The 57671-nt window shown below is 37.8% G+C and carries 56 protein-coding genes (2 of these 56 cut by a window edge); 21 read left to right on the top strand and 35 right to left on the bottom strand.

What is annotated here, in order from left to right; translation table 11 throughout:
- Positions 1-854, bottom strand: the 5' portion of a protein-coding gene (gene rnd / locus A6B41_RS05680) for a ribonuclease D (RefSeq protein ID WP_027074594.1). Its footprint begins 265 nt before the window's first position; 854 of the gene's 1119 nt are visible here — the first part of the coding sequence; its start codon is at positions 852-854; its stop codon lies off the left edge, out of view.
- A gap of 133 nt (positions 855-987) precedes the next feature.
- Here rnd and A6B41_RS05675 point away from each other — a divergent pair, with 133 nt between their 5' ends.
- Complete coding sequence (locus A6B41_RS05675) at positions 988-2172, top strand: ROK family protein (RefSeq protein WP_027074595.1); 1185 nt, start codon at positions 988-990, stop codon at positions 2170-2172.
- A gap of 50 nt (positions 2173-2222) precedes the next feature.
- The gene (gene bioD, locus A6B41_RS05670) at positions 2223-2942 is read left to right on the top strand and encodes a dethiobiotin synthase (protein ID WP_027074596.1); all 720 of its coding nucleotides are present in this window, start codon (positions 2223-2225) and stop codon (positions 2940-2942) included.
- An 85-nt stretch (positions 2943-3027) separates the two neighbouring features.
- On the opposite strand, the gene A6B41_RS05665 is transcribed toward bioD, so the two are convergent.
- Entirely contained in the window at positions 3028-5400 is a 2373-nt protein-coding gene (locus tag A6B41_RS05665; protein ID WP_027074597.1) for a TonB-dependent receptor, read from the bottom strand.
- A 161-nt stretch (positions 5401-5561) separates the two neighbouring features.
- Between A6B41_RS05665 and A6B41_RS05660 the strand changes: the two genes are divergently transcribed.
- The gene (locus tag A6B41_RS05660; RefSeq protein ID WP_027074598.1) at positions 5562-6815 is read left to right on the top strand and encodes a hypothetical protein; all 1254 of its coding nucleotides are present in this window, start codon (positions 5562-5564) and stop codon (positions 6813-6815) included.
- Here the strand turns inward: A6B41_RS05660 and A6B41_RS05655 are convergent.
- The gene (locus A6B41_RS05655) at positions 6805-7053 is read right to left on the bottom strand and encodes an alternative ribosome-rescue factor A (protein WP_027074599.1); all 249 of its coding nucleotides are present in this window, start codon (positions 7051-7053) and stop codon (positions 6805-6807) included. The genes A6B41_RS05660 and A6B41_RS05655 overlap by 11 nt on opposite strands.
- A gap of 224 nt (positions 7054-7277) precedes the next feature.
- Here A6B41_RS05655 and A6B41_RS05650 point away from each other — a divergent pair, with 224 nt between their 5' ends.
- The 3 genes from A6B41_RS05650 to A6B41_RS05640 are packed head-to-tail and all read left to right on the top strand — an operon-like array spanning position 7278 to position 10111.
- Positions 7278-8033 (top strand): class I SAM-dependent methyltransferase, encoded by a 756-nt coding sequence (locus A6B41_RS05650; RefSeq protein WP_027074600.1) that lies wholly within the window; start codon positions 7278-7280, stop codon positions 8031-8033.
- A 59-nt stretch (positions 8034-8092) separates the two neighbouring features.
- Complete coding sequence (locus A6B41_RS05645) at positions 8093-9163, top strand: AI-2E family transporter (protein ID WP_027074601.1); 1071 nt, start codon at positions 8093-8095, stop codon at positions 9161-9163.
- 12 nt (positions 9164-9175) lie between these two features.
- Entirely contained in the window at positions 9176-10111 is a 936-nt protein-coding gene (locus tag A6B41_RS05640; RefSeq protein WP_027074602.1) for a gluconeogenesis factor YvcK family protein, read from the top strand.
- 90 nt (positions 10112-10201) lie between these two features.
- On the opposite strand, the gene topA is transcribed toward A6B41_RS05640, so the two are convergent.
- Positions 10202-12808, bottom strand: coding sequence for a type I DNA topoisomerase (topA, locus tag A6B41_RS05635; protein WP_027074603.1), 2607 nt, complete (start codon positions 12806-12808; stop codon positions 10202-10204).
- A gap of 129 nt (positions 12809-12937) precedes the next feature.
- Here topA and A6B41_RS05630 point away from each other — a divergent pair, with 129 nt between their 5' ends.
- Positions 12938-13828, top strand: coding sequence for a LysR family transcriptional regulator (locus tag A6B41_RS05630; RefSeq protein WP_027074604.1), 891 nt, complete (start codon positions 12938-12940; stop codon positions 13826-13828).
- A 50-nt stretch (positions 13829-13878) separates the two neighbouring features.
- On the opposite strand, the gene A6B41_RS05625 is transcribed toward A6B41_RS05630, so the two are convergent.
- From A6B41_RS05625 to sspA, 4 genes are all read right to left on the bottom strand, one after another.
- Positions 13879-14139, bottom strand: a complete 261-nt coding sequence (locus A6B41_RS05625; RefSeq protein WP_027074605.1) for a GlsB/YeaQ/YmgE family stress response membrane protein — start codon at positions 14137-14139, stop codon at positions 13879-13881.
- A 78-nt stretch (positions 14140-14217) separates the two neighbouring features.
- Positions 14218-15177, bottom strand: coding sequence for an ABC transporter substrate-binding protein (locus A6B41_RS05620; protein WP_027074606.1), 960 nt, complete (start codon positions 15175-15177; stop codon positions 14218-14220).
- A 192-nt stretch (positions 15178-15369) separates the two neighbouring features.
- Positions 15370-15768, bottom strand: a complete 399-nt coding sequence (locus A6B41_RS05615; RefSeq protein WP_027074607.1) for a ClpXP protease specificity-enhancing factor — start codon at positions 15766-15768, stop codon at positions 15370-15372.
- Positions 15768-16412 carry a stringent starvation protein SspA gene (gene sspA / locus A6B41_RS05610; protein ID WP_027074608.1) on the bottom strand — a complete coding sequence of 215 codons (645 nt, stop codon included), beginning with the start codon at positions 16410-16412 and terminating at the stop codon, positions 15768-15770. The genes A6B41_RS05615 and sspA overlap by 1 nt, the downstream gene beginning before the upstream one ends.
- Positions 16413-16582: 170 nt before the next feature.
- Here sspA and purE point away from each other — a divergent pair, with 170 nt between their 5' ends.
- The 4 genes from purE to queA all read left to right on the top strand — a co-directional run bounded on the left by purE (position 16583) and on the right by queA (position 20369).
- Entirely contained in the window at positions 16583-17080 is a 498-nt protein-coding gene (gene purE / locus A6B41_RS05605; protein ID WP_027074609.1) for a 5-(carboxyamino)imidazole ribonucleotide mutase, read from the top strand.
- 6 nt (positions 17081-17086) lie between these two features.
- A complete protein-coding gene (locus A6B41_RS05600) occupies positions 17087-18052 on the top strand; it encodes an asparaginase (protein WP_027074610.1) in 966 nt (321 codons plus the stop codon).
- 19 nt (positions 18053-18071) lie between these two features.
- Positions 18072-19175: a 5-(carboxyamino)imidazole ribonucleotide synthase gene (gene purK / locus A6B41_RS05595; RefSeq protein ID WP_027074611.1), complete on the top strand. Its 1104-nt coding sequence runs from the start codon at positions 18072-18074 to the stop codon at positions 19173-19175.
- Between the two features lie 108 nt (positions 19176-19283).
- Positions 19284-20369 (top strand): tRNA preQ1(34) S-adenosylmethionine ribosyltransferase-isomerase QueA, encoded by a 1086-nt coding sequence (gene queA / locus A6B41_RS05590; RefSeq protein ID WP_027074612.1) that lies wholly within the window; start codon positions 19284-19286, stop codon positions 20367-20369.
- Between the two features lie 37 nt (positions 20370-20406).
- On the opposite strand, the gene A6B41_RS05585 is transcribed toward queA, so the two are convergent.
- Together A6B41_RS05585 and sstT are read right to left on the bottom strand one after the other, a co-directional pair.
- On the bottom strand, positions 20407-22701 hold the full coding sequence (locus A6B41_RS05585; RefSeq protein ID WP_027074613.1) for a DNA internalization-related competence protein ComEC/Rec2: 2295 nt from the start codon (positions 22699-22701) through the stop codon (positions 20407-20409).
- Positions 22702-22839: 138 nt separating this feature from the next.
- Entirely contained in the window at positions 22840-24048 is a 1209-nt protein-coding gene (gene sstT, locus A6B41_RS05580) for a serine/threonine transporter SstT (RefSeq protein ID WP_027074614.1), read from the bottom strand.
- A gap of 249 nt (positions 24049-24297) precedes the next feature.
- On the opposite strand from sstT, the gene A6B41_RS05575 reads away from it, so the two are divergent.
- Positions 24298-24660 carry a diacylglycerol kinase gene (locus A6B41_RS05575; RefSeq protein ID WP_027074615.1) on the top strand — a complete coding sequence of 121 codons (363 nt, stop codon included), beginning with the start codon at positions 24298-24300 and terminating at the stop codon, positions 24658-24660.
- A 37-nt stretch (positions 24661-24697) separates the two neighbouring features.
- On the top strand, positions 24698-26341 hold the full coding sequence (ushA, locus tag A6B41_RS05570; protein WP_027074616.1) for a bifunctional UDP-sugar hydrolase/5'-nucleotidase UshA: 1644 nt from the start codon (positions 24698-24700) through the stop codon (positions 26339-26341).
- Between the two features lie 41 nt (positions 26342-26382).
- Here ushA and yciH read toward each other — a convergent pair whose 3' ends face one another.
- The 12 genes from yciH to pheS all read right to left on the bottom strand — a co-directional run bounded on the left by yciH (position 26383) and on the right by pheS (position 37328).
- A complete protein-coding gene (gene yciH / locus A6B41_RS05565) occupies positions 26383-26694 on the bottom strand; it encodes a stress response translation initiation inhibitor YciH (RefSeq protein WP_027074617.1) in 312 nt (103 codons plus the stop codon).
- An 82-nt stretch (positions 26695-26776) separates the two neighbouring features.
- Positions 26777-27472 (bottom strand): orotidine-5'-phosphate decarboxylase, encoded by a 696-nt coding sequence (gene pyrF / locus A6B41_RS05560; RefSeq protein WP_027074618.1) that lies wholly within the window; start codon positions 27470-27472, stop codon positions 26777-26779.
- 23 nt (positions 27473-27495) lie between these two features.
- The gene (gene lapB, locus A6B41_RS05555; RefSeq protein WP_027074619.1) at positions 27496-28689 is read right to left on the bottom strand and encodes a lipopolysaccharide assembly protein LapB; all 1194 of its coding nucleotides are present in this window, start codon (positions 28687-28689) and stop codon (positions 27496-27498) included.
- Positions 28690-28692: 3 nt separating this feature from the next.
- A complete protein-coding gene (locus tag A6B41_RS05550; RefSeq protein WP_027074620.1) occupies positions 28693-28980 on the bottom strand; it encodes a LapA family protein in 288 nt (95 codons plus the stop codon).
- A 39-nt stretch (positions 28981-29019) separates the two neighbouring features.
- On the bottom strand, positions 29020-29301 hold the full coding sequence (locus A6B41_RS05545) for an integration host factor subunit beta (RefSeq protein WP_027074621.1): 282 nt from the start codon (positions 29299-29301) through the stop codon (positions 29020-29022).
- Positions 29302-29423: 122 nt separating this feature from the next.
- Positions 29424-31091, bottom strand: a complete 1668-nt coding sequence (gene rpsA / locus A6B41_RS05540; RefSeq protein WP_027074622.1) for a 30S ribosomal protein S1 — start codon at positions 31089-31091, stop codon at positions 29424-29426.
- A gap of 93 nt (positions 31092-31184) precedes the next feature.
- Entirely contained in the window at positions 31185-31859 is a 675-nt protein-coding gene (gene cmk / locus A6B41_RS05535; protein ID WP_027074623.1) for a (d)CMP kinase, read from the bottom strand.
- A 12-nt stretch (positions 31860-31871) separates the two neighbouring features.
- Positions 31872-32915 (bottom strand): outer membrane-stress sensor serine endopeptidase DegS, encoded by a 1044-nt coding sequence (degS, locus tag A6B41_RS05530; protein ID WP_176673420.1) that lies wholly within the window; start codon positions 32913-32915, stop codon positions 31872-31874.
- Between the two features lie 17 nt (positions 32916-32932).
- On the bottom strand, positions 32933-33454 hold the full coding sequence (locus tag A6B41_RS05525; RefSeq protein WP_027074625.1) for an NlpC/P60 family protein: 522 nt from the start codon (positions 33452-33454) through the stop codon (positions 32933-32935).
- A 60-nt stretch (positions 33455-33514) separates the two neighbouring features.
- On the bottom strand, positions 33515-33823 hold the full coding sequence (locus A6B41_RS05520; RefSeq protein ID WP_027074626.1) for an integration host factor subunit alpha: 309 nt from the start codon (positions 33821-33823) through the stop codon (positions 33515-33517).
- Positions 33824-33887: 64 nt separating this feature from the next.
- Positions 33888-36275: a phenylalanine--tRNA ligase subunit beta gene (gene pheT, locus A6B41_RS05515; protein WP_027074627.1), complete on the bottom strand. Its 2388-nt coding sequence runs from the start codon at positions 36273-36275 to the stop codon at positions 33888-33890.
- Between the two features lie 69 nt (positions 36276-36344).
- The gene (pheS, locus tag A6B41_RS05510; RefSeq protein WP_027074628.1) at positions 36345-37328 is read right to left on the bottom strand and encodes a phenylalanine--tRNA ligase subunit alpha; all 984 of its coding nucleotides are present in this window, start codon (positions 37326-37328) and stop codon (positions 36345-36347) included.
- Between the two features lie 235 nt (positions 37329-37563).
- Between pheS and A6B41_RS05505 the strand changes: the two genes are divergently transcribed.
- Complete coding sequence (locus A6B41_RS05505) at positions 37564-38226, top strand: NAD(P)H-dependent oxidoreductase (RefSeq protein ID WP_027074629.1); 663 nt, start codon at positions 37564-37566, stop codon at positions 38224-38226.
- Positions 38227-38287: 61 nt separating this feature from the next.
- On the opposite strand, the gene A6B41_RS05500 is transcribed toward A6B41_RS05505, so the two are convergent.
- The 8 genes from A6B41_RS05500 to A6B41_RS05465 all read right to left on the bottom strand — a co-directional run bounded on the left by A6B41_RS05500 (position 38288) and on the right by A6B41_RS05465 (position 44982).
- Complete coding sequence (locus tag A6B41_RS05500) at positions 38288-39610, bottom strand: L-cystine transporter (RefSeq protein WP_027074630.1); 1323 nt, start codon at positions 39608-39610, stop codon at positions 38288-38290.
- Between the two features lie 93 nt (positions 39611-39703).
- A complete protein-coding gene (locus tag A6B41_RS05495; RefSeq protein ID WP_027074631.1) occupies positions 39704-40459 on the bottom strand; it encodes a Zn-ribbon-containing protein in 756 nt (251 codons plus the stop codon).
- A complete protein-coding gene (locus A6B41_RS05490) occupies positions 40459-41364 on the bottom strand; it encodes a cation diffusion facilitator family transporter (RefSeq protein ID WP_027074632.1) in 906 nt (301 codons plus the stop codon). The genes A6B41_RS05495 and A6B41_RS05490 overlap by 1 nt, the downstream gene beginning before the upstream one ends.
- Before the next feature lie 15 nt (positions 41365-41379).
- A complete protein-coding gene (locus A6B41_RS05485) occupies positions 41380-41964 on the bottom strand; it encodes a hypothetical protein (protein ID WP_050436791.1) in 585 nt (194 codons plus the stop codon).
- Positions 41957-42736, bottom strand: a complete 780-nt coding sequence (yaaA, locus tag A6B41_RS05480; protein WP_027074634.1) for a peroxide stress protein YaaA — start codon at positions 42734-42736, stop codon at positions 41957-41959. Before yaaA ends, A6B41_RS05485 begins: the two co-directional genes overlap by 8 nt.
- A gap of 50 nt (positions 42737-42786) precedes the next feature.
- A complete protein-coding gene (gene nrdR / locus A6B41_RS05475) occupies positions 42787-43236 on the bottom strand; it encodes a transcriptional regulator NrdR (RefSeq protein WP_027074635.1) in 450 nt (149 codons plus the stop codon).
- A complete protein-coding gene (locus A6B41_RS05470) occupies positions 43236-43535 on the bottom strand; it encodes a YcgL domain-containing protein (protein ID WP_374936522.1) in 300 nt (99 codons plus the stop codon). The genes nrdR and A6B41_RS05470 overlap by 1 nt, the downstream gene beginning before the upstream one ends.
- The gene (locus tag A6B41_RS05465; protein ID WP_027074637.1) at positions 43519-44982 is read right to left on the bottom strand and encodes a replicative DNA helicase; all 1464 of its coding nucleotides are present in this window, start codon (positions 44980-44982) and stop codon (positions 43519-43521) included. Before A6B41_RS05465 ends, A6B41_RS05470 begins: the two co-directional genes overlap by 17 nt.
- A gap of 179 nt (positions 44983-45161) precedes the next feature.
- Between A6B41_RS05465 and A6B41_RS05460 the strand changes: the two genes are divergently transcribed.
- From A6B41_RS05460 to A6B41_RS05430, 7 genes are all read left to right on the top strand, one after another.
- Positions 45162-46061 (top strand): siderophore ABC transporter substrate-binding protein, encoded by a 900-nt coding sequence (locus A6B41_RS05460; RefSeq protein WP_027074638.1) that lies wholly within the window; start codon positions 45162-45164, stop codon positions 46059-46061.
- Positions 46062-46236: 175 nt separating this feature from the next.
- A complete protein-coding gene (locus tag A6B41_RS05455; protein ID WP_027074639.1) occupies positions 46237-47205 on the top strand; it encodes an ABC transporter permease in 969 nt (322 codons plus the stop codon).
- Positions 47206-47257: 52 nt separating this feature from the next.
- Positions 47258-48145: an iron chelate uptake ABC transporter family permease subunit gene (locus A6B41_RS05450; protein WP_237052442.1), complete on the top strand. Its 888-nt coding sequence runs from the start codon at positions 47258-47260 to the stop codon at positions 48143-48145.
- Between the two features lie 8 nt (positions 48146-48153).
- A complete protein-coding gene (locus A6B41_RS05445; protein ID WP_027074641.1) occupies positions 48154-48912 on the top strand; it encodes an iron ABC transporter ATP-binding protein in 759 nt (252 codons plus the stop codon).
- 174 nt (positions 48913-49086) lie between these two features.
- Positions 49087-49767, top strand: a complete 681-nt coding sequence (locus tag A6B41_RS05440; RefSeq protein ID WP_027074642.1) for a TIGR00153 family protein — start codon at positions 49087-49089, stop codon at positions 49765-49767.
- Between the two features lie 9 nt (positions 49768-49776).
- Complete coding sequence (locus tag A6B41_RS05435; protein WP_027074643.1) at positions 49777-51045, top strand: inorganic phosphate transporter; 1269 nt, start codon at positions 49777-49779, stop codon at positions 51043-51045.
- Positions 51046-51111: 66 nt separating this feature from the next.
- The gene (locus A6B41_RS05430) at positions 51112-51723 is read left to right on the top strand and encodes a TIGR04211 family SH3 domain-containing protein (RefSeq protein WP_027074644.1); all 612 of its coding nucleotides are present in this window, start codon (positions 51112-51114) and stop codon (positions 51721-51723) included.
- 49 nt (positions 51724-51772) lie between these two features.
- Here A6B41_RS05430 and aroA read toward each other — a convergent pair whose 3' ends face one another.
- The 5 genes from aroA to A6B41_RS05405 all read right to left on the bottom strand — a co-directional run.
- Complete coding sequence (gene aroA, locus A6B41_RS05425) at positions 51773-53071, bottom strand: 3-phosphoshikimate 1-carboxyvinyltransferase (RefSeq protein WP_027074645.1); 1299 nt, start codon at positions 53069-53071, stop codon at positions 51773-51775.
- A gap of 90 nt (positions 53072-53161) precedes the next feature.
- Positions 53162-54256, bottom strand: a complete 1095-nt coding sequence (gene hisC, locus A6B41_RS05420) for a histidinol-phosphate transaminase (protein ID WP_027074646.1) — start codon at positions 54254-54256, stop codon at positions 53162-53164.
- A 219-nt stretch (positions 54257-54475) separates the two neighbouring features.
- Entirely contained in the window at positions 54476-56416 is a 1941-nt protein-coding gene (gene ftsH, locus A6B41_RS05415) for an ATP-dependent zinc metalloprotease FtsH (protein WP_027074647.1), read from the bottom strand.
- A 117-nt stretch (positions 56417-56533) separates the two neighbouring features.
- Entirely contained in the window at positions 56534-57160 is a 627-nt protein-coding gene (gene rlmE / locus A6B41_RS05410; protein WP_027074648.1) for a 23S rRNA (uridine(2552)-2'-O)-methyltransferase RlmE, read from the bottom strand.
- A gap of 170 nt (positions 57161-57330) precedes the next feature.
- Positions 57331-57671, bottom strand: the 3' end of a protein-coding gene (locus A6B41_RS05405; RefSeq protein WP_032847472.1) for a calcium:cation antiporter. 745 nt of this gene lie beyond the right edge of the window; only the last 341 of its 1086 coding nucleotides appear in the window; the start codon falls outside the window, past its right edge; it ends in the stop codon at positions 57331-57333.

Raw genomic sequence — 57671 nt, 5'->3', positions numbered from 1 at the left:
CCCTGTTCTACCAGCCAGAGTAATTTTTTGCCATGAATTCTAACTTCATTCGGGTGCATAAACTCCAGCAGTTGCGAAGTATGTTTGGGTTGAATCTTGGCAATTTGAAATAAGCTGGCTTCTTTGACAACAAAATTAAGTGCTAAATTTCGTTTTTGTGCTTCTTCAATACGCCATTTAGCTAATATTTGTAACACAGCTAACTCTTGGCGATTCAAACGCCAGGCATTCGTTATATTTCTATAAGCTGTATTTTTATCTTCAATGATTTTTCGCTTTGCTAAGAGTGCTATACACTCTTCTTGAACTGCTTGGTACCAACGGCTATTGGCCAACTCTGCAGATAATTTTTCGTAAATGGGTAATAAAAACCAGACATCTGCTGCTGCATATTGTAGCTGTTGATCATTTAAAGGACGTGCAAGCCAATCTGTTCGAGATGCGCCTTTATCTAACTCAACACCTAAATAATGAGAAACTAATTTTGCAAATCCTACTGAGGTTCCTAGCCCGGCGAAACTTGCCATAACCTGTGTATCTAACATTGGTTCCGGGAGCTGGTTAAATTGATGCTCAAATACTTCTAAATCTTCACTACAAGCGTGTAATACTTTAATGATGTTACTATCTGCCAATAATGCAACAAAAGGTGAAAAATCAGTAATGGTTGTTGGATCGATTAAGTTGACTTGCTTTCCATCAAAAAGCTGAATTAATCCCAATATTGGGTAATAAGTTCGAATGCGAATAAATTCAGTATCTAATGCGACTGCTTTAGTTTTTTTAGCTTGTGCACATATTATTGCCAGTTGCTCGTTAGTTTCTATCCATTGATAATTAATTAAAGATTGCACACTCGTTTTCCTAATTTTTTTAAAAAATAAAATAATTATGTGATCTATTTCGCATTATAAACAAAAAAAGATTGTTATTTTTTTCATATCACAAAATAATTATCAGAAAAATTCAAGTCAAAAGGGATCTTAAATGTTTTCAGATAACAAAGCCCAACATTTGGGGAAGATTTACCGCTTAATTGAGCAATTTGAGCTGATTTCTCGCACTGATTTAGCTAAACTCTCAGGCTTAGCCCCCGCTTCAGTTACTAACTTGACTAAAATACTTATTGATAACCACTTTATTTTAGAGCGAACCGTTCAAAATAATTTATCCAGAGGTCGGCCTGCCGTTGGGTTGTCGGTGTCAAACTTTTTTTGGCAATTATTGTGTGTGACTGTTTCACCCCAAAAAATTGAAATTTCTCTCTGCAAATTAGATAGTACACAGATTTACAAGCATGATTATACAATTTCTTCAGAGGATTATGCCAACCTAAGCGAGCAGATTTTAAAGATAGTGGAACTTTTTTGCCAGCATTATGCTGTAGATAACCGTCATTTACTTGCTGTATCTGTCAGTGTGATTGGAAAAGTGAATGTTGAAAAAGAGAGCATTATTCAATTAGGTCATCACACTATTTCTTGTAATATAAAAAAACTACAAGATTTATTCCCGTGCCCGATTCTATTGGGTGAGCATTTCCAATTATGGTTATTGGCGGAATCTACAGTAGGATCGTTAATCAGCCATAGTAATGTTATTTTTCTTCAATTAGATGATACAGTTAACCTTAGCGTTTTATTAAGTGGCACTTTGTTACACCAGCATTCAAAGATGAATGTTGATAATATGCTAATGCCTAGGTTTAGCGAATTAAGCGATAAAATATATCCTGAATTAGATAAAATTCATCGTTATAAACTTGTTAACCAAGTTACCTTTCCTGCTATTGCAAAATTAATTGATGCTTCTTTTCCGAACCGACTAAGTTCTCAAGAGCAAAAAATGGCATTGCTTTATCAAAAAATTAAAGAAAATCAACCGCTTGCATTGGAAATTCTAGCGCATATTACCGATAATCTTGCCTATGTATTGATGAATTTAGTGAATATTTTCTCAAGCGAACGCATTATGTTCAATTCTCCTTTAATGGAAGTCAAAGAGTTATTATTTAACCAACTTTCAGAAAAGTTACATAAAAATCTTTTGCAAGAGAACTTAAAAATCGATTTAGTCACCAGCCAATTTGATTGGAATAGCTCATTAATTGCATGTTCTGCAATAAAACAGGGAGTTTATGACGGAAATTTGATCAAGGACAGTATAAATTAATTTATTCTTGGTTAAACTACACAGCGTCAATTTTATAAAAGGAACCACTTATGCCCTCATTATTTATTACCGGAACGGATACCAACGTGGGGAAAACCGTGGTAACTCGTGCAATTATACAGACACTTGCTGAACACAATTTTCCCGTGATTGGTTATAAACCTATTGCTTGTGGTGGGGATGATTCATTACCTACCGAGCCAAATCAGTACGATTATGCTGCTGAAGACAATTCTGATGTGTTAACTATTTTAGATAGCTGCCCTAATTCTGTACGTTATCGAGATATTAATAGTTATACTTTTACTCATTCTAGTACTCCCGTGTTTGCAGCTTTAGATGCAGTACACCATATTCAAGTTGAAAAGTTAGATGCTGATTTAAAAAAACTTGAAATTGAATATCCTAATGTAGTGGTTGAAGGCACTTACGGCTGGTTAACCCCTATCAATAAAGATTATTGCTTTGCTGATTGGGTAGAAAAAAATAATATGCCGGTAGTTTTAGTTGTCGGCATAAAAGAAGGATGCGTTAACCATGCATTGTTGACAGCAAATGAAATTTTGCACCGAGGTGTGAATCTTGTAGGTTGGGTAGCTAATAGGGTTAACCCTGGCCTACGGCACTATCATGAATTGATTGAGCTATTAACACAAAAAATTAATGCTCCGTTATTGGGGCAACTACCTTATATGGGACATCCAGAGCGTAAACAATTATCGGGATATTTGCAAAATCCCACTCCCTTATTTGAATACTTCCATAAATAGCAAGCGGTTAAAAAATATTTGTTTTTTGCAAATACAAAGAGAGTTTCTTTTTCATCGGAAACTCTCTTTGTATTTTTAACCCTCTTTAGAACTTCATTTCTAAACCTAATATGAAATTACGTCCCGGCTGAGAAACAAACTGATGATAAGAGGTATGGATATAAACTGCTTGATTCAATAAGTTTGTTCCATTTAGGCTGATTTTATACTCTGCATTTTTGAATTTATTACTGTAGCTTAAGCCTAAATTCAGCATTGAATGTCCATTAGTTGGGTATTCTAATTGGCTTAAACGACGTTGGCTAAACATTCGGTAGAATTCTGCCTCCCCTGCCCAATTTTCATTAAATTGAGCATTTAAACGTAAACCTAAACGTACCGGTGGTGTTCTTGGCGTATTCATATCCGCACGATAAAGCAGATAAGTTTCGCCCGGTTTGGCATCTTTCGGTAAATGCTCTTTATGAATACCGCCCACTTTCACCGGTGGCAAATCAGTCAGCCAACCACGAACCATATCACCAAATAGTGTTGCTTGGTATTTATCGTTAAAACGGTAACTCATCTCTGCTTCTAAGCCGTAAAAACGAGCTTTTGCTTGACTGTAACGACGCATAAACAGCTGGTTTTCACGATAGAGATTTTCATTAAAAATATAGTTTTTAAAGTGGTTGTAATAAACTGTAGTTTTATAGCCAAATTTCTCACCTTGATAGCCTAAACCTAATTCCACGTTGTTCGACTGCTCTTTTTTCAGATCTTTATTGCCGTATTCGAATGAACTGGTCGCCAAATGCTGTCCATGGTAATAAAGCTCCATCGGTGTTGGATGGCGTTCATTGTGCGAAGCAGTAAACGAGAGCTGATAATTCGGGTGGAAGAACCAGTTCAATGTACCAGAATAAGCATAAGCCGTTTTATTATACGGTGATAAATCCGGCTCAACTTGTGCGCCGCCCGAAATACGATAGAAATCTTGTAATCTTTTAATTTCATTAAGGTCGTAGTCGATCTCAATTTTCTGCTTTTCTATCCGCCCGGCAAGCTCAACAGCAAAATTGTCCCACATATATTGTTCAATACCAAACAGACTTAGCTGTTTGTTGTTATTCTCAATTAGTGGGAAACGAACTTCGCGGTCTTTCGGTGCGTTCATACTGCTTTTTTGTGTCTGATATTGCAGTCCCCAGACACCTGTTAAACCACCAACCGGCGTATGATAAAACTCCAAGCGGCTGTTTTTACCACGATTTTTGTAAATATTGACAGGCTTACCATAGTCCTTATCTTTTTTAAGCTGTTTGTGCAAAAAGGTAAGCAAGACACCCGCATCTTTTTCATCATGATAGTAATTTACATCAGTGTGACTTAGACGTAGCTTCTCTATGCCACTAAAGGGTTGTTTCAGTTCCATTTTTAAATCAAGACGCTTGGAGCGAAGGTCAACCCAAGGACCTTTATGTGTATGATCGTGCTTATGTCCATAAGGATTATCATGGCTATGATTATGATCCAACCCATGATCTGAGCCGCAATGGAAGTGCGGATTCTCACTGATTAATTCATTAGTTAACAAATGAGGATAGAGATAAGTATGAGCATGTTTATCTCTATCAACACCATAAATATGTCCTGTACAAAAATCAAATTTATGGTTATGCCCCGGCAAACCGTAGGTGTCTTTGCGATGACTATACGCTGCACCTATATACCCTCTTTCACCAATAAATGAGATTCCCATAGTACCAACACGAGAACGGTTATAAGTATCCGGTACATAATTTAAGCTCTCACCGAGTTGTAAACTTTTTACTCGATAATTATCGCTATGACGATTCAGACCCTCAACCCGCAAAGCAACATGCTGACCTAAGCCTACTGTTGCACCGATTACCCCTAAACGTTCTTTACTTACAGTATCAAAACGACTGTTAAGTTCTACTTCATAGCCTTTTTCTGGTATTGACGTTGGAATACGTTTATCCACGACATTCACTACACCTGCCGGTGAGCTGCTGGTATAAAGCAAGGTACTTGAACCACGTAATACTTCTACTTTGCTTGCCAATAGTGAGTCCGCTACCACTGCGTGATCAGGTGAAAGGCTGGACATGTCTACAACTTCAGCCCCGTTTTGTAAAATTTTAATTCTCGCCCCTTCTTGTCCGCGAATAATCGGCTTACTTGCTCCGCCTCCGAATGGATTACTATGCACTCCCAATTCTGCTGCTAAAGCATTGCCTAGAGTTGCTGAGCGTTTCTTAAACTCCTTTCCATCAATAATTTTATCACTGACTTTTAAAATAGTAACTTCACTACCTTGTGCAACTACAGGCGTATCGCTATTACCTATAACAGATACTTCTTCTAACACTGCAATATCTTCTTTTGTTTGAGCCAAGGCAAGACTACTTAAATGAGCGGAAATTAGTAATGCTAAAATAGTTTTGTTTGTCATTAGTTATTTTCCCATAAATAAATTAAGGGTAATAAATTACGCTAAATTTCAATACCTTGCAATAATACCCATAAAAAAATTATTTATTTTTTCATTTAGCTCTTGCCAAAACTAAAATTTATCCATTAAAATTTTATGGATTTAACCCAGGAGACTTACTTATGCGTTCTACACTCAAACTTACCTTAGCAGCTGTTGCTGTATCTCTAGCCTTAACAGGTTGTAAATCTACAGAAGGCTCTCACGTTGTACAAACCAAAAAAGAGCTAACACCATCAACCCAAACATCCAAATCAGAAGATAATTTGGAAAAAAATAAGCCTTCTACATCGAGCGAAACCTCAAGTAAAAAGGCGCCATCTGAAGAAGTCGGCAAAGATAAACCTACTAAACCGGAAGAAAATGGTACAGAAAAAGTAAAACCATCTACACCAAAAGAAGAAACCCCCAAACCAGCTCAACCAAAGCCTGATACTCGCGTAGAAGCTATCAAGCCGGTAAATACGGATAATGCAGGCAAATATTGGCGCGTTATTCCGTTAGCAAATGGGGGTAATCTTAGTGACGCGGGCGATGCTCGTCGTGAAAGTCGCGAACACTTTGTTTTAGAGGAAGATGAAGCAGAAAATTCGCCATTCAAAGCGGATGAATTTGGCAAACCACATAACTATTATTTAGTGCTAGATTTAGGTAAGAATGATAATCTAGAATCGAATGTCAAAAGTTTACAAAGTGGTGAAAGCTATCTCGGTAAACATAATGGTCAGTTCACAGATCCCAAATTAGAGGGAGGAAATAGCAAAACTGTTCATTATCTATTTGTAAATCAGCCTTATTCTAGCTATGGTGCCTTTTATACCGATGCAAATGACAGTAACTTATTTCATCTTCATTTGAGTACCGGTCGAGACGGTAAAAAGCAACTTGAAGAAGGTAGTGGCTCTAACTATTCTGAATATGGAGTATGGGATTTTGCTAATGGTAAAGCAAAATGGAATGACGGCTTAGTTGGTGAAGCAACGTATAAAGGTGAAGTTATTGCTCGTGTTGTTGAAAATAAAAATGGTGAGGCAGTTGCATCAGCTCCAAAATTTGATGGCGATGTTGCAATTAAGCTAAATCTCAATAATGACTGGGAGAAAAATAAGCTAAGTGGCACTATTAATAGTCAAACGCTCGGTACGATTACATTAAACGAAAGCAAATTACCTGAAGCTCGCTATCTACAAGACTTCGTTAGTTTTAACGGAGAAACCAAAGTTGAAAACAAGAGCGAACTCTCCGGTTACTACTATACTCAATTTGCCGGTGAAAAGCTTAACGATGTAGTCGGTAAAATCGAAATTGAAAACGAAAATGAACCTGAAAACGGACTGTTAAAATACGATGCTGTGTTTGGTGCAACTAAACAATAAGTAATATATTAAAATAATAAAACCCCATATAAGAAGACTCTAAACGAATATTTTTAAATGGGGTTTCACCTTTTATATAACCGGCATTTTTATGTTTTTCATGTCGACGATAACTGCCTTTCCCTTTACGATTTTTCTCTACTCGACTTTTAAATAGTGGGTCAGTCACTAGTGCTTTTACTGCACTCTCTTTAATTTCACCACGCTGATGAGCATAGTGGCTATGTTCTTTTACCATATATTTTCCTCATTGTTAAAAAATGAGTTTATTCTGTCAAAATCAGTGACCGTTGTATATAAGAAAACAAAAAAATTGGGTATAATCAGCTAAAATTTGGAGTATAAGCGGTCAAAAAAGGACACTTTTTTGCTAAATTATCTTTAGCAGGTAAACATACTCTTGAATCATTCTTAAATATTAAGGATAAATCCTTTTACAACTTGACAACCTCAGAGGTTTTTATGAAAAAAGAAGAAGTTGGTCATAACTTTTTGGCGCGTCTAGGCAAAACGCGTTTACGTCCGGGTGGTAAATTAGCAACTGACTGGCTAATTGCAAACGGCGATTTTAATAAAGAAAAGAAAGTGCTTGAGGTCGCCTGTAATATGGGGACAACAGCTATTCAGATAGCTAAGCAATTTGAGTGCCAAATTATAGGAATTGATTTAGATGAAGAAGCACTCGAAAAAGCGAATCAAAACATCAAAGAAAATAACCTTGAGCATTTAGTGCAGGTACAACGTGCAAATGCGACTAAATTACCATTTGATGATGAAAGCTTTGATATTGTTATCAATGAAGCAATGTTAACCATGCTTCCAATTGAAGCAAAAGAAAAGGCTATTCGTGAATATTTTCGAGTTTTAAAGCCAAACGGTTTTTTGTTAACTCATGATTTGCTTTTAGATGCAGAAGATGCAGAATCTGTCTTAACAGAATTACGTGAGGCAATTGGCTTGACAGTCACGCCTCTCAGTAAAGCGGATTGGAAACAATTATTCCATCATTGCGGCTTCCGTAATGTAGAAACATTTTCCGGAGAAATGTCTTTACTGTCACCTAAGGGTTTGATTCATGATGAAGGCGTTTTAGGTGCAATGAAAATTGTAGGCAATGCATTAAAGCCGGAAAACAGGGAAATCTTTAATAGAATGTACAAAACATTTAACGATCCTGATAAACATCTTGGATTTGTTGCAATTTGTAGTCAAAAATAATCTCTTTTCGCCTAGTGTGAACTAGGCGAATATTATCTTCGTTAATAAAAGGCAATACTATGTTTCAAATGTTACAAGATTGGTACCAAAAAAGGTTTACTGACCCACAAATTGTAGTGTTGCTTGGTATTCTATTCATTGGCTTTGGTATCATCTATTTTTTTAGTGATTTATTAATGCCGCTGTTGGTTGCTCTCGTATTTGCGTACTTACTTGAATGGCCAATCCGTTTTTTAACGGTCAGATTAAAACTCCCAAGAACGCTTTGTGTAATTTTAATTTTAGGAGGGTTTATTGCCCTACTCTCCTTTTTAGGCGTAGTGCTATTGCCTAGCTTATGGAACCAAGCGGTTACCTTCATTCAAGATCTTCCTTCAATGTTTAATTTACTGAATGCTTGGTTACAAGCCTTGCCGGAGCACTACCCTGAACTTGTAGATTATGCGACATTAGATTCTATCGTAAGCAAATTTAAGAGCCATATTTTAGGTATTGCAGAATCACTTTTAACCTTTTCAATTAATTCTATTATCAGTTTGGTCGGTTTAGGGATTTATGCATTTTTAGTGCCGTTAATGGTATTTTTCTTATTAAAAGATAAATTGGTTTTAATGCGTTCATTTAGCCGCATCCTACCGGAAAATCGCCGTTTAGCGACACGAGTCTGGTTTGAAATGCAGCAGCAAATCGCTAACTATATTCATGGGAAGTTTTTGGAAATTATTATTGTAGGTGTTATAACCTATATTATTTTTCTCTTCTTTGGATTGCGTTATCCACTGCTGCTTTCTGTTGCTGTAGGGATTTCAGTTTTAGTGCCTTACATTGGGGCAGTTTTAGTTAGTATTCCTGTTTTTCTTGTTGCTTTATTCCAATTTGGTTTATCGCCTGATTTTTACTATGTTATGTTGGCCTTTATTATTAGCCAATTATTAGATGGAAATTTACTTGTGCCGTTTTTATTCTCTGAAGCGGTCAATGTTCATCCTCTCACCATCATTATTGCTGTACTTATTTTTGGTGGATTATGGGGATTTTGGGGGGTATTTTTTGCCATTCCTTTAGCGACATTAGTTAAAGCTGTTATCCAAGCTTTGCCATCTAATGATACAGAGGTAACTTCAGTTTAAGAAATCAGTTCAATGGAAAATACGAAATTAAATTCTACTCAATATAAACCTCCCCGACACTCAAAACTAAATCAGCTTAGTGCTGTAGTTGCCCTCGGGGGCGGACACGGTCTTGGGCGTTTATTATCAGCGCTATCTTTCTTAAAAGAAAGACTTACCGGTATTGTTGCAACTACAGATAATGGTGGCTCAACAGGACGTATTCGCTCACAACAAGGCGGTATTGCTTGGGGAGATTTACGTAATTGCCTTAATCAAATTATTGTCAAACCGACTGTTGCTTCTAATCTGTTTGAATATCGTTTTGCAGGCAGCGGAGAGCTAAAGGGGCATAATCTAGGCAATTTAATTTTGACTGCACTTGAAAATATGCAGATTAGACCGCTTGAAGGTATCAATTTGGTTCGAGATCTACTGCATGTGCGTTCTCAGCTTATTCCAATGTCTGAAATTCCCGTCCATCTAATCGCAAAGCTCCACTCCGGCGAGTCAATCTTTGGTGAAGTAGAAATAGATGCCTTAGAAGAAACTCCTTGCAGTTTACATTTAGATAAGGCCGTTTTAGCTACCCCTGAAGCAGTATCTGCAATTTATGCTTCTGAATTAATCTTACTCGGACCCGGAAGCTTTTTTACCAGTATTATGCCAAACTTGCTAGTGCCCGAAATAGCCCAAACTATTTCCGAAAGTAAAGCTAAAGTGATTTTTATTGATAATATTGGACAGGAACACGGCCCGGCAGGCGCATTATCTCTTAAACAGCGAATTGAATGGATTGAGAGCTGTATCGGTAAGCAGCGAATTAATGCTGTTATCACAACCGATGATGAACAATCTCAGCTACCCCCTCATATTTGTGTACTTCGGGAGAATCTATCAGCGGATGACATTACCTATCGCCATGATCGTAATAAATTAAGTAAAGCGATTGATAAGTTAATAGAATGATTCTTATGTCCATAACACAGAAACAAGCGGTTAAATTCCTCGTATTTTTTGCAAAATAATGATGAAATTTAACCGCTTGTTAACTATGGATTATTTAGTCCGCTCTACCCATTTTCTATCAAGGTAATCCATAATCCATTTAGTTGCTTTACCGTTTTTCTCTGAAGTAACATATTGACGCTTCTCTTTACGACTAAAGCGGATAATAGCCTCATTTCCTTCCGGATCTTGTTGTGGAGCATCGGCAAGATACTGCAATTTTTCCGGTAGACGATCACGATATAATGCTAATTCTGCCACTTTAGGCGCCCGGCTCTCTCTCACTTTCGGGAAATTATGTGCTGACATAAAAACACCACTTGCTCCATCGCGTAAAACAAAATAGGCATCTGCTTTTTCACATTTAAGTTCAGGAAAGGCGATAGGGTCTTCCTTAGGTGGTGCAACCTCCCCGTTTTTGAGTATTTTGCGGGTGTTATCACAGCTTGTACAGCCCATATATTTTCCGAAACGACCTAATTTTAGGTGCATATCTGCTCCGCATTTGTCGCATTCCACTACAGGGCCTTCATAACCTTTAATTTTAAAGGAGCCTTGTTCAACAATATAGCCATCACAATTTGGGTTGTTACCACAAATATGTAATTTTCGCTCAGCATCAATGACATAGCTATCCATCGCTGAATCACACTTCGGACAACGCTTACGAGCCATTAAAGCTTTTGTTTCAGACTCTGAATCCAGTACATTTAAAAGCTCCGCTTCAGGGATCAGATTCATTGTGGTCTTACAACGCTCTTTTGGCGGCAATGCATAGCCGGTACAGCCTAAAAAGACACCGGTTGATGCAGTTCGAATAGCCATTTTTCTTCCACAAGTTGGGCAATCAATCTCTGTTGGCACAATGCTGTTTGGCTTCATTCCACCTTCAAGTTCATCAAGCTCTGCTTGGGTCAACTCCTGCGAGAAATCTTTGAAGAAAGCATTTAATTCCTCCTTCCAGTTTTTATGACCTCCTGCAATTTGGTCAAGCACTTCTTCCATATTAGCGGTGAAGTCATAATTCATTAAATCTTTGAAGGATTCATTTAGGCGATCGGTCACCACTTCACCAATTTTTTCTACATAGAAACGCTTATTTTCCGTTCTTACGTAACCGCGTTCTTGAATAGTAGAAATAATGGAAGCATAGGTAGATGGACGACCAATTTTTCGTTCTTCTAATTCTGCGACTAAAGAGGCTTCATTAAATCGTGCCGGTGGCTTGGTAAAATGCTGGCTCGGAATAACTTCATCTAATTTCAATTTATGATGTAACTCTACCTGCGGTAATTCCTGATCTTCCGGATTTTTACCTTGTACTGGCAATACACGAGTCCAACCGTCAAAACGCATTACCCGTCCACTGGCTTTTAACTCATAATCTCCTGCAGTCACGGTTAAAGAGGTTGAATCATAACGTGCCGGCAACATTTGACAAGCTAAGAAGCGACGCCAAATTAAATCGTATAAACGCTCGGCATCTTTATCCATTCCTTTTAAATCTGACATTTTTACATTCACATCAGATGGGCGAATCGCCTCGTGAGCCTCTTGAGCATTATCTTTACTACGATACATATTCGGTTTTTCCGGCAAATAATTTGCTCCGAATTCGCTTTCAACATAACCACGAGCCATCGCTAATGCTTCACGGCTTAGATTAGTTGAATCGGTACGCATATAGGTAATGTAACCTGCCTCATATAAGCGTTGTGCCAACATCATGGTTTTCTTTACACCAAAGCCTAAACGTGTACTTGCAGTACGCTGTAACGTTGATGTAATGAATGGTGCAGAAGCACGAGAACTGGTTTCTTTTGCTTCAATATTAGAAACAATAAATTCACTTTGCTCTAAATCACAAACGGCAATCTTAGCCTCATCTTCGTTTTTAGCAGCAAACTTTTTGCCTTTATAAGATGTTAATTCAAGCGGTAATTTTTTGCGATTAATTTGCGTATTGGCAGCAATCGTCCAAAACTCTTCACTTTGGAAAGCTTTAATTTCACGCTCACGTTCAACCAATAATTTAACTGCAACAGATTGAACTCGCCCTGCAGATAGACCCCTTGCTACTTTTTTCCATAATAATGGCGAAACCATAAAGCCGACGACTCTGTCTAAAAAACGACGGGTTTGCTGTGAATTGACACGGTCGATATTAAGTGGTTGTGGATCTTCAAATGCTTTTTTTATGGCATCTTTAGTAATTTCGTTAAATACCACGCGACTAAAACGACTATCATCACCCCCAATAATTTCACGTAAATGCCAAGCAATCGCTTCCCCTTCTCTATCCAAGTCGGTTGCTAAATAGATATGGTCTGCTTTTTTAGCTAAAGATTTGAGTTCTGAGACGACCTTTTCCTTGTCTGGCATAATTTGATAATTAGCTTTCCAACCATTATAAGGATCAATCCCCATACGTTTAACTAATGCAGTACGTTCTTTTTCTGCTTTAACTTTAGCCTTTTCTTCTACGCTCATCCCTTTAGTTGAAATCGGTTTCGCTTTTTCTGCCTTTTCATCAGTACCGCTTTTCGGTAGATCGCGAATATGTCCCACACTTGATTTCACAACATAGTTACTGCCTAGATATTGATTAATTTTTTTTGCCTTAGCCGGAGACTCCACAATAACAAGTGATTTTCCCATGTTTTATTACCTGATTTTTAATAATTATTTAAAATTATATGAAATTATTTCTTTTAAAGCCGATTTTTTCATATACTATTTTTACGATAGCAAGCCTTAGAAAAAATTACAATATAAAGAAGAGAGAAAATGGATAAACTAAACGCAATCAGTTTATTTTGTAAAGTCATTGAGACCCAAAGTTTTACACAAGCAGCCCAACAAGCACAAATATCACTACCAATGGCAAGTAAATTAGTTGCACAATTGGAAGAGCACCTTAATGTCCGTTTGCTTCAGCGAACCACGCGAAAAATTACCCCAACTGAAGCCGGCTTGCTCTATTATCAGCACTGTTTACCTATTTTAAATGAACTTAAAGAAGCAGAGGCAAATGTAAGTAATATTAGCTCTACCCTTCAAGGGAAAATTACCATGTCTGTGCCAATGGATTTCGGTTCTCGCTTTATTGCTCCTTACCTAGGTAAATTTATGGAAGATTATCCAAATTTAGAGCTTCATATTGAATTTAGTGATCGTCGAGTAGATGTAATTGCTGAAGGTTTCGATTTGGTATTGCGTATTGGTAGCTTGTCTGACAGCTCTATTGTAGCAAAAAAAATTGCAGATTCTCATTTGATGTTAGTTGCCTCTCCTGATTATCTGTCTCAATATGGTGAGCCTCAATCTCTGGAAGAATTAAGTAAAAGAGACTGTTTACTTTATGAATATCACCAGCAATGGCATTTTACCCAGCAAGGGCAAAAAATAAATATTAAGCCCAAAGGCAAAATTCATAGTAACAATGGTCATGCATTAGTACAAATGGCAAAGGCAGGATTGGGTATTATTAATATCCCCAAATTTTTGATAAAAGAAGAGCTTAAAAATGCAGAATTAATACCAATTATGTTATTTTTAGAGCAAGACTCTTTACAAATCAGCTTACTTTATCCAAACCGTCGTTATCTTTCGCCGAAAGTACGAATCTTGATCGATTTCTTCTCTCAACTTATGCAAGAACAAAAAGAGTATATATAAATAAAAATAAGCAGTTATATTCATAACTGCTTATTTTAAAGATTCTTTAATTAGTCAAAAATTTTTAATTTTCTCAAAATAAAAATTAAAAGTGCGGCACCTAATACACCAAAGAAGATACCAACAATATTAAACTCACCGGCACGGTATGCAGATCCGATGCCTAATAAATCGCCGAATAACCAACGACCTAAAGATGAGCCGACAATACCGACGATAATATTTTTGCAAAGCCTACCGTCACTTTTCATGACAATTGATGCTAACCAACCAATAATAGCACCTACAATAATTGCTGCGATCCATTCCATGATATACTCCTTAAAATTGAAAGTGAGAAATAACTTTACAACATTTGTTTATATAAAACAAACTATTTATGCTTATATTTAGAACTTTTCTTTTGCCTCTTTTAATAAAGTTCCAGATACCATAATCCCTAATTCTTTTGCTGTTTTAGTATTAATTGAAAGCTCTAGCTGACTCACTTCTTGTGTTGGAATTGTACCTGCTTTTTCCCCTTTTAGTACACGAGCAGCACTTTTCCCTGTTGCAACACCAATATCATATTGGTTTACTGCATAAGCAGCAATCGCACCACGCTGTACAGTGTCACGATCTGCTGCAATCACAGGAATTTTGGCTTCTAAAGCGGCTTTATGTAGTGCTTCATAAGCAGAAACTACGGCATTATCTTCAGAAATATAAATTGCTTGTACTTTGCCATTTAAGCTACGTGCTGCTGTACCAATATCTGCACTACGTTGAACAGCGACGGGCACTACGTTGATTCCTTGTTTTTTCGCTTCTTCTTTTAACTCTTCTAATACAATAGCAGAATTAACCTCACCTGCACTATAAACATACCCAACCGCTTTTAACTCCGGTACCAAAGTTTTAATTAACTTAACTTGTGGTGTGATTGGCTTATGGTCCGAAATACCGGTTACGTTAGTGCCGCTCGGCTCCCAAGATTTCACTAATTTTGCCGCTACAGGATCGGTCACACCTGAGAATACAATTGGAATAGAGCGTGTTGCTGCAACAACAGGCTGTGCTGAAGGGGTGGTAATTGGAATAATGATATCCGCTTTATCACCAACAAACTTTCTCGCAATTTGTGCCGCGGTTGCAGTACTGCCTTGAGCAGATTGATAGTCTATTTTAATATTTTTGCCTTCAACAAAGCCTTCGCGAGCCAGTTCCTCAACAACACCTTTGCGAATTGAATCTAATGCAGGATGCTCAACAATAGCAGTAATTGCAACATTGTGAATTTTATCTTGGCTAAAAGCAGCTACTGAGATAGAGCTTAACAGTGTAACCAATACAGTTTTACGAAATTTCATAGCATTCTCCTAAATTTGACTTATTGTACTATTGTGATAGTACATATTAAGATCAAGATAAGCAATTTCAAGCAATAGTGCAAGAGGAATTTCAGCAAATTTGCTTTAAAAACAAACAAGCGGTTAAATTTTGAATGAGTTTTGCAAAAAACCATATAAATTTAACCGCTTGTATGAACTATATTTAATAAATTATTTAACTAATTTTAATGTTGATTTCTTTGTTTTGACTTTCTGTTGCTGTTCTGTACGCGTCTGATACGCCGCTTCTTTAACGTAGTATTCTTCATCTTGAAACATTACACCATCACCTGTTTCTTGAGCATAAATTGCTTCCATGGCTCCAAACGGAATGTAAATATCGCGCAACATTCCCTGAAAACGAGCCCCAAAACTAATATACTCCTCTGCTACAATGTATTGACCAATTGAACGTGGTGAAATATTTAAAATAATTTTACCGTCTTTGATAAATTCAGTTGGCACATCTACATCCGGATATTCGGTATTAACTAAAAGATAAGGTGTGTTATCGTTATCAATAATCCAGTTATAGTAGGCATTATAAAGATAAGGTCTTAACGGTTTCATTAATCTTTATCGTCCATTAAATGTTTAGGTGCTTCACCACCCACAGATTGAATAAAGCTATCACGTTGGAAAACACGAGTCATATAGGCATTAATCGGCTTGGCTGTTGCACCGCTAAATTTCACGCCTAATATCTGCATACGCCACAATAATGGAGCGATATAGCAATCCACAAGGCTGAAATCATCACTCATAAAATAAGGTTTTGCGGCAAAAATAGGTGAAAGTGCTAAAATATCTTCTTTTAATTGAGCTAAGGCTTTTTTGCCTTCTGCCGATTCAGGAGCTTTATTTACAATATCAATTTGTGCATACCAATCTTGCTCAATACGGTACATATTTAAGCGACATTGCCCGCGGGAAACCGGGTAAACAGGCATTAATGGCGGATGCGGAAAACGCTCATCTAAATATTCCATAATGATACGTGGATTAAATAAGACTAATTCACGATCCACTAATGTTGGAATATTACCATAAGGATTTAACTCTAAGAGATCTTCAGAAATACTACCTAGCATAACGTTCTCAATTTCATAAGGAACTCCTTTTTCTGCCAATACAATACGCACTTGGTGGCTATAAATATCCTGTTTATCTGAAAAAAGAGTCATTACTGAACGTTTGTTTATACTACTCGTCATTTATATCTCCGATGATTAAGTTAAAAAAGTAAAATGGTTGCCAATTATATCATATTTTAACCAACAGATAACAGTCCTAAAATTTGCCTTATTTCTACAAACGCTAAAGCAAACGTTTGCTTTGTGTGCTATTATTATGTTGTTTTACATTACCAAGATAAGGATTTAGAATGTCAAAAAAAGCTGAAATTGCAATTGTGATGGGATCTAAAAGTGATTGGGCAACCATGTCTGAAGCAACACAAATTTTAGACCAATTCGGTTTAGCCTACCATGTTGAGGTGGTATCTGCTCACCGCACTCCTGATAAACTATTTTCTTTCGCAGAAACGGCGCAGTCTAATGGCTATAAAGTGATCATTGCAGGTGCAGGGGGCGCAGCCCACTTACCCGGTATGATTGCAGCGAAAACCATTGTGCCTGTATTAGGTGTGCCGGTAAAAAGTTCGATGCTAAGTGGTATAGATAGTCTCTACTCTATTGTACAAATGCCCAAAGGCATTCCGGTTGGCACTCTCGCAATTGGCCCTTCCGGTGCGGCAAATGCAGCTTTATTGGCTGCACAAATTTTAGCAATGTTTAACCCAGAAGTTGCAGAAAAATTAAATATATTTCGCAAAACACAAACACAGCTTATATTAGATAATCCAGATCCTCGAATTGAATAAATAGAAATGTCCAAAAAATTATTAATAATCCACACCGGTGGAACAATCTCAATGCAAGAAGGAAAAGATGGAAAAGTCGCCCCTTCTACAGAAAATCCTTTATTAGCCTCGCTAGAACGTTTAAATCATCCGGCAAAATTAAGCCAAGAATCCTTATTTAATGTGCCTTCTCCGCATATAAATATTAAACATTGGCAGCTTTTAAAACAGCGTATTGAAGAAGCCGTTTTACAAGAAAATATGGATGCTATTGTCATTACACACGGCACAGACACCTTAGAAGAAACTTCTTATTTTCTAGATTTAGCCCTAAGTGTAAATGTTCCTATTGTCATTACTGGAGCTATGCGTTCAAGTAACGAGCTAGGCTCAGATGGTTTAATCAACCTACAAAGTGCAATTTTGGTTGCATTAAATGAAGAAAGCAAGAACAAAGGGGTTTTAGTTGTGATGAATGATGAAATCCATCATGCTAAATTTGTGACAAAAACTCATACGACCAATGTAGCGACATTCCAAACACCAACGTTTGGACCTTGCGGTTTAGTCAGCAAAAATTCAGTCATTTTTTTCCAAAAACTGACCGCTTACGAGCGCTTCCCAATTGAAACGCTAACTAAAAATAACGTACAGCTACTTAAAGCATACGCAGGCATGGATAGTTTTTTACTCGAACAGCTCGCAAAAAGCTGTTGCGATGGTGTGGTTATCGAAGCCTTAGGGGCCGGTAATCTTCCCCCAAGCTGCCTAGATGGTCTTGAAGCACTATTAAAAGCTAAAATTCCTGTTGTGATAGTTTCCCGCGCATTCAATGGTATTACCCAAGATGTGTATGATTATGTCGGTGGTGGAAAGCAGCTAAAACAAAAAGGCGTAATTTTTACCAAAGGATTAAGCGGACAAAAAGCCCGTATCAAGTTAATGGTATTACTGAATCAAAAACTCAACAAACCATTATCTGACTACTTTTAATTTTTCGAGAACAATAAATATGCAAAAAAGTACCATTTACCCCCCAATTTATGTGTTAGGTAACGGTCAACTTGGCAGAATGTTACGCTATGCAGGTGCTCCACTGGATATTGAAGTTAAGCCACTTGCTTTCGATGCTCCTGTTTTTGATATCGAGCCAAATAGCATTATTACCGCAGAAATTGAGCGCTGGGCGGATACTCCTTTAACAAATCTACTCGGCAATCACAAAAATTTTGTGAATTTATCCGTGTTTGGGCGCTTGGCAGACCGCTTCACACAAAAATCACTACTCGACCAACTTGATTTAGCCACCTCCCCATGGCAATTAGTAGAAAGTGCCGAACAATGGCAACAGATTTTCCAAAATATCGGTGAAAAGGTGGTAGTAAAACGCCGTTCCGGCGGTTATGACGGACGTGGGCAATGGATTGTGACACAAGAATCCGTTAACCAAATCACCCCAGATTTATTCGGCGAAGTGATTGCGGAAAAATTTATCCCTTTTGATGGTGAAATTTCAGTAGTTGGGGCAAGATTTCGTGACGGCTCAACCCATTTCTACCCGATTTCTCACAACTTACAGCAAAACGGCATTTTGCGTTATTCGGTCTCTGATGTGAATTTACCAAATCAAGCCATTTACCAACAACAAGCTGAACAAATGCTCGGTGCGGTAATGCAGGAGCTGGATTATATCGGTGTGATGGCAATGGAATGTTTTATTGTAGGCGATAAACTGTTAATTAACGAACTTGCTCCTCGTGTGCATAACAGCGGTCATTGGACTCAACTCGGCTGTGCAATCAGCCAATTCGAGCTACATTTACGTGCATTGCTTGATTTACCGACTCCGCCATTACAACAGATTGCGCCAAGTGTGATGGTGAATTTAATCGGCATTGAACATTCCAACCAATGGCTAAGCTTACCTTTTGCACAATTGCATTGGTATGGTAAAGAAGTCCGAGCCGGTAGAAAAGTAGGGCACATCAACCTCACTCACCCCGATAAAAAAGTGCTAATTGACTTACTTGAACAACTCCGCCCAAATTTAACTGAAGATTTTAATTCGGGGCTAGATTGGGCGATTAAAAAGCTAAAAACAAGCGGTCAAAATTGAGCAAAACTTTGCAAGTCCTCTTTTAAGAATGGCACAGACTCCTGACCTGTGCCGTTTTTTATGCTATCATCACCGCCGTTTTTATGATTTTAAAGAGATAGAATAACCGTGTTAGTTTCAGACTTTCATTTTGATTTGCCCGATGAGCTGATTGCTCGCTACCCGACTGCTGAACGCTCGGCAAGCCGTTTGTTGCATTTAAACGGAGAAACAGGAGAATTTGCCGATCAGCAATTTACGGATTTGTACAACCATATCAACGCTGGCGATTTATTGATTTTTAACAATACCCGCGTGATTCCGGCTCGTTTATATGGGCGTAAACCGAGTGGAGGTAAAGTAGAGGCCTTAGTAGAACGCGTGTTAGATGAACATCGTTGTTTAGCTCACGTTAAAGCCTCAAAAGCCCCGAAAGAAGGCGCTGAGCTGATTTTTGGTGAAGACAAATTAGGCGAAGGAAAAGGCTTTATCGCTACTATGGTAGCCCGCCACGATACGTTATTTGAGCTGGAATTTCGTGCGGAAACCCCACTATTTGACTTATTACAGCAAGCAGGCCATATGCCGCTGCCACCTTATATCGACCGCCCCGATGAAGATGCCGACCAAGAACGCTATCAAACTGTTTATAGCAAAGTGCTAGGTGCGGTTGCAGCTCCAACTGCCGGCTTGCATTTTGATAATGCAATGTTGGAAAAACTAAAAGCGAAAGGTGTGGATATTGCCTTTGTGACTTTACACGTAGGGGCTGGTACTTTCCAGCCGGTGCGTGTTGATACCATTGAGGCACATAAAATGCACGAAGAATATGCTGAGGTAAGCCAAGAGGTAGTAGATAAAATACTGGCCATCAAAGCCAACGGTAAACGTGTGATTGCAGTAGGAACAACCTCTGTTCGCTCAGTGGAAAGTGCCGCTCAAGCAGCTGAAGCCGAGGGCAAATTAATCGCTCCATTTTTCTCTGACACTGCTATTTTCCTTTATCCGGGCAAAACGTTTAAAGTGATTGATGCATTAGTGACTAATTTCCATTTACCTGAATCTACTTTGATAATGTTGATTTCTGCTTTTGCCGGCTATAAAAATACGATGAATGCTTACGCTCACGCTGTTGAAAAACAGTACCGTTTTTTCAGCTATGGTGATGCTATGTTTATCAATAAAAACCCAAATGCATTAAATGATATGCCGTAACTAAAAATTCCCTTTGAATTAAATTCAAAGGGTTTTTTTAATAATACTGCTTATACCATGGCGAAGATCGCTCCCTGCCCTGTTCAATCTCAATACTGTTTGAGTAAAATTTCATTCTTACCATTCCCGTTTCCGCTGTATTTAGTACCCGAATACCTTTTGAGGTCAATCGTTCTACAATTTGGTTATTGGGTAATTTCCACGGATTCCATCTTCCCGCAGAGATGATTGCAATTTTCGGCTGGGTAATTGCCAGTAATGTTTCGCTTGTACTACTTTTACTGCCGTGATGCCCAACTTGTAGAAAATCTACTTTGCCGACATCTAGCGCAAATTGCCGCTCTTGTTCCGTGCCAGAATCCCCTGTAAATAATATTTGCAAGCGGTCATTTTTCGCTACAATAATGCAAGAATCTCTATTTTTAGCCTGTTTAACAATTTGTGAAGGATAAACTGCCGTCAAATGCCATTGACCAAATTGCCACGTTTTTCCCTTAATACAAGGCTCAGATTGAATATTACGATAAAGGATTTGGCTTGAGCTAATAAACCGGGCGTTTGGATAGACTTGTAACAATTCGGGTATGCCTCCGGAATGATCGTTATCATCGTGGCTTAGGAAAATCGCTTCGACAGAAATGCCTCGGCGTTTCAAATAAGGCAATAATTCATTTTTTGCCATTGAATTCACTCTCCCATCTGCAGATTGCCAGCTTGCCCCGCTATCATAAATCACCGCTTTATTACCTTCATAAACCAATGCCATGGCTAAACCTTGCCCAACATCAAAAGTGATCCACTCTGTTTTTGCTTGCGGTAATAGCTTTGGAAAATAAAAGCTCAAATTAAACGACAAAGCCACTGTAAATGCTTGTAACCATTTTAGATAATTCAAGTTATAAACTTTGCAGTAAATCAGCAATAAAATCAATAAATTAACGGAAAGTAAATGCCATTGCTGGCTATAGCTTAAATCCCACCAAAAATCGGTGAGTGGAGCTAACAAAGCTAAACTGCTATGGCTTAATAAATCGGCAAGTTGCCAAGTAGAAAAAAGATTATCACTCAGCAAGCTAAATAAAATAAGAGGTACAAGGAAAAAGCTGTATAACAGCACAATAATTAAGTTGGCAATTAAAGCAAAAGGCGAGATACCTTGGAAAAAATAGAGCTGAACCGGTGAAAATATCAACCAAATACCGATTTGTAGATGAAATAAAGAGAGCAACAAGCGGTTAAATTTAGGCAAAAATTTGCTGATTTCTTTTCTATTTTCAAAGTGGGTAAAAAGAGACAGTGGGAAGAATTGATACCAAACAATCAGACTGGCAACGGCCAAAATTGAGAGCCAGAAACTATCTGACAGTAATGTGAGTGGATCAAGCACTATTAATAAAGCCACTACCCGCCACCAAAATTGCCACGCAGTGTAATGGCGACGGCAAAATTGCCACAGTAAGGCAAAGCTAATTGCCAGCAATGCTCTTACTGTCGGTACTGCAAAGCCGGCTAAATAACTATAACTAAAGGCAAAAAGAAAACCACACATTCTAGTAAAGAAATAGGAAAATCCGACCGCTTGTAATAGTTGAATACGAGAGATCAACAGTAACCATTGTATGCCTTTAGCAAGATAGAAACCAAATGCCATTGCAAGTGCAATATGCAAGCCTGAAATCGCAATTAAATGGGCAGTTGCAGTTTTTTGAAAAGCTTCCCAATGGGAAGAACTAAGCCATGCCCGTTCTCCAAATGCCAAAGCTAATAATAGCCCTTGAGTAGCTAGATCTTCTGTCTGTTTTTTTACCCTATTAAGCCAATTTGTCCGAAAAGAACTGACGCTTATTTTTAATCTTTCTGCTTTTTTCACCGTTGCTGTTTTTGTGATATTTTGAGCAAAATACCATTTTTGACGATCAAAATTACCTATGTTACTACGAGCTGAAATGGGGCGAATAGTTAATTCAGCACGGTAATGTTGATTTAATTCCAGGGATTGTTCGGCTTGCCAGTTGAGATAAATTTTATCTCCATTTTCCAATTTAGCTATTGCGGTTTGATAATCGGTTTGTTTTAAAATTTGAATAATTTCAAATGATTTGAAAGCTTTAATAGCGGTTATATTTTCTGCATTTTTTGCAATTTGGTCTACTTGAACATAGCCAATACACAGTAAAAAACCAAGTAAAAAGATCAGCGTATCTCGATAAAAAACACCCACACACCCAATTAAAATTCCCGATAGAACGCAAAAAAACAGGAACTCTTTCGGCAGAAACAGAATCGGCAAATGAAGTAAGGTTAGGAAAATGCAAAAACGGTCTAAATTCATACCAGCTACTCAATTTTTGTTTGAGTATGCCGTTTTATGCCAAGATTTTCAGAAAGGATTTTAAATTTTTCGAGCAAGCTCACAAAAATAGTTACAAAAATAAAGGCAGACCGAAGTCTGCCTTTATTTCAAATCTGATTATTTTTGATCTTCTGCATAGCTTACTGCTGCAGTAAATAATACGTCAGTTGAGGAGTTTAATGCTGTTTCAACAGAATCTTGAACAACACCGATAACAAAACCTACACCAATTACTTGTGCTGCAATATCATTTGGAATGCTAAATAGGCTACAAGCTAATGGAATTAATAATAGTGAACCACCTGCAACACCAGAAGCACCACATGCACAAATTGAAGCAACTACGCTTAATAACAATGCAGTTGCAAAATCAGGCTGAATACCTTGCGTATAAGCTGCAGCTAAAGTTAACACGGTAACGGTAATTGCCGCACCTGCCATATTAATGGTTGCACCTAGTGGAATAGCAACTGAAGAGATTTCATCACGAATACCCAAGCGTTTTGCAAGATTCATATTTACCGGAATATTTGCAGCTGAACTACGGGTAAAGAATGCCGTTACGCCACTTTCACGCAAGCAAGTGAACGTGAGTGGATATGGATTGCGACGAATTTTCCAGAATACTAATAAAGGGTTGAGTACGAGTGCAACAAATAACATTGCGCCTACCAATACAAATAATAAGCGAGCATAGCCTTCAAATGCATCCAAGCCGTTGATGGCAACCGTTTCTGCTACTAAACCAAATACCCCGATAGGTGCAAAGGCAATAACCACTTTTACCACAAAAGAAACCGCATTCGCTAAATCATTTAAGAAAGCTTTTGAGCTTGCAGAACCATGACGAAATGCAATACCTAAACCGATAGACCAAGCAAGTATGCCGATAAAATTAGCATTGCTTAATGCAACAAGCGGATTATCTACTAAGTTAAAAATAACTGTTTTTAAAATTTCACCAATACCTTGTGGTGGAGTTAAACCATCCGGACTAGCTGCTAATTCTAAGGTCGTTGGGAATAAATAACTTAATACTACTGCTGTTAATGCAGCGAAAAATGTACCTAAAACATACAGTACTAAAATTGGTTTTAATTTACTGTCAGTGCCTACTTCTTTGTTTGCAATTGCAGATAAAACTAAAACAAAAACCAAAATTGGTGCAATTGCACGTAATGATTTAACAAAGAATTGCCCTAAAACACCTACGCTGGCTGCCCATTCTTTATTCACCGATGCTAATAAGATACCTAGCCCCAAGCCAATAGCGATACGCAAAACTAAATTACCGCCAAGAATTTTTGATGATAATGAATTACTCATAAATTTCACTTCTGTAAGACATAAAAAAATAAGGGTAAATTACTTTACCCACCTAAAAATGAGTTAGCCAGATTAGCGGAAAAAATAGTATTATGGAATAGACAAGCGGTCATTTTTTTAAAATTTTTTGCAAAAACCACAAAAATTTTCCATTTTTTATAAATTTCAATTTATTCTTAATAAGTTTCTTTGAACAACCTCATTCTTTCAGTACAATAGCAATCATTTTTCACTACTTATCTTTTTACTATGAAACCAGCCAATAAAGCAGATTTTCAACGCGTTATCAATGCAACACATTATTCTATGAAAGGGTTAAAAGCCGCTTATATTCATGAAGCCGCATTTCGTCAAGAAGTATGGTGTGCGATAATTTTATTCCCTCTTGCTTTCTTTTTAGGCGATACTAATATTGAAAAAGTGTTGTTAGCCGGCACGGTACTTTTGGTACTGATTACCGAATTATTAAATAGCGCCATTGAATCTGTGGTAGACAGAATCGGGGCTGAATTCCATGAGTTGTCAGGCAGAGCAAAAGATCTTGGCTCTGCTGCAGTATTTATGTCGATGGTTTTATTAGCTGTTACCTGGATATTAGTTTTATTCTGCTAATACCTTTTTCTACATCTAAACGCTTATGAGGTATTCTATGAACTTGAAAAAAACATTACTTTCTGTCGCACTCTTAGGGGCAACATCAGTTATGGCGTATGAAACAGATAAAACCTATAGTTTTACTGTTTTACACACTAACGATATACACGGACACTTCTGGCAAAGTGACAAAGGTGAATATGGGATGGCTGCACAGAAAACGTTAATTGATAATATTCGTAAGGAAGTAGAAGAAAAAGGAGGTTCTATAGTTCTTCTTAATGCAGGCGATGCAAATACCGGAGTACCGGAATCCGATATGCAAAATGCCCGCCCGGATATTGAGGGGATGAATGCAATCGGTTACGATGCTATGGTTCTAGGGAACCATGAGTTCGATTTTCCACTTCAAATCCTTTCTATGCAAGAAAAATGGGCAAAATTCCCTTTTATTTCTGCTAATGTCATTAATAAAAAAACAGATAAACCTATCGTAAAACCTTACGTTATTCTAGAACGAGGCGGACTAAAAATTGCAGTTGTTGGATTAACAACAGAGGATACTGCAAAATTAGGTAATCCTGATGTAACAGAAAATGCATTTTTCAAAAATCCGATTGATACTGCTAGAACCACATTAGCTGAAATTAATAAGACAGAAAAACCTGATGTTCGTATTGCATTAACCCATATGGGCTATTACTTTGATGGCAAACACGGCACTAACGCGCCGGGTGATGTCACGATGGCGCGTACTTTAGACAAAGGTGCTTTCGATTTAATCATTGGAGGGCATACTCACGATACCGTTTGTATTGATGAAAAAGGACAATTCAAAGCAAAATATACACCAGGGGAAGAATGTAAACCAGACTTCCAAAATGGTACTTGGATTGTGCAAGCCGGTGAATGGGGAAAATTTGTTGGTCGTGCAGATTTTGAATTCAAAAACGGAGAAACCAAGTTAGTTAAATATGAGCTGATTCCGGTGAATTTGAAAAAAACAATTAAAAAAGAGGATGGCACAAAAGAGTATCAGCTTTACCAACCGGAAATTAAAGCGGATGAAGCGACTTATGCATTATTAAAAAAATATCAAGATGAAGGCGATCAAAAACTTAATATTGAAGTGGGTCATGTGAAAGGTTTGTTAGATGGGAAACGGGAACATATTCGCTTCCATCAAACAAATCTAGGCCGCCTTATTGCACAATCACAAATGGAGCGAGTGAAGGCGGATATTGGTATTATGAATTCCGGTGGTATTCGCACCTCAATTGAAGAAGGTGTCGTGACTTATAAAAATATTTTAACGGTACAGCCTTTCGGCAATATGATTGCAACAGTAGATTTAAAAGGTCAGGAATTGCTGGATACTTTAACGACTATTGCTTTGAAAGAAGTAGATACAGGTGCTTATCCTCAATTTGCCGGAGTTTCTATGGTAGTAGATCGTGGAGCAAAAACTATCTCAGAAGTTAAAATTGGTGGTAAGCCTTTTGATGCGAATAAAACCTATAAAGTCTCTCTTCCAGACTATGTTGCAGCCGGCGGTGATGGTTATCCTTTATTGAAAAAACACCCAAGCTATGTGAATACCGGCTTTATTGATGCTGAAATGCTGAAAAAATTCTTTGAAGAAAATAAAGTCATTGAAGCTGCGAAATTCGATCCAAAAAATGATATTATCTTTAAATAAGCCAAAGGGGAATCAGTAGATTCCCCTTATTTTTCCTCTCTTTAACCGCCGGACAGTTTTACTGTAAAACCTTTCTGCTCTAAAATTTGTTTAATTAAATCACGGTTATCACCTTGAATTTCAATTATTCCGTCTTTAAACGAACCACCACAGCCTAATTTTCGCTTAAGTTCCGAGGCTAAGGAATTTAGGCCTTTATCATCTAAATCAAGACCGGTAATTACACAAACACCCTTCCCTTTTCGACCACTGGTTTGGCGTTGAATACGCACAATGCCATCTCCTTTGGGGCGTTCTTCTTTTACTATTTCAGGCTTAATTCTGCCTGTTTCTGTGGAATAGACTAATGTCATTTGCAAATTTCCCTTAAAATATTACCGCTTGTAATACACAAAAAGGCGGAAATCTCCGCCTTAATTAAAAATTCAATTTAATTTAGCTGTTAATAGATTGGTTAATTGATTTTAGAACAGATAACGGGTCTTGTGCTTGAGTAATAGGACGACCAATCACCAAATAATCAGCACCGGTTTCAACCGCTTGTTTAGGCGTCATTACTCGACGTTGATCACCAAAATCTGCACCTTCAGGTCGAATGCCCGGAGTAATGAGTTTGAAATCTTTACCACAATGGGTTCGTAACACATCCACTTCTTGTGGTGAACAGACAACGCCATCTAATCCTGCACGTTGAGCTAAATGCGCTAAACGAATCACCTGCTCCATTGGCGAAGCATTAATACCAATTTGTAATAAATCCAGGTCTTCCATGCTGGTTAATACAGTTACCGCAATCAATAATGGCGCATCCTTACCATAAGGCTCTAGGATTTTTTTCGCTTCTTCCATCATGGTTAAACCACCGGAAGCATGTAAATCTACCATCCACACGCCTAAATCCGCCGCTGAGCGTACTGCTCGGGCAACAGTATTTGGAATATCGTGGTATTTTAAATCAAGGAATACATCAAATTTACGTTCATGCAGTTGTTTCACAAAATTTATGCCTAGTGTAGTAAACATCTCTTTGCCGACTTTTAAACGGCAGAGTGATGGATCAACTAAATCAACAAATTCAAGAGCTTCACGTTCTGTTTCATAATCTAAAGCTACAATGACTTTATTGTTCATTTTGAACTCCTTAACTTAATAAATTAAATAATTCCCTCGATACTTTGTATCGGCTTAATTTTTTCCCATTGACGGCAAGAGGGACAATACCACATTAAACGATACCCTTGATAGCCACAATTTAAACAACGGTACTGAAAACTACGTTTAATTTGGTTACCTACCATGTTGTGCAATAATAATAAACTCTCTTTACCATTTCCGGCTTCTGCACAATCTGCCTGATAGCGAATAAATCGGTGGAAGGTAATTAAATTTGGATAAGTACTTAGTTGCTGATATAACTTAGCATGTGCTGCATGTACCCCATCTTTTTCTTCAATAAATTCAGTTAGTGCAAGATCTACGCTGCTATTATGTTTAACTCGGTTTGCTTTAATCAGAAACAATTCATAACTATTTGGATCGTTCAGTGCCAAATAAGCCTCACGTACTCTACCAAGTACTTCGCTGATATAATCAGGGTCTTGTTGCAATATTTGTTCAAAATACTCTAAAGCTTGGGAGTATTCTTTTTGTTCCAAATAAAAATCGCCTAGCATCATTGAGGCACGAGTCGATTGTGGGTAATATTCTAACGATTTATTTAGTGATTCAATAAATGCATTTTTATCTTCTAATTTAACCGCTTGAGCATATTCACAGTAGTAGTGAGAAAGTGGTATTTTGTCCGTTTCAGGTATAATTTTTAGTAGCTTTTCAGAAACATTAATCGCTTTTTTCCATTCTCGTGTTTTTTGGTAAATAACAGCCAGCTGTGATAATGAGTGAGGAGCAAATTCAGGTTCATCAACTAAAGCAATATAGTAATTTTCAGCCCGATCATAAAAACCTGCCATCATAAAATCTTTTGCCAGTTGCTGTTTGGCAAGTAATTTTTGTTCAAATGAATAATCCGGACTATTTACTAAAGCTTGATGAATACGTAATGCTCTATCAACTTCTCCCCTTGAACGAAAAAGATTACCTAATGTTAATTCGGCTTCAAATTGGGATTCAGTTAAAATTTGATTTTCAGACTCATGTTTTTGTAACATAGAGAGGAAAAGATCAACTGCCTTTTCCTGTTGATTAGAAAGAAGAAAGTTTAACCCCGTAACATATTCACGAGAAAACTTATTATTGAGGTTTTCTTGATCCTTTTTTGCACTACGCTGCCCCATATACCAACCATATAGCGCGGCAATAGGCAATAAAAGGAACAATAATTCAAGCATTGGTTATTCAACCTTAGGAGTAGTAAGTTCAGCAATTTGCTGTGCTTGACGTTTTACACGGCGAGTAAGTGCGATATTTTGTAACTTAACTTTTAAGTAGAAAATGCCTGTAACTAACCAGCCTAAAATCAATCCTAGTCCGAATAAAACAGCCACTAATGTAGATAAACGCAATTCACTTTGTGCCACAATATAATTAAAGGTGATAATTTGATCATTATTAGCACCAATTGTAATTGCTACAATAATAACTGCAATCACAATTAAAACACCTAGAATATACTTAACCATATAATCTCCCTACTATAATTTGAACGGTTTAGATGAGACTTAAATTAAGTCTACTCTCTCTTTTAGATCTTTACCTGCTTTAAAGTGGGGAACATATTTTGCAGATAATGGCACACTATCCCCTGTTTTTGGATTACGCCCTAAACGGGGCTGGCGATAGTGTAATGAGAAGCTACCGAATCCTCTAACCTCGACTCTCCCACCTTCTTCTAAAGTCAACGAAAGATGCTCTAAAATTTCTTTTACACAATCTTCCACCATTTTATTCTGCAAAGTAGGATTTTTAGACACTAAACTCTCAATTAATTCAGATTTAGTCATATTTTCCTCATTAAGACTCGAATTCAATTTTGAATAACTACTGACCCAATAAATATTCAAAATTGCTTCTAAGTTTAATGGGTATGCTAACACATACCCATTTTTTAGTTAACTGCGACTAATTATTCGCCTTTAGCTGCTTTGAAAGCTTCAGCAAACGCATTAGGTACTGCAACTTCTTCTTTGTTCACTTGAGCAATTGCAGCTGATTCTTCAGCTTCGTTTTTCGCACGAACAGATAAGTTTACTACACGAGACTTACGATCAACACCTGTGTATTTTGCTTCGATTTCATCGCCTACAGAGATTACTGATGTGATGTCTTCTACACGCTCAGCTGTTGCTTCGTTTGCACGGATGAATGCTTCAACACCACCGTCTAATTCTACTTTAACGCCTTTCGCATCAACTTCAACAACTTTACCTGTTAAGATTGCACCTTTTTTCGTACTATCAACAAAGTTTGTGAACGGATCAGATTCTAGTTGTTTGATACCTAAAGAAATACGCTCTTTTATTGCATCAACTTGTAAAACTACTGCTTCAACTTCATCACCTTTTTTGTAGTTACGAACAGCTTCTTCACCAGAAACATTCCAAGAAATGTCTGATAAGTGAACTAAACCGTCAATACCACCTTCTAAACCGATGAAGATACCGAAATCAGTGATTGATTTGATTTTACCTGATACTTTATCGTTTTTGTTGTGAGTCGCTGCAAATTGTTCCCAAGGGTTTGCTTTACATTGTTTTAAACCTAATGAGATACGACGACGCTCTTCATCAACTTCAAGTACCATTACTTCAACTACATCACCTACATTAACCACTTTAGATGGGTGGATGTTTTTGTTTGTCCAATCCATTTCTGAAACGTGAACTAAACCTTCAACACCGTCTAAAATTTCAACGAAACAGCCATAGTCTGTTAAGTTAGTTACTTTACCGCTTAATTTGCTGTTTACCGGGTGGTTTTGTGCGATTACGGCCCATGGATCTTGACCTAATTGTTTTAAGCCTAATGATACACGAGTTTTATCTTTGTCAAATTTTAATACTTTAACAGTAACTTCATCACCAACATTAACTACTTCGCTTGGGTGTTTAACACGTTTCCAAGCCATATCAGTGATGTGTAATAAGCCGTCAACACCACCTAAATCTACGAATGCACCGTAGTCAGTTAAGTTTTTAACTGTACCTTTAACTTCAGAACCTTCAACTAAGTTCGCTAACACAGCATCACGATCTTGGTTGCTTTCTGTTTCGATTACAGCACGACGAGAAACAACTACGTTGTTACGTTTTTGGTCTAATTTGATTACTTTGAATTCGTACTCTTTACCTTCTAAGTTTAAAGAATCACGAACCGGACGAGTATCAATTAATGAACCTGGTAAGAATGCACGCACACCGTTTAATTCAACAGTGAAACCACCTTTAACTTTACCATTAACAAAACCGATAACTGTAGCTTGTTCTTCAAATGCTTTCTCTAAAGCAATCCAAGCTTCGTTACGTTTTGCATCACCACGAGAAACAACTGTTTCACCGAAGCCATCTTCTACTGCTTTAAGAACAACATCAACTTCATCACCAACTTGAACTTCAAGTTCGCCTTGAGCATTTGTAAATTCTTCAGCAGGAATTGATGATTCAGATTTAAAACCTGTATCAACAACAACATAACCTTTTTGGATAGCAACAACAGTACCTTTAACAACATCACCTAAACGAGGTGTAGCTGCAAATGATTCTTCAAGTAGTTGAGCAAACGATAATTCTGACATAATAAATCTTCTTAAAAATAAACATCCATCTAGCATCCTGCTAAACGGGGTTGGTAATAAAAGCCAAACAAATCCTATGTAAGGCCGATAAAACTAATATTTAATATATTGAGCGATATAATCTAAAGCCTGTTTGATCACATCATCAATAGATAAATGCGTTGAATCTAACAGTAACGCATCTTTAGCTGGAACTAAAGGAGCAACTTCACGATTTCTATCTCGAAAATCACGCTCTTCAATCTCGGCTAAAATCTTATCAAAGTTAGCATTAAATCCCTTTTCTTGCAACTGTTTTACACGTCTTTTTGCTCGTTCCTGTGCACTTGCGTCTAAAAAAAGTTTGATTTGTGCATCTGGAAAGACAACAGTTCCCATATCTCTACCATCAGCAATTAGACCTCTTTCGGTACTAAATGCTCGCTGACGCGCTAATAATGCCTCTCTTACTTTAGGGAAAGCTGCAACTTTTGAAGCATTTTGACCCGCTTGTGCGGTACGAATTTGGTCGCCCACATTTTCCCCATCAAGAATGACGCTAATTTCACCATTCTGGGGTAAAAATTGAATATTAAGATTACGCCCCACATCTGCAAGACTATCTTCATCCTCTAGAGAAATGCCCTTATTGACTGCACTTAATGCCGTAATACGATATAACGCTCCTGAATCTAAAAAATCAAATCCTAATTTTTCAGCCAGTGCGTGACATAATGTTCCTTTCCCAGCTCCGCTTGGACCATCTACCGTAATAACAATCTTTTCCATTTTATTTTTTACCTATTGGGCTTGTAACTCACTGATAGTAACATCAAAATTCAATAATTGATTCCCACGCTGAACGATCACTTTTACTGTACTATAGGGTTTCATTTCTGCTAATGCCTCCATCATTTGCGATGGGGATAGCGCTTCAACATCACCAATTTTAAGTACTAAATCGCCAGACTGAATACCGGCTTTCGCAGCAGGTCCATTCTCACTTACCCCGGCAATGATAACTCCTTTTTCATAGCCTTGTATTTTAGCCGCATCAATTAAATCTGTACTTACGCCAAAATAGCCACGAATCACACAACCATCTTTGATAATTTTTTGCATAATCTGATTAGCTAAATTAATTGGAATGGCAAAATTTAACCCTTCCGAAAGCTCATTGGTATTTTTACCTAAACGTAGTGTATTAATACCAATCAGCTCCCCTGCACTATTAATCAAAGCGCCACCTGAATTACCCTGATTAATAGAAACATCCGTTTGAATAAAATTTTGTCTACCACTCTCAGTTAGAGTATTTCGGCCAATCGCGCTCACAATACCTTGAGTAATACTCTGCCCCAAATTTAAGGGATTACCAATCGCTAAGACAACATCGCCAACTTCTACTTTACGTTCAGTATTTTGTGGAATTGTCGGTAAATTTTCAGCATCTATCTTTAATACCGCTAAATCAGTTAATGAATCATCCCCCACTAACCTAGCTTCTGTAGAGATTAATCCATTTTGTAAGGCTACTACAATTTGATCAGCGTCTTGAATCACATGTTTATTAGTCAATATATAACCATTGCTACTCATAATAACCCCTGAGCCTAAATTTTTAATCTCAAAGACCGAGTTTTCAGAACTAAAGTTACGGTTATAAACATTAACTACAGCAGGTGATGCAATTTTAACTGCAGAACTATAACTTGTGATACCAGGTTGTTTTAACGCTGAAAATGAGAAAAAACTCCCTTTATTCTGAACCAAAGGAGCAACAAACAGAATTAAAATTGCACAAAAAAGTCCAAAAATAACCGCTTGTCCGATTTTTTTCAGCATTATTTCTCCTTATAATATTATAAACGACGAGCTTGCCAGAATGCTTTTGACCAATAAGGCGACTCCATATCCGAATAAATGACACCACCTCTCGTTGAAGCATGTAGGAATTGCCCATTTTTAACATAAACACCAACATGTTTTCCATTTGGCCCACGACCTGTATTAAAAAAGACAAGATCACCTGTTCGTAACTCACTCTTCGAAATCCGTTCGCCTTCTTTTGCTTGTGCAGTAGTTGTCCTTGGTAAATCAATACCAAATAAATCTCTGAACGTCACCTGCATGAACCCGGAGCAATCTATACCTGATTTACTATTGCCACCCAAGCGATAACGCGTTCCTTTCCATTCATGTTGATGTTCACTTAATCGACTGATCGCCATGATTGGATCGGATAAATCCGAGTGATAGGTTGAATGAGAAACCCGACTTCCCGATCTCGTTTTATTTACTGTATCTGAACTGGAACAAGCAGATAAAATAGACACAGAGGTGAGCAGAATCCCCAAGGAAAGCCATTTTTTAGTTAATTTCATATATACTCCGTTACAATCACTTTATATGAAAGACATAACACTCAAATGATTGCTAATAAATTAAGCCTCTGGCTCAGTTTGCGTGTTTGCATTTTCAACACGCTCACGCAATTTTTGGCCGGCTTTAAAAACAACCACTCGGCGAGCAGAAACCGCAACATTTTCTCCGGTTTTAGGATTACGTCCCGGACGGGATTTTTTTTCTCGAAGTAAAAAATTACCGAAACCTGATAATTTCACACTATCTCCACGCTCAAGCGATGATCGGATTTCTTCAAAAAATGACTCAACAAATTGCTTAGCTATACGTTTTTCCAAACCATATTTTGCAATAAGATTTTCTGCAATCTCAATCTTAGTCAGTGCCATAATTTATCCTTTATTCACTATCAAACTTGCGGTTGAAAAACCTTCAACCGCATTTATTTTTTGATTAATCACGAAGTACAGCACTAAAGCGTTTTGCCAATTCATCTAGTACAGATTGAACAACAGCGTTAATTTCATCTTCTTCCAATGTTTTCTCGGTATTTTGTACCGTTAAACTGATAGCTAAACTCTTCTTATCGGCATCTAAGTTGGCGCCACGGTAAACATCAAATAAATTTAATGCAACCAATTGGCTACCTGCTGCCTTGCGGCAAGCATTTAACACCTCACCGGCAGGCGTTGATTCATCAACTACAACCGCAATATCACGATTATTTGCAGGGAAGCGGGAAATTTCGCCCGCTTGTGCAACAGGACGTTCAGAAATAGCACTTGCTAAGATTTCACATACAATCGGCTTACCTTTAATACCTAATTTCTGCACAATTGATGGATGAACCGTACCGATAAAACCAATTTCTTTACCGTCTAGCATAATAGCGGCCGATTGCCCCGGATGTAGCGCTGGAAACTGTTTTGCAACAAACTCTAAATCATGACGAATAGATGTTAGTGATAAAATACGCTCAATATCGCCTTTTAAATCAAAGAAATCTGCTGCCTCAGATTTATTTTCCCAATGAACAGGACGTTTATCGCCTACAATAGCCGCTCCAAATACGTATTCTTGTCGGACACCAGATTCGGCATTATTATCCGGAATAAAGCGTAAGCCCCCTTCAAAAATACGCACTCGGTTTTGCTGACGACTTTGGTTATAAACGATAGTATCAAGTAAGCCGGTTAATAGTGAAACGCGCATTGCAGACATTTCGCTTGAAATTGGGTTCGGTAAAATTAATGCTTCTTGATTCGGGTGTAATAATGCCTGTTTTTTCGGATCGACAAAGCTATAGGTAATGACTTCTTGGTAATCACTATCTACTAATGCCATACGGATACGGTTTGCCTCTAATAATTTTTCCGGTGTGCCTTTCATTGTTAAATGCGCAAGTGGTGAATTATTGGGAATACTATTGTATCCATAGATGCGAGCCACTTCCTCAATTAAATCTTCTTCAATTTCGATATCAAAACGCCAGCTTGGAGCAATAGCAGTCCAGGTATTATCAGCACATGTTACATTTAAACCTAAGCGAGTTAGAATATCGGTAACAGTCTTATCTTCGATATGATAACCAATTACTGAATCTAATTTACTACGGCGCAGCGTGACAGCATCACGTTTTGGTAAATTTGTTTCGCTGACTGCCTCAACAATTTCACCAGCCTCACCGCCACAGATTTCTAATAATAATGCTGTTGCACGTTCCATTGCTTTGTGTGTTAATTCCGGATCAACCCCACGTTCGAAACGGTGAGAAGCATCAGTATGTAAACCATATTGGCGAGCACGACCTGTAATTGCTAATGGAGCAAAAAATGCCGCTTCTAAAACTACATCTTTAGTATTTTCACTCACACCACTGGCTTCACCACCGAAAATACCTGCCATTGCCAATGCGCCTTTGCTATCGGCAATCACAAGCGTATTACTTTGTAATTTTGCCGTTGTGCCATCTAACAACACTAATTCTTCGCCGTCTTTCGCCATACGTACTTGAATGTTGCCATCAATTTTTGCGGCATCAAAGGCGTGCATCGGCTGACCGAGTTCTAATAAACTTAAGTTAGTAATATCAACAATTGGATCAATAGAGCGAATACCACAACGGCGTAGTTTTTCTTGTAACCATAATGGCGATGTCGCTTTAACATTCACATTTTTTACCACACGAGATAAATAACGTGGGCAAGCTTCAGGTGCTTGTAATTCCACTGCAATTTTATCGGTAATAGTCGCCGCAACAGCATTGATAAAAGGCTCTTGTACATCAAGTTGATTAACTACACCCACTTCACGAGCAATACCTGAAATGCTTAAACAATCAGCACGGTTTGGTGTTAAGCTGATTTCAATCGCTACATCGTTTAAATTCAAATAGTCACGGAAATCCTGACCGATTGGTGCATCTGCAGGTAATTCGATAATGCCACTATGATCTTCTTTAATGCCTAATTCTGAATAAGAGCAAAGCATACCTTCTGACGGCTGACCACGTAATTTTGTTTTCTTGATTTTAAAATCGCCCGGTAAAACTGCACCATCAACCGCACACGCCACTTTTAAGCCTTGACGGCAATTCGGTGCACCACAGACGATATCTAATAAACGATCGCCGCCTACATTCACTTTGGTAACACGTAATTTATCGGCATCCGGGTGCTGAGCGCACTCCACCACTTCGCCCACTACTACACCGGAAAATTGGCCTGCAACGGCTTCTACATCATCAACTTCTAAACCTAACATGGTAATTTGGTCGCATAATTGTTCTGTGTTAATGGCTGGATTCACCCATTCACGCAACCAAGATTCATTGAATTTCATTATTTATATCCTTTAATTTGCAAAATTTTTCTTAAATATAACCGCTTGTATCTAAATACTTACGCCACATTACTTAAATTGTTTTAAGAAACGTAAGTCATTTTCAAAGAATGAACGTAAATCCGTGACATTGTAGCGAAGCATAGTTAAACGCTCAACGCCCATCCCAACCGCAAAGCCGCTATATTCATCAGGATCGATTCCTACATTACGTAATACATTCGGATGAACCATACCACAGCCTAACACTTCTAACCATTTACCGTTTTGGCGCATTACATCCACTTCTGCTGAAGGCTCTGTGAACGGGAAGAATGATGGACGGAAACGCACTTGCAAATCTTCTTCAAAGAACGCTTTTAAGAAATCGTGGATCAATCCTTTTAATTCAGTAAAGTTAGCTTTTTTATCCACATAAAGCAGTTCGATTTGGTGGAACATCGGGGTGTGAGTTTGGTCATAATCGTTACGATATACACGGCCCGGTGCAACAATACGGATAGGTGGTTTAACATTTTCCATCGTACGAATTTGCACACCGGAAGTTTGGGTTCTAAGTAGACGTTTTGCATCAAACCAGAAAGTATCATGATCTGCACGAGCAGGGTGATGAGCAGGAATATTTAACGCATCAAAGTTATAGTAGTCCGTTTCGATTTCAGGGCCGTTTGCTACTGTAAAACCTAACTCAGAGAAGAATTTCACAACACGCTCAATGGTGATAGACACAGGGTGTAAGCCACCTAATTCTGTTTTACGCCCCGGAAGCGAGACATCAATACTTTCATTAGCTAATTTAGCATTTAACTCTGCTGTTTCTAATGCTTCTTTTTTGGCATTCAGTGCATCTTGTGCAATTTGTTTCGCATCATTAATTTTCTGACCAACTGCCGGACGCTCTTCTGCCGGTACATCACGCAAACCTTGCATTAATGCGGTAAAATGTCCTTTTTTGCCAAAATATTCTACTTTTACTGCTTCTAATGCAGCAACATCATTTGCTGCATTTACTGCCTCAACTGCCTGTGCTACTAAACTTTCTAAGTTGTGCATTCTATCCTCTAAAAATTTTACTGATTAAAATTGCTGGCATAATAATACGTTATCATAAAAAAGTAAATCAACAGATACGCTAAATTGTTGATTTGTAAGGTAAAGAAATTGTGAACAAGCGGTCATATTTCTCTATTTTTTTGCAAAAAACATCACAACCTAATCAAATTCGCTTTATTGTTCAAATCGGAGTATCATAACAATCACTTTTTGTTATTTATAAGAAGGAAAAATCATGTTTAATATCACAAAGCAACAAGTTTTAGAAGCCTTTCATTTCCGTTCAGCGTGTCGTCATTACGACACAAATAAAAAAATCAGTAAAGAAGATATGGATTATATTTTAGAGCTGGGTCGTCTTTCGCCAAGTTCGGTTGGATCTGAGCCATGGAAATTTTTAGTTTTACAAAACTCGGCTATTCGTGAAAAAATCGCACCGGTTTCTTGGGGAATTAAACACCCGATGGAAGAAATGAGCCATTTAGTCATTATTCTAGCGAAAAAGAATGTCCGCTACGATTCTCAATATTTAAGAAATTCTCTTACTAAACGTGGTTTAACCCAAGAGCAAATTGACGGTTCAATTGCTCGCTATAAAAGCTTTCAAGAAGAAGATATGAAAATTCTAGAAAGCGAACGAACTTTATTTGATTGGAGTACCAAACAAACTTATATTGCATTAGGGAATATGATGACAGGGGCTGCCTTAATCGGCATAGATTCATGCCCAATAGAAGGCTTCCATTATGATACCGTCAATCAGATTTTAGCCGATGAAGGATTATTTGATCTTAACGAATATGGCATTTCTTGTATGGTTACCTTTGGCTATCGTAGTAAAGATATTAAGAAAAAATCCCGTAAACCAGTCGAAGAAGTCATTGAATGGATTGAATAATCTTTTGGATTTTTAAATGTAAAATGGGCGAATCAATCGCCCATTTTTAGCATATGGTATATTAAGATTTAACCCATTTATTGGTTAAAGTACCCGCCACCATTGCGCCATTTACATTTAAAGCTGTACGTCCCATATCAATGATTGGTTCTACAGAAATGAGTAAGCCGACTAATTCAATCGGTAAGTTTAATGTAGAAAGTACTACAATAGCCGCAAAAGTAGCTCCTCCACCAACACCAGCAATTCCAAAAGATGAAATAGCAACAACAAGAATTAGCGTGAAGATATAATTTACACTAAATGGGTCAACCCCTACAGTTGGTGCGATCATTACCGCAAGCATTGCCGGATAGATCCCTGCACAACCATTCTGCCCGATGGTCGCCCCAAAAGTTGCTGAAAAATTAGCAATAACACTATTGTTACCCAGCTTGTTTGTTTGTGTTTCGATATTTAGAGGAATAGCCGCGGCACTAGAACGAGACGTAAAAGCAAAACTTAAAGTTGGTAATACCTTTTTATAATAATCAAAAGGATTTACTTTGGCAGTCAATAATAAAATACCGTGAACAATAAACATTAGGCCCATAGCAATATAAGATGCAACAATAAAGCTCCCTAAATTAACAATATCGCTCCATTGAGAGGTTGCCGCCATTTTGATCATCAATGCAAACACACCATAAGGTGTTAAGCGAATTACAAAACGGACCAAACGCATAATTAGTTTATTTAATGTTTCTACACCTTGTGCAATGCGTTCACCTAAATCTTTATCTTCTTTACCCAAGCTGAGTGCTGCCAAACCTAATAAGGCAGAGAAAATAACCATGCTGATAATAGATGTTGGATTTGCTCCGGTTAACTCTAAGAATGGGTTTTTCGGAATAAAGGAGACTAACATAGCAGGAATAGATAAATTACTCACTTGCTCAGCACGTCCTATCACTTTCTCTTGTGCCGCAAGTTCACGACTACCTGCTACTAACCCCTCAGCAGATAAGTCAAACAAATATACCAAAGCAATACCAATTACCGCAGCGATTGCAGTCGTGACTAAGAGTACCGATAAAACGCTAAAGCTGATTTTTCCTAAAGCACCAACCGCTTTTAGCCTAGTGATCGCAGATAAAATTGAAACAAATACTAATGGCATTACAATCATTTGTAGCAAACGTACATAACCATTACCGACTAAATTCACCCAGTCTAATATTTCCTCAATAGCGGCTTTTTCGTAAAATGTTTGCAAAAAAACACCGCTTGCAAGGCCTAAAATTAAGCCAATAAAAACTGTCTGCCCCAGTTTTTGGGTGGATTTATAAATTTTAGCCAGCAATAATAGAATGGCTGTAAAAACGATTAAATTAATAATAAGCATAGAGTCTCCAAATACCCCAATAAAAAATGCTATAAGCTTATTACGCTTACAGCATACCTTCAAGATAATTTATTCCTTTGTTATAACTATAAATTATAATATTTCCCAACTTAAATTTGAAATAAGCTTACATTTATCACACTTAAAATGGAAAATATCATGTAAGGGCTGAGCTAATTTCCAATCTCCCTTACAAAAGGGACATTTTCGATGATGCTCTTCATATTTGTCCGAACCTAAGCGATACAAATAATAAAAGGTAGGAATAGCGGTTTCTTCCTCAATTTGTTTGCATAGATTTAAGCCTACCTGGGTCAATTCACTTTTTTCATCACAAATCTGTGTCAGTGCTTGAGATTCCAGCACTCCGCCATTCATTTGTAGCTGATCGCATGCCTGCCAAGTTTGTTGCCAATTTAATAATGCCTCACTCAACACTTGATCTTCTAAACGATATAAAGGAATTGGCCCAAATTTTGCACCATCATATAGCGGTGAACAAGTATCTAAATGTGTAGTATATAAAATCTGAAAAGCCGGATTGAGATTATTGCTTGTCTCATCTGCTTGATAATCTCGCCCGACAATTTCAAAAGCCTTAAATTCTATGCCTACACCTTCTGCCTGTTTTAATGCTTCATTAACTTCCTTACTGTTATAAATTGGCATTAAACTCTCTTGCTCAGGTATGCAAACTCTAACTTGAAAGCTATGTTGATGAAAAGTAATCGGCATTTCCCTACCAATAACCTGCCCGTTATATAGCCATTGATTTAAAATTTGACTAATTAACGTTACCGGGTCTTGCTCAAAGTTTTTAAAGCTGAAATGAACAATCGCTTGATACATTAGATGTTCTCCGCCATATCTGCAAACTCTTGCTTAACTACAGTAGTTGGCTCTTGGTGGATAATCACTTTTGACATCGGAAATGCGTTCAATAATTTCTGTTCTAAGCTATCAGTAATTTCATGAGCAACGAGTAAAGTCAGATGATCATCTAATTCCAAATGCAGTTGAATAAAACGCACTGCTCCTGCACGGCGAGTCAGAATATCGTGAATACCTAAAATATTAGGGTGCTTTGAAGCAATGGTTTTAATTAATTCAATTTCCTCATCAGGCAAAGATTGATCTAATAACGTTTGCACAGAAGACCAAAACATTTTTACCGCACTTAGGGCTATATAAAGCGCAATTCCGATGGCAAAAATAGCATCAGCATAAATAAAACCTGCGCCATTTAGCAGCATTGCTACTAAAATTGCCGCATTCATCAATAAATCTGTTTGATAATGTAATGAGTCCGCCTCAATTGCCGGACTTTGAGTCATTTTCACTACATAGCGCTGATAAAGTACCAAGCCCACAGTTACTACAATTGAGATAAGACTCACTACCACGCCGATATGAGACTGCTCTATTAATTCAGGATCTGTCAGTTTATGAAAACCTTGTAATAATAGGAAAACTGCAGAACCGGAAATAAAGGCACTTTGTGCAAGAGACGCGAGTGATTCCGCTTTACCGTGTCCGAAAGCGTGATTCTCGTCAGCTGGCTGTAGAGCAAAGCGTAACACTAAAATATTAGTAAGCGAGGCAAACAGATCCACAACAGAATCGGTCATCGCAGCTAAAATAGAAATTGAGCCGGTTTTCCACCAAGCAAAGGCTTTTATAATAATCAATGAAACTGCCACAATAATTGCTAAATTGGCCGCTCTTTTGACTAATTTATTATATTTTTCTCTCATATTATTTTTTACATTTTAGGCTTTACACTGAATTTGCCAAGCCATTTGCTTAAAAGCTAAGGCTACATCGGCAATTTCTTTGGTGTAAGCGGTCAATTTTGGGGATTTTTTTGCAATTTGCGCTTTGGGTAATGTTCGTTTATCTGCAAACTGAATTTGTGCATAACCACAATCTAAATTACGACCACGGGTTACTTCCAGCATCACATTCTGATAACGCTCAGTGGGTGGATAAATCACACTACTTTGCAGTTCATTATGCTCAATGCTCAATTTTGTTAGCATATCAGGCTGTTTAGCAAAGCTTGACTGGCGAAAAGCCATACGCTGTACTAAAGTTTGTTCGGCTGTATTTTTATCCAGAAAGAATAAAATTCCTTTATCCCATTGTTCAGGATTTTTACTGCTGTTTTCCGGCAAATAAAGCAAATGCTGCATCTCATCAATTTGATTTGAGGTAACCTTCACATAGGTCTGTTGTCGGAAACTCACTTTTTCGGGTACAGCAAAATGTGAACGAGGTGCCACGCATCCTGCCAACAAAACAGCTAAAATTAAAGGGGCGTATTTAATACGCCCAACACATAAAATTTTACTCATTTTGTTCTTCCCGCTTAAAGACTAATTCTGTTGCCGTCGAACTGGTTTCATCAAACCAATAACCAGCATAATTAAAGGCTTTAAGTTGTTCAATATCAGTCGGTTGTGTCTCTAATATAAAACGCACCATCATACCGCGGGCTTTTTTAGCATAAAAGCTAATTACCTTATATTTACCGTTTTTTTCATCTAAAAAAATAGGTTTAACGATTGTTGCATTCAGATTTTGAGGTTTTACCGCCCCATAATACTCATCTGAAGCAAGATTAACTAAAATAGAATCACCTTGTTCATCAATAGCTTGTTGCAAATGTTCGGTAATGGTATTTCCCCAAAAAGCATAAAGATCTTTGCCTTTCGGATTAGCTAATTTTGTCCCCATTTCCAAACGATAAGGCTGCATGAGATCTAACGGTTTTAGTAAACCATATAATCCTGAAAGTATTCTTAGATGAGATTGTGCATATTTCACCTGTTCTTTAGTTAGGCTCTCTGCATCTAAACCGGTATACACATCCCCTTTAAAAGCAAAAAGGGCCGCTTTAGCATTTTTCTCATTATGTGCAAGTTGCCAATCAGCAAAACGTGCTACATTAAGGGCTGCCAGCTTATCGCTAATTGACATCAAACTGGCTACTTCTGCAGGTGAAAGTTTTTTACAAATATCAATTAACTCTTGGCTACAAGCGGTCAAATTTGGCTGAGAAAATGCAAATCCTTCAATTTTAGTTTCAAAATCAAGGGTTTTAGCGGGGGAAATAATGGCTAACATAATTATCCTTCTGTTAAAAAATGCTGATAATAAGAGTAAATCGATAACTGTTATTCTCTTAGTTTCTCAATTTCCTTAGTAAATTCTTCAATATCGCTAAAGCTTAAATAAATAGAAGCAAAGCGAATATAGGCAACTTTATCCAACTGCTTTAACGCATTCATAGCTAAGGTACCAATGTAACGACTAGGGACTTCCCGCTCACCAAGCGCTTGTAATTGAATGATAATTTGGCTAATTGCTTTTTCAACATCATCTGCACTGACCGGACGTTTGTCTAAGGCTCGTCTTAAACCTGTTCTTAGTTTTTCTGCATCAAAAGGCTCTCGGCTACCATTGTTTTTAATCACATAAGGTACTACCAATTCTGCAGATTCAAAGGTAGTAAAACGCTCTTTACAGCTCACGCACTCTCTGCGGCGGCGAATTTGATAACCGTTAGCAGCCAAGCGAGAATCAATAACTTTTGTCTCTTCTGTTGAACAAAATGGGCAACGCATTAGGCTTCCTCTTTCTGTTTTGCAATGAATTCTTTGTACAAATTTTCAGGTGGCGGTGGCATTTGCAAATAAAAACCTTGCTCTTCTAATTTTTGTAAGACGTCTTCATTTTTAGCCCGAATAAGCGGTTTTTCACCATTTAGGTGGAACATCATTACAAATTCAGGTTTGCCAAATAGTTGACGAAGCGATTCAGGCACTATATCAAACTGATCCCGTTTAGGAAGATATAGATACATTCCCTCTTTTTGCTTACTTCGATAAATAGCGCATAAGATTGGTTTAGTATTCATCATCATAATGCCCTCCACTATAATTATCAAATCTTGAATATTGTCCTTGGAACGTTAAACGTACGCGCCCGATCGGACCGTTACGTTGTTTACCGATAATAATTTCGGCAATGCCTTTAAGATCGGAATTATCGTTATATACTTCATCACGATAAATAAACATAATTAAATCAGCATCTTGTTCAATAGAACCCGACTCACGTAAATCAGAGTTTACAGGGCGTTTATCTGCTCGCTGCTCCAAACTACGGTTTAGCTGTGAAAGTGCAACTACAGGCACTTCTAATTCTTTAGCTAAGGCTTTCAAGGAGCGGGAAATTTCCGCAATCTCTAATGTTCTATTATCGGCAAAGCCCGGTGCACGCATAAGCTGCAAATAATCGACCATAATTAAGCTTAAGCCACCATTTTCGCGGTAAATTCTTCTGGCCCTCGAACGTAATTCTGTGGGCGTTAAGCCTGAGCTGTCATCAATATAGATATTATTACGCTTTTGTAGAATTGCCATAGTGCTGGAAATTTTAGCAGTATCTTCATCATCTGAAATTTGTCCGGTTCGGATCTTGGTCTGATCTACACGGGATAAGGAAGCTAACATACGCATCATAATTTGATCAGCCGGCATCTCAAGGCTGAAAATCAGTACCGGTTTTGCCGGTTTTTTTATCGGATTGCCGTTTTCATCTAAATCATTTGGATCTTCAATATCCACTAACGAAGCATTTTCGCATAAATTCATAGCAAAAGTTGTTTTTCCCATAGATGGACGCGCTGCAACAATGATGAGGTCTGATGGCTGTAAACCTGCTGTTTTTTTATTAAGATCGGTAAATCCGGTTGAAACCCCTGTTACTCCACCATTGTGACGATTTTTAGATAAGGTATCCATGCGGGCAAGGGTTTTTAATAAAATATCATCAATTCGTTGTGGTCCTTCATTAGCATTATTTCGTTTTTCAGCAATTTCAAATACGATACGTTCAGCTTCATCCAAAACTTCTTTTGAATTTCGACCTCTGGTTTTATAGCCCATTTCCGCAATCTGATTCCCTGCACTAATCACACTACGTAAGTCTGAACGATCCCGCACAATATCGGCATAAGCTAGAATATTCGCAGCGCTAGGGGTGTTTTTAGAAAGCTCAGCTAGATAAGCAAAGCCTCCAACATCCTGTAATATGCCTTTATCTTTAAGAGCTTGATCAAGAGTAATAATATCAATCGGACTATTTTGGCGGACCAAATCCGACATTTGCTCAAAAATAATACGGTGCGCATAATTATAAAAATCATGAGATTGCAGTCTTTCCGCCACATTATCCCAATGCTCATTGCTTAACATAATGCCACCAAGCACAGCTTGCTCTGCCTCAATTGAATGGGGTGCAATATTCACCTGTTCGACTTGCTTATCTTTGTTTTTTTCTTGGGCCCGCGCCTTATATTCAGCCATATCGTTCTCTTGTCATAGTGATGCTCTTTCTTGCCTATAGTTTATCGGAATTTTAGGTAAATTGAAATTCGCAATTTTTAAACAGAATTAACCCGCTTAACTATATTTTTACTTTACTTAAAATTAATTTTAGCTAAAATCTTTGAGAATTATTTTCAATAAAAATACGGAGTTATTCAATGATTAAACACATACTGTTTACATTAGCGGCAACGGCTGTTCTGACCTCCTCTGCTCTTGCAAAAGATGTCACAATTCCAACAGCTCGCGGTGATGTCACCCTTGTCGAAAATCCAGCTAAAATCGCCGTCTTTGACACAGGAAGTCTTGACACTTTACAAGCTTTAGGCGTCAAAATTGATGGAATGCCGGATGTTAATGTCATTCCTTATCTTAAACCAAGCGCGAAAAATGCAATGAATGTAGGCACTTTATTTGAACCTAATTTAGAAGTATTAAATGTTTTACAGCCGGATTTAATCATTGTAGGTACTCGCAGTGCAAAAAAATTTGATGAAGTAAGCCAGCTTGCTAAAACGATTGATATGACCGATAACGGCAACAAATTAATAGAAAGTGGATTACAACGTATTGAAACTTTCGGAAAATTATTTAATAAAGAAGCAGAAGCTGAGAAGCTAAAAACTGAAATTAATACACTGTACGAACAAACGAAAGCAGCCGTAAAAGACAAAGGTAACGGACTGATCATTTTAGTCAATGGAGGGAAAATCTCTGCTTTTGGCTCTGGCTATCGTTTAAGTTGGATTCACGATAGTTTAGGTATTCCGATGGCTGATCCTGACATTAAAAGTGCAGGCCATGGACAACCTGTTTCCTTTGAATTTATCCAAAAATTAAATCCAGATTGGCTATTTGTATTAGACCGTATTGCTGCTATCGGCCAAGAAGGTCAATCTGCACAACAAGTGCTAGATAACAAGTTGGTACATCAAACCAAAGCGTGGAAAAACGGTAATATTGTTTATTTAAGTGCCGCGTCATATTTAGCTCCGGGCGGTTATGAGCAAATCAAAACAGATTTAAATACAATTAAAACTGCATTTGAAAAAAAATAATTCACTTTATAAGCGGTCAGATTTTATAAAAAATTTCCTTATATCTAGCCTTGCAGATAAATTCGGCAGAAGAGCATTAACTTTCGCATCATAACTTGTTTAAGGTATTTTGTGTATTTGCTAAGCTACAATGGTAAAAATTTTATAAAATCCAACCGCTTGTTATTTATACTTTATGATTTCTTTTTTCAGATTAAATCTTTTTATTCTACTATTTCTCATTCCAATCAGTACCAGCGTAGGTGTGGCTGATTTTCATTGGAGCGAAATTTTTAATTCCTCTGACCAAAGTCAACTCTTTCTTATTAGCCGATTACCTAGAACATTTGCTGTTTTATTAGTTGGAGCGACATTAGCTGTAGCAGGTATGGTTCTACAAATTGTGCTGAAAAACCGGTTTATAGAGCCTAGTATGATTGGTGCCAGCCAAAGTGCTGCCATTGGAATTCTGCTTGCGAGTCTGTTTTTCCCGGCATCTGCACTAATTTTAAAGATGTCTCTTGCAACCCTTAGTGCCTTAGTTGGAATGGGCATTTTTATGTTACTTGTTCGTCAGCTACCACCTCATCAACAGTTGATGCTGCCATTGATAGGAATTGTCTTTGGAAATGTGATTGAAGCAATATCAACATTTATTGCTTATGAAACAGATAGCCTCCAAGTACTTTCTATTTGGTTCTCAGGCGACTTCTCCGGTATTTTAGCCGGACGTTATGAACTACTATGGCTCACCGCTATCTTAGCAATTATTGTTTATATTATGGCAGATAGGCTAACTATTGCTGGGCTAGGAGAAAATATTAGTACTAATTTAGGAATAAATTATAAACAAATGGCCTGGCTTGCTTTAATTGTTGTTGCGATGATTACCGCAATTGTTGTAGTCACTGTCGGGCAAATACCTTTTATTGGGCTGGTTGTTCCAAATATTGTTTCTCGTATTGCAGGTGACAGATTACGCGAAAATCTTCCTACGGTAGTTGTTTTAGGTGCAAATTTAGTGATGATTTGCGATATTGTAGGCCGCGTAATTAATGCTCCTTATGAAGTACCAATTTCTACTATTTTTGGTATTATTGGAACACTTATTTTCCTCTATTTATTAGTTAACGAAAAACGTATTAAGGGGAAAAACCGTGGTTAGATCGCGTTTTATTATCTTGGTTATTATCTTACTGGCAAGTATTTTATTTTATATGACATACAATGCTAAAGGTAACTGGAGCTTTATATTACAATTACGTGGTAAAAAATTAATTTTATTATGTACTGTTGCATATACTATTGGTATTTCAACGCTCTTATTCCAGACCCTCACTCACAATCCAATTTTAACACCGAGTATTTTGGGATTTGATGCACTCTATTTGCTATTACAAACTTCTCTTGTATTTTTTTTCGGCGGTTTAGGATTTACTCAACTTGATCCAAGTAATAAATTTTTCTTTGAAACAGTATTAATGCTAAGTGCCTCTATATTGTTATTCCACTCACTCTCTCGAAATAAATCAGATTTAACACAAATGATTTTAGTTGGTGTGATTTTTGGCATATTGTTTAGAAGCTTAAACAATTTATTGCAACGTATGATTGACCCGACGGAATTTGCGGTTGCTCAAGGTTCATCTTTTGCTTCATTTAATCTTACCACGCCTATCCTACTTTGGATCGGTTTAATTATTGCGATTTTCTCTGCTGTGTGGGTTTGGCTGCAACGACATAAACTCGATATCCTATTACTTGGGCAAGATAAAGCTATTGGACTTGGGCTGGCATACAATCAATTTTCCCGTCAATTATTGATCTGCTGTGCATTATTAGTCTCTATTTCAACTGCATTAGTTGGACCAATTCTTTTTTTAGGGCTTTTAGTTTGTGCAATTGTAAATGCTATTAGTCCGACAGTTTGCCATAGTGTACGAATTCCAATAACCTTTTTAATTTCTGCAATTACTCTAATCTTAGGACAAGCTATTTTTGAACAAGTACTGAAAATGCAGGGCGTTTTGAGTGTAGTGATTGAATTTATCGGTGGAATTGTATTTATCTATTTGATATTAAAACAGAAAAATAAAATAAAATAAGGAAAAAAATGATAACGATAAAAAATCTTCACTATAAAATCGGCAATACAAAGATTTTAAATAACATCAATTTAACCATTCCAAGTGGAGGTATTACCGCTTTAATCGGGGCAAATGGCGCAGGTAAATCAACCTTGCTTTCCTTAATTGCACGCTTGCAAACAATTCAAGTAGGTGAAATTTATCTAAATGAGCTTAATATTACAAAAACACCCTCTCGCATTATTGCACAACAATTAGCAATTCTTACGCAAGATAATGTGATACACAGTCGCATTACGGTAAAAGACTTATTGATGTTTGGACGTTACCCACATCATCAAGGCAGAATTACCCCACAAGATGATAAAATTGTTGAAGAAGCGTTACAACGTTTTGATTTGGTGCCTTTTTCAGATCGTTTTCTAAGTGAATTATCAGGGGGACAACGCCAGCGGGCTTTAATTGCAATGACATTCTGCCAACAAACCGGCCACGTTCTCCTAGATGAACCACTCAATAATTTGGATATGTTTCACGCCCGTGAATTAATGAAACTTCTGCGTAAATTAACCGATGAGCTGGCATTAACCACTATTATGGTGGTTCATGATATTAATATCGCAGCGGCCTATGCTGATACTATTATCGCAATGAAAGACGGTACAATTGAGATGGTTGGTACACCTAAAGAGATTATCACAACCGAAAATCTAAAAACAGTATTTAATCTTGATGCGGAGGTATTAGAATACCAAAGTAAACCGTTAGTCATTCATCATATCTAGCCTTGTTACAAGCGGTTAAATTGGCCTAATTTTTTGCAAATTTCTTAGGAAATCTGACCGCTTAAGCTAAAAAACATCGCTAATTTCGTGATCTTTTTCTAGACATAAAGTAGAATACGCAAGATTTTGCAAGACAAAATCATCGTAAACTTTATAACATATTGGAGATATTCTATGGCATTGAATAACATTTTAGGTTTATTCGCCCAGTCCCCACTTAAACCGCTACAAAAGCATTCAAGTAAAGTAACGGAATGTAGCGAATTACTAGAACCTTTTTTTGAAGCTACTTTTGAACATGATTGGGAAAAAGCAGCTGAAGTGCGCGGTAAAATTGTTGATTTAGAACGCCGTGCAGATTCCCTAAAACGCGAAATTCGTCTAAAACTTCCTCGTGGTTTATTTATGCCCGTTGAAAGAGGCGATTTATTAGAACTTGTCACCCAGCTAGATAAATTAGCAAACTATTCTAGAGATATTTCCGGACGCATTATCGGTCGTAAATTACTCATTCCGACAGAAATGCAACCACTTTTCAAAAAATTCCTTTCTCGTAGCATTGATGCAAGTCGCCAAGTACGTAAAGTATTAGACGAAATGGATCAATTACTAGAAACCGGTTTTAGAGGCAGAGAGCTTGATTTCGTCAATACTATGATTCATGAGCTTGATCAAATCGAAGACGATACCGACCAATACCAAATTACCTTACGTCACACTCTTTTAGAATTAGAAAAAACACTGAATCCGATTGATGTGATGTTCTTATATAAATGTATCGAACGTATTAGTATATTAGCTGATCAAGCACAACGTATTGGTTCGCGAATTGAACTTATGCTGGCGAAATCATAGGAGAAAAGAATGGAACTAATTAATCAGTATGGTTCATTACTTGTTATTATTACCGCTGTTTTAGGTTTTATGATGGCATTTGGGATCGGGGCAAACGATGTATCCAACGCAATGGGGACTTCTGTCGGTTCCGGAACAATTACCATTAAACAAGCTATTTTAATCGCTATGGTTTTTGAATTTGCCGGTGCTTATCTTGCCGGCGGTGAAGTAGCCGATACGATTAAAAGTGGTATTATTAATCCTGCACAATTTGCCGATAAACCAGATGTTTTAGTGCTCGGTATGATGTCTTCCCTTTGTGCTGCTGGTCTTTGGTTAATAGTGGCAACAAAAATGGGCTGGCCTGTTTCTGCAACTCATACTATTATTGGTGCTGTTATTGGTTTTGCTTTAATTACAGTTGGTTCAAGTTCTATTCAATGGGATGAACTAGGTGGAATCGTTGGTAGTTGGTTTCTCACCCCGGTTCTTGCCGGTGTGGTTGCCTATTTAATTTTTATTAATTCACAAAAACTGATTTTCAACCGTTCCAATCCATTCAAGCAAGCCAAAAAATACGGTCCTATGTATATGGGGATCACTATTTTTATTCTTGTTATTGTCACAGTATCGAAAGGCTTGAAACACGTTGGGTTACATTTAAATACTACTGAAACTTTAGCTGTTTCTTTAGGGTTTGCTTTAATTGCCGTACTTATTGGTTATTTTTATTTCCGCAGTAAACGTTTTGCGATGAAGGCTCGCGCAGAAGGTAAAGGCTTTGCCGGTGTTGAAAAAATCTTCAGTATTTTGATGTTACTTACCGCTTGTGCTATGGCATTTGCACACGGATCAAACGATGTAGCAAATGCAATCGGCCCTTTAGCTGCTGTTGAAGCAATTATTCGTAGTGGCGGTGTCATTGAAGGAAAAACTACTCTAGCAGCTTGGATTTTACCTCTTGGTGCGTTAGGCATGGTTATTGGTTTGGCTGTTATGGGTAAAAATGTAATGGCAACGGTAGGAACAGGTATTACCGAACTGACCCCTAGCCGTGGTTTTGCAGCACAATTTGCGTGTGCGGTAACGGTTGTGATTGCATCAGGTACCGGTCTACCTATCTCAACAACACAAACATTAGTAGGTGCAGTCTTAGGTGTTGGATTTGCACGTGGTATTGCAGCATTGAATTTAGGTGTAATCCGAAATATTGTCATCTCTTGGGTTATTACCCTACCCGTTGGAGCAATGCTGTCTATTGTGGTCTACTATATTTTAAACACCATCTTCAAGTAAACTAAACCGAAAGAATGCAGAAAACTGTAATTCTTTCCTAGTATTAAAGGAAAAAGGAAATCTATAATGAAGAAATTATCATCAGCTATTCTTTCTTGTTTTTTACTCGGCTTGTCTAGCCCTTCTTTTGCGGCAGATACCTATATTACCGAAAATCTGAGTACATTTATGCGTAAAGGTGCTGGTGATCAATTCCGTATTTCAGGAGCGATTCAAGCAGGTGAAAAAGTGACTGTGTTAGATCGCAAAGAACGTTATAGTCTGATTAGAGATTCACGTAATCGCGAGGGTTGGGTTCTTAATTCTGACTTGAGCGATACCGCAAGTCCTAAAGATCTGATTCCTCAGTTAAAACAGCAAGTCCAAGATTTAACTAATCGCCTAAGTAAAATCGATACAGAATGGCAACAGCGTACCGCTGAAATGCAACGCAGGACACAAGATTCTGTGCAAAAAAGTAGTGATCTTGTGGCTGAAAATGCACAATTAAAACGTGAATTAGAGATTCTAAAAAACAAAAATCGTGATTTAGAAACAATGCATGACTCTGAAAAGCGTGAAATCGTCATTCAATGGTTTATTTACGGCGGAGCAGTACTTGGCGCAGGATTACTATTAGGATTAATCATCCCATTACTCATTCCTCGCCGCAGACGTAGTAATAATGGTTGGGCATAAGATATAAATAAAAGGATTCAGTTTAAACTGAATCCTTTTTCTTTGTATTTTATTCTCTTACAGATAAACGCGCTAATTCGGTAAAATAAGTCGGGAAGGTTTTTGCCGTGCATTTTGGATCTAGTATGGTGACAGCAGTGTCAGATAGTGCCACTAATGAGAAACACATCGCTACACGGTGATCATTATAGGTCTCAATTTCTGCGTGTTGAAAATTCTCTAAAGCAAGTGGCTGAATACGGATAAAATCCTCTCCCTCTTCAACGATTGCACCTATTTTGCGTAACTCAGTTGCCATAGCAACCAAACGATCCGTTTCTTTCACTCGCCAGTTATAAATATTGCGAATAATCGTTTCTCCTTCAGCAAACAGTGCGGTAGTTGCAATCGTCATTGCGGCATCAGGAATATGGTTCATATCCATATCAATCCCCTTTAGCTGAGTTTGCTCTGCTTGGATAAAATCCTCTCCCCAAGTAATTTTTGCGCCCATTTTTTCTAATACATCGGCAAACAAGCGGTCACCTTGAATAGAATTTTTACCAATACCTGTTACTTTTACCTTACCTTTGATCGCCCCTGCTGCTAAGAAATAAGACGCCGAGGAAGCATCCCCTTCCACTAAATAGGTTTGTGGAGAAATATAGCTTTGATTACCTTTGACCAAGAAAGTCTGATAATTTCGATTTTCAACCAAAACACCAAAATCCTTCATCATCGCAAGAGTAATATCAATATAGGGTTTTGATACCAGATCACCCATAATTTCAATTTCCATATCACCATCAGCGAGAGGTGCTGCCATTAATAACGCCGTTAAAAACTGACTAGAAATCGAACCATCAATTTGTACTTTTCCACCTTTTAAGCCACTATTAGTAATAGCAAGTGGTGGGTAGCCTTCATTTTCTAAATATTGTACATCTGCCCCTACTTGGCGTAAGGCATCGACTAAATGCTTGATAGGGCGTTCTTTCATGCGTGGCTCACCAGTTAGGATGACCTGAGCATTCGCCTCACCTTTTAAGCATAAGGCAGCAGCCAGCGGACGCATCGCTGTTCCTGCATTACCTAAAAAAAGTGATAAACCATTTTGCATTTGAAATGCTCCGCCAATTCCCTCAACAACACAGACTGTTTTCACTTCCGACAATTCATAATTCACGCCTAATGCTTTTAACGCATTTAACATATGGCGAATATCGTCGCTGTCTAATAAGTTTGTTACTCGAGTTGTGCCTTTGGCTAATGCTGCCAATAATAAGGCACGATTAGAAAGGCTTTTTGAGCCAGGTAAGTTAATTTCTCCTTCCACTCGGGAAATCGGATTTAAGGTTAATTTTTCCATTTGTTTTTTAACTTGAATTTGTAAATTTTTAATAAAAATAAACTGCTTGTGAATAGGGTTTAGGCAAAAATCTCTACTGAGATCTGTATATCACGATAAAACCTTCAAAAGGGCTGTAAAAAATCTGTCATTTTCTTCCGGCAATCCAATACTCACCCGTAAATGATTTGGCATTCCGTAGCCTGCAATTGGGCGCACAATCACGCCTTCACGTAATAAAGCATCATAAATCGGAGCGGCAGGGCGTTTAAAATCAATGGTAATGAAATTACCTTTTGATGGGATATATTCTAAGCCATTCGCAAGACAAAATGCCTCATAGCGCGCCATTTCCAAGCGGTTATTTTCTGCTACTTTTTTAACAAATTCATCATCATTCATCACTGCAATTGCTGAAGCTAAGGCTAAACTGTTGCAATTAAACGGCTGACGGACACGATTCAATAAGTCTGCAATTTCAGCATTTGATACTGCATAGCCAATACGTAAACCGGCTAAACCATAGGCTTTAGACAGCGAGCGGGAGACAATTAAATTCGGGTATTTTTGCAATAAACCAAATGAATCTATCCGCTCCTCAGCCGCAGTAAATTCAGTGTAGGCTTCATCTAACACCACTAAAATCTGGCTTGGCACTTTGGCTAAAAATGCCTCAATTTCCGTTTGGCTTAAAAAGTTACCGGTTGGGTTATTTGGATTTGCAATAAAAATCAGCTTGGTTTTCTCATTAATGGCGTTTAAGAATCCATCTAAATCGTGTCCCCAGTTTTTTGCCGGGATTTCACGAGCCACTGCATTAATCGCTTTTGTCACCAACGGATACACAATAAAGGCATATTGTGAATAAATAATTTCATCTTTGTCTGAGGCAAAGGTATGAGCAAAAAGCTCTAATAAATCATTTGAGCCATTGCCAAGCGTAATTTGATTGGCATTTAGCCCAAATTTTTTAGCGATGGTCGATTTCAGCTCAAAGCCGTTGGAATCCGGATAACGGGTTAAATCATTTAATTGTTGAATAATCGCTTGCTTAGCACTTTCCGGAAAACCAAACGGATTCTCATTTGATGCTAACTTAATGATATTGCTAATACCTAATTCACGCTCAAGCTCTTCAATGGGCTTTCCTGCTTGGTAAGGTGCTAGAGACTTTACACCTTCATTTGCGATGTTGATAAATTGCATAAGACCTCTGTTTCTTCTTATATAAATAGGAGATTGATTGTATTAGAGAATGAAGAATTTGGCTAGTAAAAGATTCGTTACAGCCGGAAAGAAAAGAGTACAAATTTATATTCAAACTTACAAACGCTAATTGCAAAAAATAAGGAAAATTCTACCGCTTGTAACATTAAGCTAAAAAAAGCCGAGAGTAAAATACCCTCGGCTGTCAGTTATAGATTATTAATGTTCAGCTTTAGTATCTGCTAAAGAATCACCAACATTATTATCCTTATTCGGATTATCTTCTAAAGTAGAAGTGATATCCGCGGCTTGCTCACCACTTGGCGGTGTTGCATTATCATCTTTGGTCGGAGTGTCACTCCAACCTGATGGTTCTCCCACCGGACGACGAGCCATTAAATCGTCGATCTGTTTACTATCAAGCGTTTCATATTTTAGCAATGCATCTTTCATTGCATGTAAAATATCCATGTTATCTTCAAGCGTTTGTTTCGCTCTTTGATAGTTACGGTCGATGATTTTACGCATTTCTATATCAATCAACTTCTGCGATTCTTCAGATACTCCTTTAATCGCCCCCATACCATCTTCATTTTGATAGAAGATAGGCCCTAATTCTTTTGCGAACCCCCATTGTGTGACCATTGCACGAGCAATTTGAGTTGCTCTATGAATATCTGATGAAGCTCCTGTAGTAATTTTATCTTCACCAAAAATTAATCCCTCTGCAATTCGTCCGGCAAACAGCGTTGAAAGCTGGCTTTCTAATTTGGTGAAAGTTTCGCTTACACGATCACCTTCCGGCAAAAATTGAGCAAAGCCTAAAGCTTGTCCACGCGGTACAATTGTGACTTTATTTAATGGGTCATGTTCAGGCATTAAATAACCTACAATCACATGTCCGGCCTCATGGTAAGCAGTATTGATGATCTCTTTTTCTGTCATTGTATTTGAACGACGTTCAGGCCCCATGTTAATTTTATCGCGGGCTTCTTCAAAATCTTCCATCGTTACAACACGCTTATTTTTACGTGCTGCAAATAATGCTGCTTCATTAACAAGGTTTGCTAATTGTGCACCGGAGTAGCCTGGTGTACCACGTGCGATTTGCATCGGATCAACCCCGTCTGCAAGCGGCACTTTTTTCAAGTGAACTTTTAAAATTTGCTCACGGCCTTTAACATTTGGTAAATCGACAGTAACTTGACGGTCAAACCGCCCCGGACGGGTTAGTGCATCATCAAGCACATCAGCACGGTTAGTCGCAGCAATAATAATTACACCTTCTGAGCCTTCAAAACCATCCATTTCAACCAACATTTGGTTTAAGGTTTGCTCACGCTCATCATGACCACCACTAAAGCCCGCACCACCACGTTTGCGACCTACCGCATCGATCTCATCAATAAAAATAATACAAGGTGCATTTTTCTTAGCTTGTTCAAATAAATCACGAACACGCGAAGCCCCCACTCCTACAAACATTTCAACGAAATCAGAACCTGCCATGGTAAAGAATGGTACTTTTGCCTCACCAGCAATCGCTTTCGCTAATAGAGTTTTACCTGTACCCGGAGGGCCTACCATCAAGATACCTTTGGGAATGCGCCCACCTAATTTTTGGAATTTTGATGGATCACGTAAAAACTCAACTACTTCACCTACTTCTTCCTTGGCTTCATCACAGCCGGCAACATCAGTAAAACGTGTTTTTACTTCCTCAGCGGTCAGCATTTTCGCTTTGCTTTTACCAAAGCCCATTGCTCCTCGCCCACCGCCTTGCATCTGTTTCATATAAAAAATATAGAAACCGATGAGTAATAACATTGGGAACCAAGAAATCAAAATCTGCGAAAGCAAGCCACGACGTTCAGCCGGCTGGCCCGTAATTACCGCATTGGTTTTGGCTAAATCTGCCATTAAGTATTCATCATACATTGGCATCACTGTTTGATAGCTGGCACCGTCATTTTTAGTTACGATAATTACATCTTCATTCCGCTTAAAATCAACGCCTTTTAAGCGATTTTCTTTTATATCACTTAGAAACGTGGAATATGGCACTGTATTTGAGCTGCCGCTAAAATTAGAATTAAAGCCTTCATAAGCAGTCATCATTACAATAGCAACCACGACCCAAAGCAAAATATTTTTAACCATATCGTTCAAGGTTAATCCCCTATTTATTTAATAAAAACTATTAAAGATTACTATAAAAGCGGTCAAATTTCTTGATTTTTTTGCAAAATTTTAACAAAAAAGACCGCTTGTCTGCTTTTAGCCTTTATAGCCTGTTGCAACAATATACACTTCTCTTGAGCGATCTCGAGAAGCTTCCGGCTTTCTGACTTTAACCACACTAAACATAGCACGGATTTCTCTTAAATATTCATCAAATCCTTCGCCTTGGAAAACTTTGACAACAAAACTACCTTTTGGTGCTAAGACTTGCCGACACATATCTAATGCCAATTCTACCAAATACATAGCACGGGGAATATCAACAGATGGCATACCACTAAAATTGGGCGCCATATCTGACATCACCACATCGACCATCTCATCCCCAACACGTTCCAATAACGCATTCAAAACAGACTCTTCTCGGAAATCACCTTGTAAGAAATCTACCCCAACAATTGGGTTCATATCTAAAATATCACAAGCGACGACTCTGCCCTTGCTACCAATTTGGGTCACAACATATTGCGACCATCCACCGGGGGCAGCACCGAGATCCACAACCGTCATTCCAGGCTTAAACAAGCGATCTGTCTGCTGAATTTCATCTAATTTAAAATAAGCACGGGAACGCAATTTCTGCTTATGTGCTTTTTGTACAAATTGATCTTTAAAATGTTCTGCAAGCCAACGTGACGAACTTGCACTCCGTTTTCTACCCATTTTTCTCTCTATTATATTCTATGAAATCAAGGGCTTATAATAGGGTTTAAATTGACAAATTCAAGGGCTAATGCAAGATTAAATAAATTTAATTTTGCTGATAGCCCTTTATATTACTTAATTTAATTCCTCAAGCGGTTTGTTTTCCCCAAAATATCACATCACCTTGCTTAGGGAACAATCACAGTAAAGACATAAGTTGCCAAAACCACTAGCAGTACAATACCATAAAGCATATTGGTTTTACCGTGGTTAAGCGATAGCATTGCGACAAAAGATGAAAGTGTTAGTAATACCATTGATTTCCAATCTAAGCCTAACACCATATTAATATCATAAATTAAGCAAACAATTACAACCGCAGGGATCGTTAAACCGATACTTGCTAATGCCGAGCCTAATGCTAAATTCACACTGGTTTGTAAACGGTTTCGGTGTGCTGCCGTTAAAGCGGCAACCCCCTCCGGTAATAACACAACAGCCGCAATAATTACCCCTACCAATGCAAGTG

This window comes from Mannheimia granulomatis (assembly GCF_013377255.1).
In the GTDB taxonomy this organism is placed as follows: Bacteria; Pseudomonadota; Gammaproteobacteria; order Enterobacterales; family Pasteurellaceae; genus Mannheimia; species Mannheimia granulomatis.
Note: the sequence above shows the minus strand (reverse complement) of the source record. Positions and strands in the feature narration are given on the sequence as shown.

What these genes read in the sequence shown, in the direction of transcription:
- A6B41_RS05495 (WP_027074631.1), bottom strand. Translation starts at nt 40,459, where the DNA reads ATGTATCAAGCGATTGTTCATTTCAGCTTTAAAAACTTTGAGCAAGAC.
- aroA (WP_027074645.1), bottom strand. Translation starts at nt 53,071, where the DNA reads ATGGAAAAATTAACCTTAAATCCGATTTCCCGAGTGGAAGGAGAAATT.
- cmk (WP_027074623.1), bottom strand. Translation starts at nt 31,859, where the DNA reads ATGGAAAAGATTGTTATTACGGTAGATGGTCCAAGCGGAGCTGGGAAA.
- A6B41_RS05640 (WP_027074602.1), top strand. Translation starts at nt 9,176, where the DNA reads ATGGAAAATACGAAATTAAATTCTACTCAATATAAACCTCCCCGACAC.
- ftsH (WP_027074647.1), bottom strand. Translation starts at nt 56,416, where the DNA reads ATGGTTAAAAATATTTTGCTTTGGGTCGTGGTTGCTATTGTAATGATG.
- pheS (WP_027074628.1), bottom strand. Translation starts at nt 37,328, where the DNA reads ATGCACAACTTAGAAAGTTTAGTAGCACAGGCAGTTGAGGCAGTAAAT.
- A6B41_RS05505 (WP_027074629.1), top strand. Translation starts at nt 37,564, where the DNA reads ATGTTTAATATCACAAAGCAACAAGTTTTAGAAGCCTTTCATTTCCGT.
- pyrF (WP_027074618.1), bottom strand. Translation starts at nt 27,472, where the DNA reads ATGAACAATAAAGTCATTGTAGCTTTAGATTATGAAACAGAACGTGAA.
- purE (WP_027074609.1), top strand. Translation starts at nt 16,583, where the DNA reads ATGTCAAAAAAAGCTGAAATTGCAATTGTGATGGGATCTAAAAGTGAT.
- pheT (WP_027074627.1), bottom strand. Translation starts at nt 36,275, where the DNA reads ATGAAATTCAATGAATCTTGGTTGCGTGAATGGGTGAATCCAGCCATT.
- A6B41_RS05470 (WP_374936522.1), bottom strand. Translation starts at nt 43,535, where the DNA reads ATGATGATGAATACTAAACCAATCTTATGCGCTATTTATCGAAGTAAG.
- A6B41_RS05625 (WP_027074605.1), bottom strand. Translation starts at nt 14,139, where the DNA reads ATGGAATGGATCGCAGCAATTATTGTAGGTGCTATTATTGGTTGGTTA.
- nrdR (WP_027074635.1), bottom strand. Translation starts at nt 43,236, where the DNA reads ATGCGTTGCCCATTTTGTTCAACAGAAGAGACAAAAGTTATTGATTCT.
- A6B41_RS05500 (WP_027074630.1), bottom strand. Translation starts at nt 39,610, where the DNA reads ATGCTTATTATTAATTTAATCGTTTTTACAGCCATTCTATTATTGCTG.
- A6B41_RS05435 (WP_027074643.1), top strand. Translation starts at nt 49,777, where the DNA reads ATGGAACTAATTAATCAGTATGGTTCATTACTTGTTATTATTACCGCT.
- yciH (WP_027074617.1), bottom strand. Translation starts at nt 26,694, where the DNA reads ATGACATTAGTCTATTCCACAGAAACAGGCAGAATTAAGCCTGAAATA.
- A6B41_RS05525 (WP_027074625.1), bottom strand. Translation starts at nt 33,454, where the DNA reads ATGAAATTAACTAAAAAATGGCTTTCCTTGGGGATTCTGCTCACCTCT.
- A6B41_RS05620 (WP_027074606.1), bottom strand. Translation starts at nt 15,177, where the DNA reads ATGAAATTTCGTAAAACTGTATTGGTTACACTGTTAAGCTCTATCTCA.
- A6B41_RS05630 (WP_027074604.1), top strand. Translation starts at nt 12,938, where the DNA reads ATGGATAAACTAAACGCAATCAGTTTATTTTGTAAAGTCATTGAGACC.
- A6B41_RS05655 (WP_027074599.1), bottom strand. Translation starts at nt 7,053, where the DNA reads ATGGTAAAAGAACATAGCCACTATGCTCATCAGCGTGGTGAAATTAAA.
- A6B41_RS05485 (WP_050436791.1), bottom strand. Translation starts at nt 41,964, where the DNA reads ATGAGTAAAATTTTATGTGTTGGGCGTATTAAATACGCCCCTTTAATT.
- A6B41_RS05445 (WP_027074641.1), top strand. Translation starts at nt 48,154, where the DNA reads ATGATAACGATAAAAAATCTTCACTATAAAATCGGCAATACAAAGATT.
- rpsA (WP_027074622.1), bottom strand. Translation starts at nt 31,091, where the DNA reads ATGTCAGAATTATCGTTTGCTCAACTACTTGAAGAATCATTTGCAGCT.
- purK (WP_027074611.1), top strand. Translation starts at nt 18,072, where the DNA reads ATGCAAAAAAGTACCATTTACCCCCCAATTTATGTGTTAGGTAACGGT.
- sspA (WP_027074608.1), bottom strand. Translation starts at nt 16,412, where the DNA reads ATGACGAGTAGTATAAACAAACGTTCAGTAATGACTCTTTTTTCAGAT.
- A6B41_RS05600 (WP_027074610.1), top strand. Translation starts at nt 17,087, where the DNA reads ATGTCCAAAAAATTATTAATAATCCACACCGGTGGAACAATCTCAATG.
- A6B41_RS05450 (WP_237052442.1), top strand. Translation starts at nt 47,258, where the DNA reads ATGACATACAATGCTAAAGGTAACTGGAGCTTTATATTACAATTACGT.
- A6B41_RS05650 (WP_027074600.1), top strand. Translation starts at nt 7,278, where the DNA reads ATGAAAAAAGAAGAAGTTGGTCATAACTTTTTGGCGCGTCTAGGCAAA.
- yaaA (WP_027074634.1), bottom strand. Translation starts at nt 42,736, where the DNA reads ATGTTAGCCATTATTTCCCCCGCTAAAACCCTTGATTTTGAAACTAAA.
- A6B41_RS05430 (WP_027074644.1), top strand. Translation starts at nt 51,112, where the DNA reads ATGAAGAAATTATCATCAGCTATTCTTTCTTGTTTTTTACTCGGCTTG.
- ushA (WP_027074616.1), top strand. Translation starts at nt 24,698, where the DNA reads ATGAACTTGAAAAAAACATTACTTTCTGTCGCACTCTTAGGGGCAACA.
- hisC (WP_027074646.1), bottom strand. Translation starts at nt 54,256, where the DNA reads ATGCAATTTATCAACATCGCAAATGAAGGTGTAAAGTCTCTAGCACCT.
- A6B41_RS05575 (WP_027074615.1), top strand. Translation starts at nt 24,298, where the DNA reads ATGAAACCAGCCAATAAAGCAGATTTTCAACGCGTTATCAATGCAACA.
- rlmE (WP_027074648.1), bottom strand. Translation starts at nt 57,160, where the DNA reads ATGGGTAGAAAACGGAGTGCAAGTTCGTCACGTTGGCTTGCAGAACAT.
- A6B41_RS05460 (WP_027074638.1), top strand. Translation starts at nt 45,162, where the DNA reads ATGATTAAACACATACTGTTTACATTAGCGGCAACGGCTGTTCTGACC.
- A6B41_RS05490 (WP_027074632.1), bottom strand. Translation starts at nt 41,364, where the DNA reads ATGAGAGAAAAATATAATAAATTAGTCAAAAGAGCGGCCAATTTAGCA.
- lapB (WP_027074619.1), bottom strand. Translation starts at nt 28,689, where the DNA reads ATGCTTGAATTATTGTTCCTTTTATTGCCTATTGCCGCGCTATATGGT.
- A6B41_RS05675 (WP_027074595.1), top strand. Translation starts at nt 988, where the DNA reads ATGTTTTCAGATAACAAAGCCCAACATTTGGGGAAGATTTACCGCTTA.
- bioD (WP_027074596.1), top strand. Translation starts at nt 2,223, where the DNA reads ATGCCCTCATTATTTATTACCGGAACGGATACCAACGTGGGGAAAACC.
- sstT (WP_027074614.1), bottom strand. Translation starts at nt 24,048, where the DNA reads ATGAGTAATTCATTATCATCAAAAATTCTTGGCGGTAATTTAGTTTTG.
- degS (WP_176673420.1), bottom strand. Translation starts at nt 32,915, where the DNA reads ATGCTGAAAAAAATCGGACAAGCGGTTATTTTTGGACTTTTTTGTGCA.
- A6B41_RS05455 (WP_027074639.1), top strand. Translation starts at nt 46,237, where the DNA reads ATGATTTCTTTTTTCAGATTAAATCTTTTTATTCTACTATTTCTCATT.
- A6B41_RS05440 (WP_027074642.1), top strand. Translation starts at nt 49,087, where the DNA reads ATGGCATTGAATAACATTTTAGGTTTATTCGCCCAGTCCCCACTTAAA.
- A6B41_RS05660 (WP_027074598.1), top strand. Translation starts at nt 5,562, where the DNA reads ATGCGTTCTACACTCAAACTTACCTTAGCAGCTGTTGCTGTATCTCTA.
- A6B41_RS05550 (WP_027074620.1), bottom strand. Translation starts at nt 28,980, where the DNA reads ATGGTTAAGTATATTCTAGGTGTTTTAATTGTGATTGCAGTTATTATT.
- A6B41_RS05520 (WP_027074626.1), bottom strand. Translation starts at nt 33,823, where the DNA reads ATGGCACTGACTAAGATTGAGATTGCAGAAAATCTTATTGCAAAATAT.
- A6B41_RS05665 (WP_027074597.1), bottom strand. Translation starts at nt 5,400, where the DNA reads ATGACAAACAAAACTATTTTAGCATTACTAATTTCCGCTCATTTAAGT.
- A6B41_RS05545 (WP_027074621.1), bottom strand. Translation starts at nt 29,301, where the DNA reads ATGACTAAATCTGAATTAATTGAGAGTTTAGTGTCTAAAAATCCTACT.
- topA (WP_027074603.1), bottom strand. Translation starts at nt 12,808, where the DNA reads ATGGGAAAATCACTTGTTATTGTGGAGTCTCCGGCTAAGGCAAAAAAA.
- A6B41_RS05615 (WP_027074607.1), bottom strand. Translation starts at nt 15,768, where the DNA reads ATGAAACCGTTAAGACCTTATCTTTATAATGCCTACTATAACTGGATT.
- A6B41_RS05585 (WP_027074613.1), bottom strand. Translation starts at nt 22,701, where the DNA reads ATGAATTTAGACCGTTTTTGCATTTTCCTAACCTTACTTCATTTGCCG.
- A6B41_RS05645 (WP_027074601.1), top strand. Translation starts at nt 8,093, where the DNA reads ATGTTTCAAATGTTACAAGATTGGTACCAAAAAAGGTTTACTGACCCA.
- A6B41_RS05465 (WP_027074637.1), bottom strand. Translation starts at nt 44,982, where the DNA reads ATGGCTGAATATAAGGCGCGGGCCCAAGAAAAAAACAAAGATAAGCAA.